This window comes from Bradyrhizobium daqingense (assembly GCF_021044685.1).
GTDB classification, from domain to species: Bacteria; Pseudomonadota; Alphaproteobacteria; order Rhizobiales; family Xanthobacteraceae; genus Bradyrhizobium; species Bradyrhizobium daqingense.
This window is the reverse complement of sequence record NZ_CP088014.1, coordinates 3,942,763-3,999,105: the sequence shown is the minus strand read 5'-3', so window position 1 is coordinate 3,999,105 and position 56,343 is coordinate 3,942,763. Positions and strand designations below refer to the sequence as shown.

The 56,343-nt window shown below is 64.3% G+C and carries 53 protein-coding genes (2 of these 53 cut by a window edge); 20 read left to right on the top strand and 33 right to left on the bottom strand.

What is annotated here, in order from left to right; translation table 11 throughout:
* The 15 genes from LPJ38_RS18940 to LPJ38_RS18870 all read right to left on the bottom strand — a co-directional run.
* Positions 1-603 carry the 5' portion of an aldose epimerase family protein gene (locus LPJ38_RS18940; RefSeq protein ID WP_145627339.1) on the bottom strand. It extends 474 nt beyond the left edge of the window, so only the first 603 of its 1,077 coding nucleotides appear in the window; its start codon is at positions 601-603; its stop codon lies off the left edge, out of view.
* Positions 604-605: 2 nt separating this feature from the next.
* Positions 606-1,532 (bottom strand): Gfo/Idh/MocA family protein, encoded by a 927-nt coding sequence (locus LPJ38_RS18935; RefSeq protein WP_145627342.1) that lies wholly within the window; start codon positions 1,530-1,532, stop codon positions 606-608.
* 2 nt (positions 1,533-1,534) lie between these two features.
* Positions 1,535-2,305, bottom strand: coding sequence for a FadR/GntR family transcriptional regulator (locus LPJ38_RS18930; protein WP_145627346.1), 771 nt, complete (start codon positions 2,303-2,305; stop codon positions 1,535-1,537).
* Positions 2,302-3,282, bottom strand: a complete 981-nt coding sequence (gene yjfF, locus LPJ38_RS18925) for a galactofuranose ABC transporter, permease protein YjfF (RefSeq protein ID WP_145627347.1) — start codon at positions 3,280-3,282, stop codon at positions 2,302-2,304. Before yjfF ends, LPJ38_RS18930 begins: the two co-directional genes overlap by 4 nt.
* The gene (locus LPJ38_RS18920) at positions 3,279-4,271 is read right to left on the bottom strand and encodes an ABC transporter permease (protein WP_145627352.1); all 993 of its coding nucleotides are present in this window, start codon (positions 4,269-4,271) and stop codon (positions 3,279-3,281) included. The genes yjfF and LPJ38_RS18920 overlap by 4 nt, the downstream gene beginning before the upstream one ends.
* Positions 4,268-5,812, bottom strand: coding sequence for a sugar ABC transporter ATP-binding protein (locus LPJ38_RS18915; RefSeq protein ID WP_167520179.1), 1,545 nt, complete (start codon positions 5,810-5,812; stop codon positions 4,268-4,270). The genes LPJ38_RS18920 and LPJ38_RS18915 overlap by 4 nt, the downstream gene beginning before the upstream one ends.
* Before the next feature lie 115 nt (positions 5,813-5,927).
* Positions 5,928-6,893 (bottom strand): galactofuranose ABC transporter, galactofuranose-binding protein YtfQ, encoded by a 966-nt coding sequence (ytfQ, locus tag LPJ38_RS18910; protein WP_145627364.1) that lies wholly within the window; start codon positions 6,891-6,893, stop codon positions 5,928-5,930.
* Positions 6,894-7,258: 365 nt separating this feature from the next.
* The gene (locus LPJ38_RS18905; RefSeq protein ID WP_145627368.1) at positions 7,259-8,431 is read right to left on the bottom strand and encodes a fumarylacetoacetate hydrolase family protein; all 1,173 of its coding nucleotides are present in this window, start codon (positions 8,429-8,431) and stop codon (positions 7,259-7,261) included.
* A gap of 108 nt (positions 8,432-8,539) precedes the next feature.
* Positions 8,540-9,598 (bottom strand): YeiH family protein, encoded by a 1,059-nt coding sequence (locus LPJ38_RS18900; protein WP_145627371.1) that lies wholly within the window; start codon positions 9,596-9,598, stop codon positions 8,540-8,542.
* A 111-nt stretch (positions 9,599-9,709) separates the two neighbouring features.
* Entirely contained in the window at positions 9,710-9,928 is a 219-nt protein-coding gene (locus LPJ38_RS18895; protein WP_145627373.1) for a hypothetical protein, read from the bottom strand.
* Between the two features lie 163 nt (positions 9,929-10,091).
* A complete protein-coding gene (locus LPJ38_RS18890; protein ID WP_145627375.1) occupies positions 10,092-10,805 on the bottom strand; it encodes an ABC transporter ATP-binding protein in 714 nt (237 codons plus the stop codon).
* Positions 10,802-11,557, bottom strand: a complete 756-nt coding sequence (locus tag LPJ38_RS18885; RefSeq protein WP_145627379.1) for an ABC transporter ATP-binding protein — start codon at positions 11,555-11,557, stop codon at positions 10,802-10,804. The genes LPJ38_RS18890 and LPJ38_RS18885 overlap by 4 nt, the downstream gene beginning before the upstream one ends.
* A gap of 2 nt (positions 11,558-11,559) precedes the next feature.
* A complete protein-coding gene (locus tag LPJ38_RS18880) occupies positions 11,560-12,579 on the bottom strand; it encodes a branched-chain amino acid ABC transporter permease (protein ID WP_145627383.1) in 1,020 nt (339 codons plus the stop codon).
* Positions 12,576-13,478, bottom strand: coding sequence for a branched-chain amino acid ABC transporter permease (locus LPJ38_RS18875; protein ID WP_145627385.1), 903 nt, complete (start codon positions 13,476-13,478; stop codon positions 12,576-12,578). The genes LPJ38_RS18880 and LPJ38_RS18875 overlap by 4 nt, the downstream gene beginning before the upstream one ends.
* Before the next feature lie 90 nt (positions 13,479-13,568).
* On the bottom strand, positions 13,569-14,828 hold the full coding sequence (locus LPJ38_RS18870) for an ABC transporter substrate-binding protein (protein ID WP_145627388.1): 1,260 nt from the start codon (positions 14,826-14,828) through the stop codon (positions 13,569-13,571).
* 172 nt (positions 14,829-15,000) lie between these two features.
* Here LPJ38_RS18870 and LPJ38_RS18865 point away from each other — a divergent pair, with 172 nt between their 5' ends.
* From LPJ38_RS18865 to LPJ38_RS18855, 3 genes are read left to right on the top strand one after another with little or no spacing between them, the layout of a single operon-like run.
* Positions 15,001-16,494, top strand: coding sequence for an AMP-binding protein (locus LPJ38_RS18865; RefSeq protein ID WP_145628340.1), 1,494 nt, complete (start codon positions 15,001-15,003; stop codon positions 16,492-16,494).
* Positions 16,491-17,132, top strand: a complete 642-nt coding sequence (locus LPJ38_RS18860; RefSeq protein WP_145627392.1) for a TetR/AcrR family transcriptional regulator — start codon at positions 16,491-16,493, stop codon at positions 17,130-17,132. Before LPJ38_RS18865 ends, LPJ38_RS18860 begins: the two co-directional genes overlap by 4 nt.
* Entirely contained in the window at positions 17,129-19,039 is a 1,911-nt protein-coding gene (locus LPJ38_RS18855) for a flavin-containing monooxygenase (RefSeq protein ID WP_145627395.1), read from the top strand. Before LPJ38_RS18860 ends, LPJ38_RS18855 begins: the two co-directional genes overlap by 4 nt.
* Positions 19,040-19,178: 139 nt before the next feature.
* Here LPJ38_RS18855 and ald read toward each other — a convergent pair whose 3' ends face one another.
* A complete protein-coding gene (ald, locus tag LPJ38_RS18850; RefSeq protein ID WP_145627398.1) occupies positions 19,179-20,294 on the bottom strand; it encodes an alanine dehydrogenase in 1,116 nt (371 codons plus the stop codon).
* A gap of 142 nt (positions 20,295-20,436) precedes the next feature.
* On the opposite strand from ald, the gene LPJ38_RS18845 reads away from it, so the two are divergent.
* The 6 genes from LPJ38_RS18845 (at position 20,437) to LPJ38_RS18820 (ending at position 27,815) form a co-directional block, all read left to right on the top strand.
* Positions 20,437-20,916: an Lrp/AsnC family transcriptional regulator gene (locus tag LPJ38_RS18845; RefSeq protein ID WP_167520180.1), complete on the top strand. Its 480-nt coding sequence runs from the start codon at positions 20,437-20,439 to the stop codon at positions 20,914-20,916.
* Positions 20,917-21,059: 143 nt separating this feature from the next.
* Positions 21,060-21,551, top strand: a complete 492-nt coding sequence (locus tag LPJ38_RS18840) for a (2Fe-2S)-binding protein (protein ID WP_145627405.1) — start codon at positions 21,060-21,062, stop codon at positions 21,549-21,551.
* Positions 21,548-22,564 (top strand): FAD binding domain-containing protein, encoded by a 1,017-nt coding sequence (locus tag LPJ38_RS18835; protein ID WP_145627408.1) that lies wholly within the window; start codon positions 21,548-21,550, stop codon positions 22,562-22,564. Before LPJ38_RS18840 ends, LPJ38_RS18835 begins: the two co-directional genes overlap by 4 nt.
* Before the next feature lie 7 nt (positions 22,565-22,571).
* Positions 22,572-24,776: a xanthine dehydrogenase family protein molybdopterin-binding subunit gene (locus tag LPJ38_RS18830; RefSeq protein ID WP_145627412.1), complete on the top strand. Its 2,205-nt coding sequence runs from the start codon at positions 22,572-22,574 to the stop codon at positions 24,774-24,776.
* A 99-nt stretch (positions 24,777-24,875) separates the two neighbouring features.
* Positions 24,876-27,233, top strand: coding sequence for an Orn/Lys/Arg family decarboxylase (locus LPJ38_RS18825; protein ID WP_145627415.1), 2,358 nt, complete (start codon positions 24,876-24,878; stop codon positions 27,231-27,233).
* A 6-nt stretch (positions 27,234-27,239) separates the two neighbouring features.
* Entirely contained in the window at positions 27,240-27,815 is a 576-nt protein-coding gene (locus LPJ38_RS18820) for a GNAT family N-acetyltransferase (RefSeq protein WP_167520181.1), read from the top strand.
* Here the strand turns inward: LPJ38_RS18820 and LPJ38_RS18815 are convergent.
* Together LPJ38_RS18815 and LPJ38_RS18810 are read right to left on the bottom strand one after the other, a co-directional pair.
* Positions 27,796-28,032: a hypothetical protein gene (locus tag LPJ38_RS18815; RefSeq protein WP_167520182.1), complete on the bottom strand. Its 237-nt coding sequence runs from the start codon at positions 28,030-28,032 to the stop codon at positions 27,796-27,798. The genes LPJ38_RS18820 and LPJ38_RS18815 overlap by 20 nt on opposite strands.
* A gap of 125 nt (positions 28,033-28,157) precedes the next feature.
* On the bottom strand, positions 28,158-29,207 hold the full coding sequence (locus tag LPJ38_RS18810) for a hydroxyacid dehydrogenase (RefSeq protein ID WP_145627422.1): 1,050 nt from the start codon (positions 29,205-29,207) through the stop codon (positions 28,158-28,160).
* 244 nt (positions 29,208-29,451) lie between these two features.
* On the opposite strand from LPJ38_RS18810, the gene LPJ38_RS18805 reads away from it, so the two are divergent.
* The 3 genes from LPJ38_RS18805 to LPJ38_RS18795 all read left to right on the top strand — a co-directional run bounded on the left by LPJ38_RS18805 (position 29,452) and on the right by LPJ38_RS18795 (position 31,092).
* The gene (locus LPJ38_RS18805; protein ID WP_145627425.1) at positions 29,452-30,018 is read left to right on the top strand and encodes a thiamine pyrophosphate-binding protein; all 567 of its coding nucleotides are present in this window, start codon (positions 29,452-29,454) and stop codon (positions 30,016-30,018) included.
* A gap of 10 nt (positions 30,019-30,028) precedes the next feature.
* Positions 30,029-30,637 carry a thiamine pyrophosphate-dependent enzyme gene (locus LPJ38_RS18800; protein ID WP_145627428.1) on the top strand — a complete coding sequence of 203 codons (609 nt, stop codon included), beginning with the start codon at positions 30,029-30,031 and terminating at the stop codon, positions 30,635-30,637.
* Between the two features lie 77 nt (positions 30,638-30,714).
* Positions 30,715-31,092, top strand: coding sequence for a VanZ family protein (locus LPJ38_RS18795; protein ID WP_145627430.1), 378 nt, complete (start codon positions 30,715-30,717; stop codon positions 31,090-31,092).
* 41 nt (positions 31,093-31,133) lie between these two features.
* On the opposite strand, the gene LPJ38_RS18790 is transcribed toward LPJ38_RS18795, so the two are convergent.
* The 11 genes from LPJ38_RS18790 to LPJ38_RS18740 all read right to left on the bottom strand — a co-directional run bounded on the left by LPJ38_RS18790 (position 31,134) and on the right by LPJ38_RS18740 (position 44,258).
* A complete protein-coding gene (locus tag LPJ38_RS18790) occupies positions 31,134-31,517 on the bottom strand; it encodes a DUF1236 domain-containing protein (protein ID WP_008554001.1) in 384 nt (127 codons plus the stop codon).
* A 114-nt stretch (positions 31,518-31,631) separates the two neighbouring features.
* Entirely contained in the window at positions 31,632-32,519 is an 888-nt protein-coding gene (locus LPJ38_RS18785; protein WP_145627432.1) for a 2-hydroxy-3-oxopropionate reductase, read from the bottom strand.
* Positions 32,520-32,692: 173 nt separating this feature from the next.
* Complete coding sequence (hyi, locus tag LPJ38_RS18780) at positions 32,693-33,478, bottom strand: hydroxypyruvate isomerase (protein WP_145627435.1); 786 nt, start codon at positions 33,476-33,478, stop codon at positions 32,693-32,695.
* Positions 33,479-33,490: 12 nt separating this feature from the next.
* Positions 33,491-35,281 (bottom strand): glyoxylate carboligase, encoded by a 1,791-nt coding sequence (gene gcl, locus LPJ38_RS18775; protein WP_145627438.1) that lies wholly within the window; start codon positions 35,279-35,281, stop codon positions 33,491-33,493.
* Between the two features lie 153 nt (positions 35,282-35,434).
* Complete coding sequence (locus LPJ38_RS18770) at positions 35,435-37,237, bottom strand: adenine deaminase (RefSeq protein ID WP_145627441.1); 1,803 nt, start codon at positions 37,235-37,237, stop codon at positions 35,435-35,437.
* Positions 37,238-37,318: 81 nt separating this feature from the next.
* On the bottom strand, positions 37,319-38,107 hold the full coding sequence (locus LPJ38_RS18765) for an NYN domain-containing protein (RefSeq protein WP_145627444.1): 789 nt from the start codon (positions 38,105-38,107) through the stop codon (positions 37,319-37,321).
* A 52-nt stretch (positions 38,108-38,159) separates the two neighbouring features.
* Entirely contained in the window at positions 38,160-39,659 is a 1,500-nt protein-coding gene (locus LPJ38_RS18760; protein WP_145627446.1) for a tripartite tricarboxylate transporter permease, read from the bottom strand.
* On the bottom strand, positions 39,659-40,144 hold the full coding sequence (locus LPJ38_RS18755; protein ID WP_145627448.1) for a tripartite tricarboxylate transporter TctB family protein: 486 nt from the start codon (positions 40,142-40,144) through the stop codon (positions 39,659-39,661). The genes LPJ38_RS18760 and LPJ38_RS18755 overlap by 1 nt, the downstream gene beginning before the upstream one ends.
* Complete coding sequence (locus LPJ38_RS18750; protein ID WP_145627451.1) at positions 40,141-41,109, bottom strand: Bug family tripartite tricarboxylate transporter substrate binding protein; 969 nt, start codon at positions 41,107-41,109, stop codon at positions 40,141-40,143. Before LPJ38_RS18750 ends, LPJ38_RS18755 begins: the two co-directional genes overlap by 4 nt.
* Before the next feature lie 103 nt (positions 41,110-41,212).
* The gene (locus tag LPJ38_RS18745) at positions 41,213-42,055 is read right to left on the bottom strand and encodes an IclR family transcriptional regulator (protein WP_145627454.1); all 843 of its coding nucleotides are present in this window, start codon (positions 42,053-42,055) and stop codon (positions 41,213-41,215) included.
* A gap of 73 nt (positions 42,056-42,128) precedes the next feature.
* The gene (locus LPJ38_RS18740) at positions 42,129-44,258 is read right to left on the bottom strand and encodes an acetate--CoA ligase family protein (protein WP_145627457.1); all 2,130 of its coding nucleotides are present in this window, start codon (positions 44,256-44,258) and stop codon (positions 42,129-42,131) included.
* A 351-nt stretch (positions 44,259-44,609) separates the two neighbouring features.
* Between LPJ38_RS18740 and LPJ38_RS18735 the strand changes: the two genes are divergently transcribed.
* From LPJ38_RS18735 to frc, 3 genes are all read left to right on the top strand, one after another.
* Positions 44,610-45,305 (top strand): GntR family transcriptional regulator, encoded by a 696-nt coding sequence (locus LPJ38_RS18735; protein ID WP_167520213.1) that lies wholly within the window; start codon positions 44,610-44,612, stop codon positions 45,303-45,305.
* Between the two features lie 60 nt (positions 45,306-45,365).
* Positions 45,366-47,099, top strand: coding sequence for an oxalyl-CoA decarboxylase (oxc, locus tag LPJ38_RS18730; RefSeq protein ID WP_145627463.1), 1,734 nt, complete (start codon positions 45,366-45,368; stop codon positions 47,097-47,099).
* A 142-nt stretch (positions 47,100-47,241) separates the two neighbouring features.
* Positions 47,242-48,519: a formyl-CoA transferase gene (gene frc, locus LPJ38_RS18725; RefSeq protein WP_145627467.1), complete on the top strand. Its 1,278-nt coding sequence runs from the start codon at positions 47,242-47,244 to the stop codon at positions 48,517-48,519.
* A 328-nt stretch (positions 48,520-48,847) separates the two neighbouring features.
* Here the strand turns inward: frc and bioB are convergent, their stop codons facing one another.
* The gene (gene bioB / locus LPJ38_RS18720; protein WP_145627469.1) at positions 48,848-49,849 is read right to left on the bottom strand and encodes a biotin synthase BioB; all 1,002 of its coding nucleotides are present in this window, start codon (positions 49,847-49,849) and stop codon (positions 48,848-48,850) included.
* Between the two features lie 254 nt (positions 49,850-50,103).
* Positions 50,104-50,556, bottom strand: coding sequence for an alpha/beta hydrolase (locus LPJ38_RS18715; protein WP_231088656.1), 453 nt, complete (start codon positions 50,554-50,556; stop codon positions 50,104-50,106).
* A 576-nt stretch (positions 50,557-51,132) separates the two neighbouring features.
* Between LPJ38_RS18715 and LPJ38_RS18710 the strand changes: the two genes are divergently transcribed.
* Together LPJ38_RS18710 and LPJ38_RS18705 are read left to right on the top strand one after the other, a co-directional pair.
* Complete coding sequence (locus tag LPJ38_RS18710; protein ID WP_145627472.1) at positions 51,133-51,846, top strand: hypothetical protein; 714 nt, start codon at positions 51,133-51,135, stop codon at positions 51,844-51,846.
* A gap of 74 nt (positions 51,847-51,920) precedes the next feature.
* A complete protein-coding gene (locus tag LPJ38_RS18705; protein WP_231088655.1) occupies positions 51,921-52,196 on the top strand; it encodes a hypothetical protein in 276 nt (91 codons plus the stop codon).
* A 96-nt stretch (positions 52,197-52,292) separates the two neighbouring features.
* On the opposite strand, the gene LPJ38_RS18700 is transcribed toward LPJ38_RS18705, so the two are convergent.
* Complete coding sequence (locus tag LPJ38_RS18700; RefSeq protein WP_145627475.1) at positions 52,293-52,538, bottom strand: hypothetical protein; 246 nt, start codon at positions 52,536-52,538, stop codon at positions 52,293-52,295.
* A 306-nt stretch (positions 52,539-52,844) separates the two neighbouring features.
* Here LPJ38_RS18700 and LPJ38_RS18695 point away from each other — a divergent pair, with 306 nt between their 5' ends.
* Positions 52,845-53,288 carry an SRPBCC family protein gene (locus tag LPJ38_RS18695; protein ID WP_061848823.1) on the top strand — a complete coding sequence of 148 codons (444 nt, stop codon included), beginning with the start codon at positions 52,845-52,847 and terminating at the stop codon, positions 53,286-53,288.
* Positions 53,289-53,537: 249 nt separating this feature from the next.
* Here the strand turns inward: LPJ38_RS18695 and LPJ38_RS18690 are convergent, their stop codons facing one another.
* Complete coding sequence (locus LPJ38_RS18690) at positions 53,538-54,869, bottom strand: Hsp70 family protein (RefSeq protein WP_145627477.1); 1,332 nt, start codon at positions 54,867-54,869, stop codon at positions 53,538-53,540.
* 344 nt (positions 54,870-55,213) lie between these two features.
* Here LPJ38_RS18690 and LPJ38_RS18685 point away from each other — a divergent pair, with 344 nt between their 5' ends.
* Together LPJ38_RS18685 and LPJ38_RS18680 are read left to right on the top strand one after the other, a co-directional pair.
* Positions 55,214-55,351 carry a hypothetical protein gene (locus LPJ38_RS18685; RefSeq protein WP_167520183.1) on the top strand — a complete coding sequence of 46 codons (138 nt, stop codon included), beginning with the start codon at positions 55,214-55,216 and terminating at the stop codon, positions 55,349-55,351.
* A 469-nt stretch (positions 55,352-55,820) separates the two neighbouring features.
* Positions 55,821-56,343, top strand: the 5' portion of a protein-coding gene (locus LPJ38_RS18680) for a Bug family tripartite tricarboxylate transporter substrate binding protein (RefSeq protein ID WP_145627480.1). 485 nt of this gene lie beyond the right edge of the window; only the first 523 of its 1,008 coding nucleotides appear in the window; it begins with the start codon at positions 55,821-55,823; its stop codon lies beyond the right edge, outside the window.

Below are 56,343 nucleotides of genomic sequence, written 5' to 3'. Positions count from 1 at the left end.
CTTGTGATCGAGGATGGGCGTGCCGGCGGTCGCGCCTTCCAAATTGAAAAAACTGTGGTTGGTGAGGTTAACGATGGTCGGACGGTCCGTGCGGGCCTCCATGGTGAGCGACAATTCGGTCGGTCCCGTGATGCGGTAGGTCAGACGCACGCCGAGCCGACCGGGATAATGTTCTTCGCCATGCGGGCTGACATAGGTGAGCGTCACCGCGGGCTCGGCGCCCTCGTCGATCTCCGCAATCTCCCAGAGCTTGCGGTCGAAACCATCGAGGCCGCCATGCAGCGCATTGGGGCCGTTGTTGACGGCAAGCTGCACCGTCTCGCCATCGAGCGAGAACCGCCCCTTGGCTATGCGATTGGCATAGCGGCCAACCGTGGCTCCGAAGAACTTTCGCTCAGTGAGGTAGCCGGCGAATGCGTCATGGCCGAGCACGACGTCATCATAGCCGCCTTTGGCGTCCGGCGTGATCAGCGCTTGTAGCACCGCGCCATGGGTGATGATGCGCGCCTCGAAGCCGCCGTCCCCACGCAGCACGATGCGCTCGACCTTGCGGCCGTCGGGCAGTGTCCCAAAAACGTCTTTTGTGATCTTCGATGCGGCCATGGTCAGTCCACGAACGTTTCGACGACGGTGCGCCTGCCGAGCAGGAAGGCGTCGGCGACGAGGCGAAGCGGCGCCAGATCGACGTCGCTCGCGCCGCTCGCTGCGAGCGCGACGAAACGCCGATAGAGTCCGCGATATTCCTCATCAGGCGCTTCGGCAAGCACCTTGCCGTCGATTGCCATGCGCGCCCCTCCGTTCGACAGGATCATCCGGCCTTGGTCGGTCCCCACCACGATATCCCAGCTCTGAGGTCCCGTCTGGCGAAAGTCGAATTCGGCACTGACCGGGAGGCCGCCGATATCTGTCAGCGTCAGGTTCGCGGCGATCGGTGCCTGGCAATTGGCGGGAAAGGCCAGCTCGGCCGCGGTGACGAACACGGGTTGCGGCAGGATACGGGTGAGGATCGACAGCGCGTTGATGCCGGGGTCGAACACGCCGAGGCCACCCGGCTCCCAGATCCAGCCCTGCCCGGGATGCCAGACGCGGACGTCCTCCTTCCAGCTGATATGCACGGAGGCGATGCGGCGCCCGGCGAGCCATTGCCGCGCCGGCTCGACCGCTGGCGCGTAGCGCGAATGCCAGGTCGCGAACAGCGTCCGCTTCGCACCCGCCGCCATCGCGATCAGCGGATCGAGCTCGGCGACGCCGGTGCCCGGCGGCTTCTCCAGCATGACATGCTTGCCCGCGGCCAGCGCCGCAGCAGCCTGGGCGCGGCGCACCTGCGGCGGCGTGCAGAGCGAGACCGCGTCGATCGGCGGTCCCTTCTCCAGCAATTCCTCGATGGTCGCAAAATGTGGCAGTCCCGGCAGCGAGGCGTTACGGCTGGCGACCGCCGCGAGGGTCGCGCCCGGCGTCGCTGCGATCGCGCCGACATGCTGGTCGCGCGCGATCTTGCCGAAGCCGACGATGGCGATGCGAAGATCTGTCACGGCTATTCTCCAGTATCGACGGATGGCGGCGCCTCGGCCGGCGCGGTCTTGATCACCGTGCCCTCGTGGCGGCGCATGCCATTGTGAATGACGTAGATCATCGCCTCTGACGCAGCTTCCGCATCGCCCGCCGCAATGGCATCGACGATCCTCTGATGCCAGAGCAGCACGGTGTCACGGTCCTCCGGCTCGACCGGGGCGCTGAGCAGGAACGAGGCGCGCAGCGCAGCCTCGATGACATGTCCGATCGAGCGCATGAACAGATTGCCGGAAGCGCGCGCCACCGCAACATGGAGCGCGAGGTCGGCGTCGGCAAAGCCGACGGAATCGGAGGCTTCCAGCCGCATCCGATCCATGCAGCGCCGAAGCTCGGCAATGTCGTCCTCCGATCGCTGCGCCGCCGCAAGCATCGCGGCGCGCGGCTCGACGGCCAGACGTATCTCGGCGAGGTCGTTGAGGAAGCGCTTGTCGATGCCGGCATCCAGATGCCAGGCCAGCACGTCGGCGTCGAACATGTTCCAGGCACCGCGCTCGCGCACGACGGTGCCGACCCGCGCCTTGGTGGTGAGCAGGCCCTTGGCGACCAGCGTCTTCACGCTCTCCCGCAGCACCGGGCGCGACACACCGAACATCGCGATCATCTCGGCATCGCCCGGCAGCCGCGTCCCCTCCGCATAGCGCCCGGCGATGATGTCGACGCCAATCGAGCGGGCCACCTCCGCATGGTTGGAATGGGCCCGCCGCGTCGGGATGACGACGATGCGCGAGGTCATGAGACTGCTCCTGCACTCGCCTTCAACGGCCGGCGGGCGAGCGCGACTAGCCCCTGCTGCAAGGCGATGAAGGCGAACAGCAGGACACCGGTCGCGATCTTGGTCCACCAGCTCGACAGCGTGCCGTCGAAATTGATGTAGGTCTGGATCAGACCCTGGATCAGCACGCCGAGGAAGGTGCCAATCACCGAGCCCTGTCCGCCCGTCAGCAACGTGCCGCCGATCACGACGGCCGCGATGGTGTCGAGCTCGACGCCGACGGCGGAGAGCGAATAGCCGGCGCTCGTGTAGAAGGAAAAGACAATGCCCGCGATGCCGGCGAGCAGGCTCGATAGCATGTAGATCTTCACCGTCATCTTGCCGACGGCGATGCCCATCAGGCTCGCAGTCGCCCGGCTACCGCCGAGCGCGTAGACATTGGCGCCGAACCTCGTGAGCTGCAGCAGCAGGGCGCCGCCGATCACGATCACCAGCATGATGATCGCGATCGCGGTCAACCGCCCGCCGCCGGGCATGCGCAGCGCGAAGTCCGACACGGTGGAGTAGACCGGCGCAGTGATCGGCACCGATTCCGTCGAGAGCAGGAAGCTCGCACCGCGTGCCAGGAACATGCCGGCCAGCGTGACGATGAAGGGCGGCAGGTCGAAGACGTGGATCACGGCGCCCATCGCAGCCCCGAACCCTGCCGAGAGCACGAGGACGGCGGCGAAGGCGGCCAGCGGCGGCACGCCCCAGCGCTCGATCGCCAGCGCCACGAAGACAGTGGTGAATCCGATCACCGATCCGACCGACAGATCGATGCCGCCTGAAATGATGACGAAAGTCATGCCGGTGGCAACGATGCCGAGAAAGGCATTGTCTGTGAGGAGATTTCCGATCACGCGGGTCGAGGCCATGTTCGGGAATTGCATTGCGCAGAGCGCAAAGCCCGCGACAAGCACGATCGCCGTGATGAGGACCGGCGGCAGGCTTTTCATGGTTTCGCCCTCCGCAGCCGTGCCGCGATTCCGGCAATGCCGGACAGCTTCGGCGATTGCAGCAGCAGCACCGCGAGCACCACCACCGCCTTGACCAGCAGGTTGAACTCGGGCGGATAGCCCGACAGCAGGATACCGGTGTTCATGGTCTGGATGATCAACGCGCCGAGTACGGCCAGAACGAGGCTGAAGCGGCCCCCGAACAGCGAAGTCCCGCCGATCACCACGGCGAGGATGGCGTCGAGTTCGAGCCAGAGGCCGGCATTGTTGGCATCAGCGCCCATGATGTCGGCGGCTGCAATGACCCCCGCGAGCGCGGCGCAGACCCCGCACCAGACATAGACCGCCAGGATCATGGCACGGGTGCCGACGCCGGCAAGCTCGCTCGCTCGCGCATTGCCGCCGGTCGCCTCGATCAGGAGCCCGAGCGCCGAGCCCCGCACCACCGCGCCGGTGAGGATCAGCATGCCTAAGGCAATCACGACCGGCACCGGCAGGCCGAGCACCGCGCCATTGCCCAGCCAGACCAGATCCGGCGAGGAGAAGGTGACGATCCGCCCTTCGGTGATGAGCTGAGCGATGCCGCGTCCCGCCACCATCAGAATCAGCGTTGCCACGATCGGTTGCATGCCGAGCACGGCGACGAGGAAGCCGTTCCAGAGACCACAGACCAGTCCGGCACCAAGCGCAGCCGCCAGCACCACCGGCAGGCCGTGACTGTCGGCGAGACTCGCCGCGATCGCCCCGCAGATCGCCATGACGGCGCCGACCGACAGGTCGATGCCGCGCGTCGCGATGACCAGCACCATGCCGAGCGAGAGCAGCGCCACCGGCGTGCCGCGATTGAGCACGTCGATCAGGCTGCCGAACAACCGGCCGTCCTGGAGGCGAAGGTCGAAGAATTGCGGCGACACTGCGCGGTCGACTGAGAGGATGACGATCAGCGCGAGGATCTGGGGAAGGCCGCGGCGCGGCAACAGCGCTGTCATGCCCGCCCCTCATGCGCGATGGCCTCGCCGTCGGCGGCGATGGCCGCGAGGATGTTGCCGACGTCGATCGCCTCGCCCGCGAGCTCCTCGACATGGGCGCGGTCACGCAGCACCACGACGCGATCCGAATAGGTCACGATCTCGTCGAGCTCGGAAGAGATCACCAGCAGCGCTAGGCCGTCGTCGCAGAGCTCCCGGATCAAGCGGATGATCTCGGCATGCGCGCCGACGTCGATGCCGCGGGTCGGCTCGTCCAGCACCAGGAGCCGCGGCGAGGTCGCAAGCCAGCGCGCCAGCAGCACTTTCTGCTGATTGCCGCCCGAGAGCAGACCTACGGGCCGTTCCGGATCGGGCGGGCGGATGTCGAGCATCTTGACGTAGCGGCTTGCGATCTCGTCCTGCTCGCGTCGCGACAATGGCCGATGCAGACCGCGCTTGGCCTGGAGCGCGAGCACGATGTTCTCGCGCACGCTGAGCTCGGCGACGATCCCGTCGGTCTTGCGCTCCTCCGGGCAGTAGCCGAAACCGTGGCGCACGCCGTCGCGCGGCGACAGCAGCCGCACGGCCGTGCCCTCCACCCTCGCCTGCCCGCGATCGGCGCGTTCGGCGCCGAACACCAGCCGCGCCGTCTCGGTGCGCCCCGAACCGAGCAGGCCGGCAAGGCCGACGACCTCGCCATGGCGCAGCTCGAGGTTGAACGGCGCGACATAGCCGGCCTTGCCGTAACCCTCGAAGCTCGCGCAGATCTCGCGCGCCTTGGGTTTGGTGGCCGCAGCCCGCGCGCTGGTGGTCTCGGCCAGCTCGCGGCCGAGCATCATCCGGATCAGCTCGAGCCGCGACAGCGAAGCCGTCTCGCGCTCGCCGACCAGGCGGCCGTTGCGCAGCACGGTGATGCGGTCGGAAATCCCGTAGACCTGATCGAGGAAATGGCTGACGAAGACGATGCCGATACCTCGCTTTGCGAGCTGGCGCATGATCCCGAACAGGATCTCGACCTCGTGGCGGTCGAGGCTCGAGGTGGGTTCATCCAGGATCAGCACGCGCGCGGAAAGATCGACCGCCCGCGCGATCGCGGTGACGTGCTGGATGGCGACCGAATAGTTGCCGAGCGGTGCGGCGACGTCGATGTCGAGCCCGAAATCGGCAAGCAGCGCCTTGGCGCGACGCCGCATCTCGCCCTCGCGCACGATGCCGAAGCGCATCGGCTGGCGGTCGAGGAACAGGTTCTGCGCCACCGAGAGGTTCGGCAGCAGATTGACCTCCTGGTAGACGGTGGCGATGCCGGATTGGAGCGCAGCCTTGGTCGAACGCGGCGCAATCTCTTCGCCGCTGATCCTGACGATGCCGGCGTCACGCGGAAACACGCCTGTGATAACCTTGATCAGCGTGGACTTGCCGGCGCCGTTCTCGCCGAGCAGCGCATGGATCTCACCGGCGCGCAGGGTGAAGTCGATCTCCTGCAACGCGCGCACGGCGCCAAAGCTCTTGCTGATCCCTCGCGCCTCCAGCAGCGGCAGAGCAACATCGAGGCTGTTCTCCATGGCAACGTCACTCCCACCGGTGCCCGTCGATGAGGCGGACACCCAGCCTAGCCGTTAACGCAACGGTTTCGAAGGGTGCACCGGACCACAAGGGCGATCCGGCGCTGTCCCCGCCTCAGTAACCGAGGCCCTTCTTGCTGTCGTAGATCTTCTGCGGATCGTCGGCAGCGGTGTAGAGCTTGGACTCGGTCTGGATCCATTTCGGCGGAACCGTGCCCTTGCTCTTGAAGGCTGCAATAGCATCGAGCGCAGGGCCGGCCATGTTCGGCGTCAGCTCGACCGTTGCGTTGGCCTCGCCGCCGGCCATCGCCTTGAAGATGTCGGGCACAGCGTCGATCGAGACGGTGAGAATCTCCTTGCCCGGCTTGAGGCCGGCTTCCTTCATCGCCTGAATCGCGCCGACCATCATGTCGTCGTTGTGGGCGTAGACGGCGCAGATCGACTTGCCGCCGCCTTCGGCCTTGATGAAGCTTTCCATCACCTCCTTGCCCTTGGCGCGGGTGAAGTCGCCGGTCTGGCTGCGCACCACCTTCAGGTTCGGATGCTTGGCGATCGCGGTGTCGAAGCCCTTCTTGCGATTGGCGGCGACGCTGGCGCCGACCGTGCCCTGCAGTTCGACGATGTTGCAGGCCTTGGTCCCGACGGTCTTGGCGAGCCAGTCGCCGGCGACGGCGCCCTCATGCACGCTGTCGGAGGTGACGGCGGTGAGATAGAGATCCTTGCCGGAAGGATCGATGTCGCGGTCGAGCAGCACGACCGGAATCTTAGCCTCCTTGGCTTCCTTCAGCACCGAATCCCAGCCGGTCGAAACGACTGGCGCAAGGAAGATCGCATCGACGTTCTGCGCGATGAAGGAGCGGATCGCTTTGATCTGGTTCTCCTGCTTCTGCTGCGCGTCGGCGATCTTGAGGTTGACCTTGCGCTTGGCAGCCACCTGCTTGGAGACCGAGGTCTCGGCGGCGCGCCAGCCGGATTCCGATCCGATCTGCGAGAAGCCGATGGTGAGCTCGGCCGCATTGGCCGGCAGCGCGAGCAACAACGCCGCCGTGGCGCTGGCCGCAAAGAGGGCTTTGAGGGTCATCAGGCGTGTCTCCCAAGATGTTATCCGGGGCGTCGATTGGTAGCATGGCACCCACAGGCCGGCCTTCGAGGCGGCGGGAGGCACTATTTCACGGAAGAGCGGTTCCGACTAGTCATATTATTTGACTATTTGGAGGCGCAGCGTGGCGCTGCGGCAGCGCGCGGTTCTTCGACACGCTCAGAGCGATTTTGTTCCGGGGATGCAACGAGGAGATGAAGGAAATTGTGCGGCGGCGACGATCGGGCCACAGATCGTCTTGGCCGGCTTGTCCCGGCCATCCACGGCTTGCTTAGCTGCCCCAACAGAACGCGGATGCCCGGGACAGGCCCGGGCATGACGGCCGTAGATGAGGGAGAGGCGAAGCGCTAGATCAATTTCCGCTGGGCCAGGTTCTTCATCAGCGCGCCGATGCCGAAGGTCCAGGGCTCGCACTCGTCGCTGGTGCGCATGCGGTTGATCAGCTTGCCGAGCTGCGGCGCTGAGATCGTGACGATGTCGTCGCGCTTGTGGGTGAAGCCCTGCCCCGGCGCGTCCCGATCCTTCACGGGGGCGAACATGGTACCAAGGAAGAGTACGAAGCCGTCAGGGTATTGGTGGATCTTGCCAATGGTCTGCGCCACGAGATCGGTCGGATCGCGGCTGATCTTGCTGATGGAGGAATGGCCGTCGAGGACGAAACCGTCCGCGCCCTTCACGTTGAGGCTGATGTCCAGCTTGCGAGCGTGGTCGAGCGTGAATGTGTCGTCGAACAGGCGCAGCAGCGGGCCGATCGCGCAAGAGGCATTGTTGTCCTTGGCTTTCGACAGCAGCAGCGCCGAGCGTCCCTCGAAGTCGCGCAGGTTCACGTCGTTGCCGAGCGCGCCGCCGACGATCTTGCCGCGGCTCGAGACGAACAGCACGAGCTCGGGCTCGGGATTATTCCAGGTCGACTTCGGATGCAGGCCGGCGTCCATGCCAGTGCCGACCGAGGACATGGTCGGTGCCTTGGTGAAGACCTCGGCATCAGGGCCGATGCCGACTTCAAGATACTGGCTCCAGGCGTTCTGATCGATCAGCACCTGCTTCAGGTGCATCGCCTGGTCCGAGCCCGGCTTGAGCTTCGACAGATCGTCGCCGATCAGCCGTGTCACCTCTTTGCGGATCGCCTCGGCCGACGCCGGATTGCCCTTGGCCCTCTCCTCGATGACCCGCTCCAGCATCGAGATGGCGAAGGTGACGCCGGCGGCCTTCAGCGTCTGGAGGTCGACGGGCGCGAGCAGCCACGGCTTTTTCGGGTCGCGCCCATCGGGCGCCGTGTTGGTGACGATCGCCTCGAGATCGCCGATGCGCTCGCCCTTGATCGAGCTAAGCGCCTTGGCGGGATTGTCTTCCTCGCAGAGCGCGCTGATGGTCGGAAGCTTCGCGGTGACGTCAAAAACGCCATCGTCTCGCACAGCAACGACGGCCGGACCGTTCACCTGAGGCAGCCAGACGCGGCCGGCCAACGTTCCCCGCGTTCCGTCCTCGGGGAGAAGGTCCTTCACGGTCAATGTGATCATGGCTGGCGTCCTCGCTGTTTTCGGACCGTCCACGTTGAACGATGGCCGGTCTCATTGGCGAAGACCAATAAACGTCTGGCTCCGGATGTCCAGAGCAGCGGCGCCTTCCTATTTGAACCAATGCACCAACGCAATGCTGATGCCGAGCAGCAGCATCAGCGACAGCGTCACGGCGGCCGTCACGCGGCCGCCGACATGGGCAAGCACGCGCACATCGACACCGAGGCCCAGCGCGGCCATCGATACCACGGTGAGAAAACCCGTGATCTTCGTGACCGGCCCGACCACCGTGGCCGGCACGATTTCGAGGGAGCGCAGGGTCGCGAGCGCGAGGAAGCCGAGGATAAACCACGGGACCAGTCGAAAGAATCCGACATTGGTCTTCTTGGCATCGCTCTGCCAGCGCGAGGCAACCAGCGACAGGCCGACGACGACGGGACCGAGCATCAGGACGCGCATCAGCTTGACCAGCGTGCCGATCTGCGTCGAGACGAGGCCGGCGGGCACCGTCGCGGCCAGCACCTGCGGCACGGCGTAGACGGTGAGGCCCGCCAGGATCCCGTACTGCGTCGCGGATAACTGCAACAGCGGGATCAACAGCGGCAGGCCGAGCACCATCATCACGCCGAGGATCGCAGTGAAGGAGATCGAGGACGCGATCTCGTCATTGTTGGCGCCGATGATCGGAGCTACGGCTGCAATCGCGGAATTGCCGCAGATCGAATTGCCGCAGGCAATCAGGATCGACAGCCGTGTCGACAACCCCAGCATCCGGCTGAGGCCGAAGGAGACAGCGAGCGCGATCACGACAACGGCGGCGATCGACGCCAGCAGCGCGATGCCCGAGGCTGCGATCGCGGCGAAGCTGATCGAAGCCCCCAGCAGCATGACGGCGACTTCGAGGAGCTGTTTCGCGCTGAAGGCGATCCCGGCCTGCCAGCGTGGTGCCGGTTTCCAGAAGCTGCGCAAGGCCATGCCGAGCAGGATCGCCATGACGAGCGCCTCGACATAGGGATGCTCGAACATGCCCAGTTCGGCCCGCTCCAGCAGGGCCGAGACACCGGCGACCAGAACGCAAAGGAGAATGCCGGGAATCAGCGCCGCAATTCGGCTCGCGGCTGAGGCCGGCTTGTCGTCGGCCGGGCTGGATGCTTGATTCTGCGACACAAATCTCTCCCAGAGGAGAAAGATTTATACGCAGCGCGACCGGAGAGGGAAATAAGTTTTCGACATATCAGGCCCGAGGGAAGTTCTATCCTCAGCCCGGAATAATCGGCCTTAGAAGATCAGGCTTTTGGCGAGCGAAGCGACGCGGCTGAAGCCGTCATAGATGCCGGGCTCGAAGAAGGCGGCGCGGGCAAGCACGATGCCTGCAACCAGCGACCAGAACAGCATCGTGCCGGTCCGCAGCAGGAGCTTTGAGGCGCGCGACTTCGGCTGGGTGTCCGTTGCGGACACCAGCTGCTCGCCGAAGGGCTCAAATCCGGTGCGTTCCATGGCTACGCCAATCCATTAAATCCTGACCGAATGTCGTCGTTTCCGGCTCAAACGGCAATGGAAGCGATTGGCGTTTTTCCCCCTCGGAGGGAAATCTTCTTCCGTCGGGCAACCTCGGGACAACAGTTTTCTTCCTCCGGCCACGTGGACACCGGAGCGTAGGCTACAGGGCCAGATATCGCCGCCGGATCGCCTCGTTGGCCTTCAACTCGTCGATTCCGGCGGCATAGACGATCTGGCCCTTGTCGATGACGGTGGCGTGGCTCGCCAAGCCGAGACAGAAATGCATGTTCTGCTCGGCGATCAGCACGGTCGAACCGAGCGAACGGAGTTGCCGCAAAAGCTCGCCGATCCGTTGCACGATGATCGGTGCGAGACCTTCGCTCGGCTCATCCAGCAGCAGCAATGCGGGGTTTCCCATCAGCGTGCGCGCGATGGCGAGCATCTGCTGCTCGCCGCCGGACAGGCGCCCGGCGATGCGTTGGCGCAGCGGCTCCAGCAGCGGAAAGACCTCGTATATGCGCTTGATCGGCCATTCGTCCTGGCCCTCCGGCCCCTTCTTCTTCCCGATGACGAGATTGTCCTCCACCGTGTGCTCCGGAAAGACCTGACGATCCTCCGGCACGAAGCCGAGGCCGGCGCGCGCGATCGCGTGCGGCTTCAGGCCGGAGATCACGGCGCCGCGCAGGCTGACCCTGCCCCGCCGGGGCGGCGCCAGTCCCATGATCGCTTTCATCGTCGTCGACTTGCCCGCGCCATTGCGGCCGAGCAGCGCCATGGTCTCGCCCTGCCGCACCGACAGGCCGACGCCGAACAGGATCTGGCTGGTGCCGTAATACACATCGAGATCGGCAACTTCGATGACGGCCCCGCTCATGCGGCAGCTCCCGCATGTTCAGTGCCGAGATAAGCGTCGATCACGGCGCTGTTGTTGCGGATCTCGTCGGGCGTGCCGGTCGCGAGGATACGCCCATAGCAGAGCACGACGATCTTCGGGGCGATCTTGAACACGATATCCATATCGTGCTCGATGAAGACGACGGTGATCTTCTGGGTCTCCCAGAGCTCGCGCACCTTGTCGATCATGCGCCAGCGCTCCTCCGGGCCCATTCCGGCGGTGGGTTCGTCCAGCAACAACACTTTTGGTTCGAGCACCAGCGCGAGCGCGATGTCGAGCAGCTTCTGGTCGCCATGCGAAAGCGTCGCGGCGGTGCGATTGCGCTTGCCGGCGAGCCCCAGCAGCTCCATCACGTGCTCGGCGCGCTCGCGCGTCTCTAGCAATGGAAAGCGCTTGTGGAGCACCGCTGACGTGCGCTGGTCGGCGCTGACGGCAGCGAGCATCGTCTCCTGCACCGTCAGCGACTTGAAGATGCTGGCGACCTGGAAGGCGCGACCGATGCCGTGGCGTACGATCTCCGGTGGCGAGCGGCCGGCGAGATCGACGCCGTCCAGCAGCACCTGGCCGGAATCCGGCTTCAACGCGCCGGTGATCAGGTTGAAGAAGGTGCTCTTGCCTGCGCCGTTCGGGCCGATCACCGCGGTGAGCGAGCCGTCGGGAAAGTCGAGCGAGACATCGTTGGTCGCCTTCACACCACCAAAGGATTTTGCGAGATTGCGGATCTCCAGCATGGCTAGCGCCCCTCGCCAGCGTCGCGCCGATGCGCAACCCATTCGGCGACGAAATCCAGGAGGCCCTTGCGCAGGCCCAGGGCGAAGAACAGGATGACGACGCCGAGCACGATGCCGTGATACTCGGTGAAACGTGTCACGGTGTCGTTGAGCAGGAGCAGCAGCACGGTGCCGACCATCGGCCCCAGGAAGGTCGAGACGCCGCCGAGCATATTGATGAAAATGCCCTCGCCCGAAATCGTCCAATAGGCAAATTCCGGATAAGCACCGGAGACGAACAGCGCCATCACCATGCCGCCCATCGAGGCGAACAAAGCTGCCAGCACGAACACGGTGAGCTTTGCACGCCAGACGTCGATGCCGAGAAAGCTCGCCCGCGCCGCATTGTCGCGGATCATGCGCAGCGTGTAGCCGAATGGCGATTGCGCGATCTGGCGCATCGCGAGCAGGCCAAGGATCAGCAGCGCACAACTGGTGACATAGAGATGGACGTGGTTGGCGAGGTCGATGCCCAGGAACGCGGGGCGCGGAATGCCGCCGCGCAGGCCCTGGTCGCCACCGGTGAAAGAGGCCCAGGACAGGATCGTCGAATGGATCAGCATCTGGAAGGCCAGCGTGACGAAGGCAAAATAGATCTCCTTCAGCCGCACGCAGATCGCGCCGATGATGGCGGCGACCACCGTCGTGATCGCCAGCGTCGCGATGAAGGCGACCGGAATTGGCACGTTCAGCTTCTGCATGATCAGGCCGTAACTGTAGGCACCGAGGCCGAAGAACATGCCGTGGCCGAATGAGGTCAGGCCGGTGTAGCCGACCAGCAAATTGAGCGAGGTTGCGAACAGCCCGTAGGCCGAGCAGCGAATGACGAAATCGAGCAGCGCTTTGCTTCCCGTGAACATCGGCAGGCTTGCCAGCACGGCGAAGGCGATCAGCGCAATCAGGAGATCGCGGTAGCGTCCAAGCGCCGGGCCGCTGCGCACCGGCACCAGCGTCTGCGCGCGTCCGGCCTCCAGCTCCGTCATGCCGCCTCCTTGCCGAACAGGCCGGTGGGCTTGGAGACCAGCACGATCACCATGAACAGATACATCAGCCCTTCCACGAACAGGGGAAAGCCCTGCGAGCCAAACGACCTGATGAGACCGAGCAGCAGCGCACCGATCAGCGCGCCCAGGATCGAGCCCATGCCTCCGATCACGGTCACGATGAAGGATTCGATCAGCACCGAGAATCCCATCCCAGGGGTGAGCGAGCGCACGGGCGCGGCCAGCGCGCCGGCAAGGCCGGCCAGCATGCCGCCGAGCGCGAACACGCCGCCATAGATCAGACCGGTGTTGATGCCGAGGGCGGAGACCATGCCGGGATTGTGCGCGGCGGCGCGGATCACCTTGCCGATGCGGCTGCGCGAGAGCCCAAGGCCGAGCACAATGGCCGCAACAAGCGCGACGCCGATCAGCAGAAGATAATAAGGCGGCACCACACCGCCGGCGATGAATAGCGGCATCACCTGGAAGGCCGCCGGCATACCCATCGCCTTGAACTCCGGTCCCCAGATCATGCGGACGACATCGTCGAAGATCAGCACGAAGGCGTAACAGACGAGGACCTGCATCAAGACGTCCGCGCCGTAGACGCGGCTCATGAAGACGCGCTCGAAGATCAGGCCGAGAACGGCCGTGCCCGCCGCGCCCGCAAGCATCGCGAGCGCAAAGCTGCCGGTGAGCTGATAGGCCGTCATCGCAAAATAGGCGCCGAACATATAGAAGGCGCCGTGACTGAAATTGACAACCTTGAGCACGCCGAAGATCAGCGTCAGCCCGACCGCGACGAGAAACAGAAGCATGCCGATGATGAGGCCGCTGGTGGTCTGCGTCACCAGGCAGGCAGAGCTGGAGAGGCAGCCGGCAAGCGCATCGAGATCCACGGGAGCACTTTCATTTGCAGCGCGCCGGATACAGCGCGGAAGATCAAACGAAACGGCGGAGACGGTCACCCGGCTCCGCCGCGTATTAACTCAGGTGTAGCCTTTGCTCTTCTTCCACTCGGCCTCGAGCTCGAAGATGGTCTTCCAGTCGCCGGCCTTGATCTCGGGAACATACGGCTCTTGCGGGATCGTGGTGCCCCAACCGATGGCGTAGCCGACCAGCGTGTGGTCCTCGCCGCGCATCGTCACGGTGCCGTCGGCCCCGAACGGGCACTTGATGGTGAGGCCCTTCAAGACCTCCGCGATCTTCTTGCCGTCGGCCGAGTTCGCCTTCTTCGCAGCTTCCGCCATCAGCATGATAGCGGTGGCGTTCTCCCACGACCAGTTGGTTGGATATTCATTGTACTTCGCCTTGTAGGCATCGCCCCAGGCGGCATTCTCCGGCGTCGCCGGGAAGGTTTTGATGTAGCGGTTGCCGGAGTGGATGCCCTTGGGAAGATTTTTCACCACAGTGAGCGCGGTATAGTCGGCCATGTTGACCGCGAACACCTCCATCTGGCCGAACATCGCATAGATATTGGCCTGGTCGATGTAGGAGGTGAGATCGCCGCCCCACAGACAGGAATAGAGCGCCTGCGGCTTGGCCTGCAAAATCTTCGTGACCACCTCGGTATAGTCGGGCTGGAACAGCTTCGGCCAGGACTCGCTGATGATCTCGACGTCGGGCGCGAAGCGCTTCAGATACAGCGTGAACTCCCCGGTGGTGTCGCGTCCGTAGGCATAATCCGGCGAGCAGGTCGCCCATTTCTTCAAGCCTTTCGCCTTGGCGATCGCTGCGGCGTAGCTGCCGCCGACGATGGAGTCGTGCACGCCCTGCCGCGCGGTGCGGAATGCATTGGGGATATGCTGCTTCGGATCCGCGGTCAGCGCCGAGGTCTCCGAATTGGTGTGGATGCAGAACACGCCGAGATCGCGCGCGACCTCGTGCACCGCGAAGGCGCCGGAGGAGGCTTCGGCGTCGATCATTAGCTCGCAGCCGTCGGTGTTGACGAGCTCGCGCGCGACACGTGCAGCTTCCTGCGGTTGGCCCTTGGAGTCGCGGATCACCATCTCGATCTGCCGACCTGCTAGACCGCCGGCGGCGTTGACCTTCTCGACCTCGAGCATCACGGCATTGCGCGAGGACGTGCCGAGCTGTGCGACGCGGCCCGACAAAATCGTCGGCATGCCGATCTTGATGGTCTTGGCTTGGGCACGCGCCACCCAGGGCGCGGCAAATGTCATCGCACCGGCGCCCATCAGCGCCAGTGTCGAACGGCGGCTGATGCCCGGCGTGCGGGTTCTCGTCATTTTCCCCTCCCTCTTTCGGGTCGGCGTTTCCTGATCCCTGCCGGAGATCGTCTCGTCTCCGTGTCTCCAAGGATTTCAGAGCAAAGGGGGTGACGTCAAGCCAAAGATGAATTACGAGTCAGAATTCATCAAGGGAGGGGATGAGGCCGCCAACCGGCTCAAAACAAGCGCAATGATCAATCTGTCGAGCTTCATCGCCTTTCATGCACGGCGCACCCCGGACCGGGCTGCGCTGAAATATCGCGGCGAGGAGATTTCCTACGCGGTCTTCCATGCGCGCGTCCGCCAAGTCGCAGGCTGGCTCGCCGCGCAGGGCATCGGCCCAGGCGACGTGGTTGCGGTGCTGATGAAGAACAGCGCGGCGTTCCTGGAGCTCGTGTTCGCGACCAGCCATCTCGGCGCGGTGTTCCTGCCGGTCAACTTCCGGCTCTCGCACGACGAGGTCGGCTACATCGCCGGCAATGCCGGCGCGCGGCTGTTGATTGCCGATGAAGAGCTCGCCGCGAATGCAGCGGGCGCGAAGACCATCGTGGTGAATGAAGCCGCGCAACAAAGCATCACCCATCTTGCTGGCGACGCACCGACCGCGGCCATGCATGTCCGCCAGCCATCCGACCTGATGCGGCTGATGTACACCTCGGGCACGACCGACCGCCCCAAGGGCGTGATGCTCACTTACGATAATTTCTACTGGAAGTCGGCTGACCAGACCATCGCACTCGGCATCAGTGCCGACACGCGCCTTCTCGTCGTCGGCCCGCTCTATCACGTCGGCGCGCTCGATCTGCCCGGGATCGCCGTACTCTGGCACGGCGGCTTCATCCGCATCGAGCGCAATTTCGAGCCGGAGACGGCGCTTGCGGCCATCGCCGAAGACAAGCTGAATGCCGCCTGGTTCGCGCCCGTGATGACCACCGCGATGCTCACCTGCCCGAGGCGTGACCGCTACGACGTCTCGAGCCTTCAATGGGCGATCGGCGGCGGCGAGAAGACGCCGGAGCTGCGCATCCGCGCCTTCTCGGAATATTTCCGCAATGCCCGCTACATCGACGCCTATGGCCTCACGGAGACCGTCGGTGGCGACACCTTCATGGAGAAGGGCCGCGAGATCGAGAAGATCGGCTCGACCGGGCGCGCCATCGCCCACGTCGAGATCGAGATCCGCGACGAGGACGGCAAGAAGCTGCCGCCGAACGTCAACGGCGAGATCTGCCTGCGCGGCCCGAAGATCACCCGCGGCTATTGGAAGGATCCGGAGAAGACGGCGTCCGCCTACTTCGGCGACTGGTTCCGTACGGGCGATGTCGGCTATCTCGACGAAGATGGCTTTCTGTATTTGACCGACCGCAAGAAGGACATGATCATCTCCGGCGGAGAGAACATCGCGTCCTCCGAGGTCGAGCGCGTCATCTACGATTTGCCTGACGTGCGCGAGGTCGCCGTGATCGGTCTGCGCGATCCGCGCTGGGGCGAGCGGCCGGTGGCCATCGTCGTGCTCGCCGAAGGCGCCAGCCTCGAACTGCCTGCCCTCACCGAGCACTGCCGCGCGCGGCTGGCGAGCTTCAAGGTGCCGAAGCAGCTGATCATCCGCGACGCCCTCCCCCGCAATCCCAGTGGCAAGATCCTGAAGCGCGTGTTGCGCGCCGAGCTGGAGACCTCTGAATGACGCAAGTGAACGCCAAGGTCACAAAGCTCAACCGTGTCGAGCGCAACGCCTGGACCAAGCAGAAGATCTTCGAGGCCGCCACCAAGGTAGTCGGCAAGCATGGCTATGCCGAAGCCTCGGTCGCGCGCATCACCGAGCAAGCCGGCGTCGCGCAAGGCACTTTCTACAATCATTTCGAGAACCGGCAGGAGCTGCTCGACCAATTGCTGCCCAAGATCGGTCTCGACATGGTCGAGTTCATCCGTGCCCGCACCGGTACGGCGGATGCGGCCCGCCAGGAGATCGCGCGTTTCTCCGCCTTCTTCGACTTCATCCGCGAGGTGCCGGAATTCCTGCGTATTCTCAACGAAGCCGAGTTCTTCGCCCCCATCGGCTATCAGAAGCATCTCGACAACATCGCGACCGCCTATGTGCGCATCCTGGGCCGGGCTCGCCTTGCAGGCGCGATCGAGGATTACAGCGACGAGGAATTTGAGGCGATCGTCCACATGCTGATGGGCTCGCGCGGCTATCTCAGCCGGCGCTACTCCTATTCGGATGGCGGCGTCACCGCTGTGCCTGACCACGTCATCTCCGCCTATCGCAAGCTGATGACGCGCGGCCTCTTCACTGCATCCGGAGATCAGGACACGCCATGAACATCGCATCTCCACACCAGCCGCTCGATCTCGCCTCCACGATCGCCGAAGGCGACATCCGCTGCCTCCTGATGGTGCTGGTGCACATGACCGGCGACGAGAAGTGGCTCGCGCCACCCTACCTGCCCAAGCGCGACATCCGCCTCATTCCGGATCCCGAGGCCGGCGTCCCAAGGGACATCCAGGACGAGATCCGCGCCGCAGTCGTCGAGCTCTTCGCCAAAGGCACGCCGAAGCCGGTCATCACCGATCCGGGCGATGAGCTACTCTTGAAGATGATGCGTGCCTGCCTCGGCGAGAATGTCGCGCCGGAATATGCCCCGTTGATGCGCGAGGAAATGGGCTTCGTGCCGCGCCAGGCGCGCTGGACCGAGCGTCCATCAGATGACAAGCTTGCCGACCAGCATGTGCTGATCGTCGGCGCCGGCGTCTGTGCAATCGCGCTCGGCGTGGCACTCGGCCATCTCGGCATCCCCTACACCATCGTCGAGAAGAACGCCGAACTCGGCGGCACTTGGTGGATAAACCGCTATCCCGGCTGCGGCGTCGACACGCCGAACCATTCCTATTCCTACTCGTTCGGCTCCGGCAACGCGTGGACGCGCTACTTCTGCCAGCGCGAGGAGCTGCTCGGCTATCTCCAGAAGGTCGCGGAGGAATACGGCATCCGCGAGCATTTGCGGGTCAACACCGCGCTGACCTCGTCGCGTTGGGACGAAGCCAAGCGGCGTTGGATCTCCACGCTCAAGACGAAGGATGGCGAGGAGACTTTCGAATCCACCGCCCTGGTCTCGGCGATCGGCCAGCTCAACGATCCCTCCCGCGCGAACTTCAAGGGCGAGGAGAATTTCAAGGGCACGATCCTGCACTCGGCCTTGTGGTCGGACGACATCAAGCTCGACGGCAAGCATGTCGCCGTAATTGGCACCGGCGCGACCTCGATGCAGTTGGTGCCGTCGATCGCCGGCCGTGTGGCCTCCGTCACCGTCTACCAGCGCAGCGCGCAATGGGCGCGGCCGGTGAAGGGCTATGCCGATCCGATCAGCGAGGGCGCGCGCTGGCTGCTGGCGCATCTGCCGTTCTATGTTCAGTGGTATCGCTTCAACATGTTTTGGCGCTATGGCGACGGCCTCTTGCCCTTCCTGCGCAAGGATCCGGCCTGGCCGCATCCGGAGCGCGCCGTCAACAAGGGCAATGACCGGCACCGCCAGGAGTTGACCGACTTCATCCTGTCCGAGCTGAAGGACCGGCCCGATCTGATCGAAAAATGCGTGCCGACCTATCCGCCCTACGGCAAGCGCATCCTGCTCGACAACAACTGGTTCAAGACGCTCACGCGGGACAATGTCGAGCTCGTCACCGAGGCGATCGACCGTTTCGACGAAACCGGCATCGTCACAGCGGATGGCCAGCACCGCCCAGCCGACATCATCGTGGTCGCGACGGGGTTCAAGGTCACGGAGATGGCCGCGCGCCTGAACATCAACGGCCGCGACGGCAAGGATTTGCGTGATGCTTGGGCCAATGACAATCCGACCGCATATCTAGGCCTCACCGTGCCGGGATTTCCGAACTTCTTCTGCATGCTCGGTCCGAATTCAGGCCCGGCCCATGGCGGCAGCGTCATCTTCCAGTCGGAATGCCAAAGCCGCTACATCTCGGCTTGCCTGGTCGACATGATCGAGCAAGACGTCGCAGCGATTGACGTCCGCCAGGACGTGCTCGACGACTACGTCCGCGGGGTCGACGCCGAGCACGAGGCGATGATCTGGACCCATCCGGGCATGAGCACCTACTACCGCAATGCCAATGGCCGCGTGTTTTCGGCGATGCCTTGGCGGTTCGTGGATTATTGGCGCATGACGCATGACCCGGATCTGGGGCAGTACAGGTTGACGAAGGGGTGAGTCGTCGCCGCCACGATAGCGTGGCGATTGCATCCTACTCTCACCACGTCGTCATTGGGAGCGTAGCGAAGCAATCCAGGGTCTTTCCGTGGAGGGATTCTGGATTGCTTCGCTGCGCTCGCAATGACGGTTGGCGGCCTTACGCCGCCAGCCCGCTCTCCACCGGAGCGAACTCCAGGCCCAGGCTTTCCGCCACCGCCTTGTTCGTGATCCGGCCGCGATGCACGTTGAGGCCGTTGCGCAAGTGAGGATTTTCCAGCACCGCGGCAAAGCCCTTGTTCGCCAGCATCAGGCCGAACGGCAGCGTCGCGTTGTTCAGCGCCTGGCTCGACGTCACCGGCACCGCGCCAGGCATATTGGCGACGCAATAATGCACAATGCCGTCGACCTCATAGGTCGGCTCGGTGTGCGTGGTCGGATGCGAGGTCTCGAAGCAGCCGCCCTGGTCGATGGCGACGTCGACCAGCACCGCGCCCGGCCGCATCGACTTCAACATCGCGCGCGTGACCAGCTTCGGGGCGCTCGCTCCCGGCACCAGCACAGCGCCGATCACGACGTCGGCGGCGAACACCTCCTCCTCGACCGACTCGATCGTCGAGAAGCGGGTGCGCACCCGTCCGACAAAGAGATCGTCCAGCTGGCGCAGACGTGGAATCGAGCGATCGATCACCGTGACTTCAGCGCCGAGGCCTGCGGCCATGCGCGCCGCCTGCGTTCCCACCACGCCGCCGCCGAGCACGACTACGCGCGCCGGCTGCACGCCCGGCACGCCGCCGAGCAGCAGCCCTCGGCCGCCCGCCGATCGCCTGAGCGCGGCGCCGGCGGCCTCGATCGCGAGGCGGCCGGCGACTTCGCTCATCGGCGCGAGCAGCGGGAGGTGGCCGTTCGCGTCGGTGACGGTCTCATAGGCGATCGCGGTGCAACCGGAGGCAAGCAGGCCCTTCGCCTGCTCCGGATCCGGCGCGAGATGGAGATAAGTGAACAGGATCTGGTTTTCGCCGAGTTGGGCCCATTCGCTTTTTTGTGGCTCCTTCACCTTCACGATCATCTCGGACTTGGTGAAGATATCGCGCGCGCTCTCGGCGATCGCAGCCCCTGCTCGCCGATAGACCTCGTCGGAGGCACCGATGCCGCTGCCGGCGCCGGTCTCGACCAACACCTGGTGACCGGCTGCTACATATTCACGGACCGCGCCCGGGGTGAGCCCGACGCGATATTCCTGCACCTTGATCTCCTTGGGAACACCGACTCGCATCTTCAGATCCTTCCCAACACATTGATTCCGTTCATCATCGTATCGGTCGCGGCGGTTTGGTTTCGTGCAAATATCCGCTAGGCTCGGAGGCCGCGCGCCGGTTTCCGGCGCAGAAATGTCATTTGACGCTGGAAACGAAACCTTGGCCCTCGACCGGAAAGATCTCGCCATCCTTGCGGAACTCACGACCAATGCGCGGGCGAGCCACACCGAACTCGCCCACAAGATTGGCCTGTCGAGCACGGCGATGGCGCGGCGGCAGAAGGCGCTCGAAGACGACGGCTATATTCAGGCCTATCATGCCGCGCTCGATCTGGCGCAGTTCGGCCTCACGACGACGGTGCTGGTCCGCATCGCGCTCGAGAGCCAGAGCGACGATGCGCTGAAGGCGTTCGAGGCGGAGGTGGTGAAATGCCCCTCGGTCGTCCGCTGTTTCCTGATGTCGGGGACCGACGACTACATCCTGATCGTGCTCGCCCGCGATATCCAGGATTTCGAGCGCATCCACCGCACCGAGCTGTCGCGCCTGCCTCGCGTCGCCCGGGTGCAATCCAGCTTCGCGCTACGCGAGGTCGTCAACCGCGCGGTGCCGACCGTGGTGTTCGGCGAGGCGAAACGCTGACCGCCGTGTCGCGGGCGTCATAATTCGCGGCGGGGAACCAAGCAGCCGGTTGTCCGTTGGACGCCTTTGGCGGGTGGAGGCGACGTGCCTCCGCGTCAGCATGGCTGACGTCTCGGCTCGGTCGCCGGCGCAGGGAGCAGGACATGAGCGATGTCACGCACGAGATTCCCGAACGCATTCCGGTTCATCTCGTCGTCAATGGCGTTGGCCACACGCTCGATCTCATACCCTGGACCACGCTGCTGGACGCATTGCGCGATCATCTTGCGCTGACGGGCACCAAGAAGGGCTGCGATCACGGTCAGTGCGGTGCCTGCACCGTTCTTGTCAACGGCCGGCGGGTCAATTCCTGCCTGACGCTCGCGGTCATGAAGGATGGCGCCGAGATCACCACCATTGAAGGGCTCGCCAAGAATGGCGCGCTTCACCCGCTGCAACAGGCCTTCATCGACCACGACGCCTTCCAGTGCGGCTATTGCACGCCCGGGCAGATCTGCTCGGCGGCGGGCCTTCTGGCAGAAGGCCGTGCCAAGGATGCCGACGAGATCCGGGAGCTCATGAGCGGAAATCTCTGCCGCTGCGGCGCCTACCCCAACATCGTGGCGGCAATCGAGCAGGCAATGAGCCGATCATGAACAATTTCCAATATTCCCGCGCGAGCGACGTTGCCGACGCCATTCGCCTGCTCGCCGCCGATCCCGGCGCGAAGCTGATTGCCGGCGGCACCAATCTGATCGACCTCATGAAGGAGAATGTCGAACGGCCCTCTCGGCTGATCGACATTTCCCGCCTGCCGCTTCGCGAGATCGAGGAGACCGCCGATGGCGGCCTGCGCATCGGCGCCCTGGTGCCGAATTCGGACCTCGCCTACCACCCGCTGATCGAGCAGCGCTACCCCCTGCTCGCCAGCGCCATCCTGGCCGGCGCCTCCGCCCAGCTGCGCAACATGGCCTCGGTCGGCGGCAATCTGATGCAGCGAACGCGCTGCGCCTATTTTTATGACACCACGACGCCGTGCAACAAGCGAAGCCCCGGCACGGGCTGCTCGGCACTCGATGGGCTCAACCGTAACCACGCCATCCTCGGCACCAGCAAGTCCTGCATCGCGACCAATCCATCCGACATGAGCGTCGCGCTGGCCGCACTCGGCGCGCTCGTGCACATCGCAAGTCCCACCGGGGCGCGCACCGTTGCGCTGACGGATTTCCATCGGCTTCCGGACGACAAGCCTCATCTCGATACGATTCTCGGCAGAGGTGAGATCATCACTGCCATCGAACTGCCGCCGCACAGCTTCGCCCGGAACTACAGCTATCTGAAGATCCGCGACCGGCTGTCCTACGCTTTCGCCCTGGTCTCGGTCGCGGCCGCGCTCGAGCTGGAGGGTAACGCGATCAGCGAAGCGCGTCTTGCCCTCGGCGGCGTGGCTCACAAGCCCTGGCGGAGCCTCGAGGCCGAAGCGGCGTTGCGGGGCCAGGCCGCAACTGCAGATCATTTTGGACGCGCCGCCGACCTGCTGCTGCAGGGAGCAACCGCTCGTTCCCAAAATGGATTCAAGATCGAGCTGGCGCGCCGCGCCGTGGTGCGTACGCTGATGCAGGCCACGAGCGCAACGCCGCAATCACAAGCTCACAAGAAGATCGCATGAGGGTCCGATGAACGCCTATGTCGGAACACCAACGTCGCGCGTCGACGGCCGGGCCAAGGTCACTGGGGCTGCCAAATATGCCGGTGAATTCGCAGCGGATCGTCTGCTTCATGGCTTCGTGATCGAGGCCACCATTCCGCGCGGGCGCATTGCTCGCCTCGACACGAGCGAGGCGATGAAGGTGAAAGGCGTGGTCGACGTGTTCACCCATGCGCATCGCCCGCCCCTCGCCGACAAGGACGAAGCCTGGAAGGACGAAGTGGCGCCGGAGAAGGGCTCGCCCTTCCGGCCGCTCTACGACGACAGGATCAAGTTCAACGGCCAGCCCGTCGCACTCGTCGTCGCCGAGGATTGGGAGACCGCCAAGTTCGCCGCAACCCTTGTTCGCGTTGAATATGAGCAGGAGGCGTTTGCGACCGATCTCGAATCCGAACGCGGCAAGGCCGCCAAAGTGGACCAGCCGCACAAGCCGCGTGGTGACGCGACAGCAGCGCTGGCGCGGGCGGCCGTTCGCCACGAGGCGGACTACGTCATTCCCAGCGAGCATCACAATCCGATGGAGCTCTATGCGACGACGGCGGTCTGGGACGGCGGCGGCAGGCTCACGGTCTACGACAAGACGCAGGGCGTTCAGAACGTGCAGAAGTTTCTTTGCAGCGTTCTCGGCAAGAAGCCGGACGACATCCGCGTGATCTCGCCCTATGTCGGCGGCGCCTTCGGGTCGGGCCTGCGGCCGCAGCACCAGGTGGTGCTGGCAACGCTTGCCGCTCTCGCACTGAAGCGATCTGTCCGCGTCGTGCTGACGCGACAGCAGATGTACGGCCTGGGCTTTCGTCCCATGACCATCGAGCGCGTTGCGCTCGGTGCCAAGCCTGATGGCACGCTCGATGCGATCATTCATGAAGCGATTGCCGTGACCTCCCGCTACGAGGATTTCTCGCGCAACGACACCGGCTGGGCCGAGCAGCTCTACAAGAGCCCCAACAGCCACCATTCCCACAAGCTGGTCGACCTCGACGTCTCCACCCCCTGCGACATGCGCGCGCCGGGAGCCGCAACGGGCGTCTGCGCGCTCGAATGCGCCATGGACGAACTGGCCGTCGCGCTCAAGCTCGACCCGATCGAGCTGCGTCTGAGATGCTACTCGGATCGCGACCAGACCGGAGACCTGCCCTACACCAGCAAGCAGTTGCGCGAATGTTACGCCCGCGGCGCGGTAGCTTTCGGCTGGAGCCGCCGCAATCCCGCACTCCGCTCGATGCGCGACGGCAAGGAACTCGTCGGCTGGGGTATGGCAACGGGCGTGTGGGAGGCGCTGCAGATGCCGGTCGCCGTCCGCATCGTGCTGACTTCCAACGGCCATGCCGAGGTCTCCTGCGCCGCGTCCGATATCGGCACAGGCACCTATACCATCGTGGCGCAGGTCGCGGCCGATGCCCTCGGCCTACCGATCGAGAACATCAGCGTCAAGCTCGCGGACTCGACCCTGCCGCAGGCACCCGTGGAAGGCGGCTCATGGATGGCCGCCTCGAGCGCGCACGCCGTGCTGGGCGCGGCCGAAGAGATTCGCCGCGAGCTCGCACGATACGCCAAGGCGATGCCTGCCTCGCCGCTCGCCGCCGTCGATCCCCCGGACATCATTCTCGTCGACGGGACGGTTGCCAAGGCCGCCGACCGCAGCCGCGCCGTTTCAATCGCTGATGCGATGCGCCATGGCCAAGTCGAACGGATCGAGAAGGAGAAACTGAACGAGTTTGCCGAGGACAAGTCGCATGCGCGCAACACGCATTCTGCCGTCTTTGCCGAGGTCAAGGTGGATGAAGAACTCGGCGTCGTCCGCGTCACGCGGATCGTGAGCGCCATCGCGGCTGGACGCATCTTGAACACCAAGACGGGCCACAGCCAGATCATGGGGGGCGTGGTCTGGGGGATCGGGATGGCGCTGCACGAGGAGACGGTGATGGATCACCGCTTCGGCCGCATCATGAACGCCAACATCGCCGAATACCACATTCCCGTAAACGCCGACGTCCACGACATCGACGTGATTTTCGTCGACGAGCCCGACGACCACATCAACAGGTTGGGCGTCAAGGGTCTCGGCGAAATCGGCATCGTCGGCGTGCCCGCGGCGATCGCGAACGCGGTCTATCATGCCACCGGCAAGCGTATCCGGCGTTTCCCGATCACGCTGGACAAGCTGCTGAACTGAAGCCTCCGGCACTCGAACTCGCCGCGGCACTGGGCTCCTGTCATTTAACTGTCATCGAATGTGCCGAGAGCTGTATCTCCTGCACATTCGGAATCCAACATGGACTATTTCAAGCGCTTCAACTTCCTGTTCGCCGCACCTGTGTTCGACGCTGACGATCTCGAAGGCGTCCGCTTCAATCAGATCATCGAGGAGATCCAGCGCTCCGGCTTCGAGGTGGTTCGTGCCCGCAAGCTCGAGGATGCCGAGATGGCGGTGCAGACCGACGCCGCGATCGGCTGCATGGTGGTGGATTGGGGCAAGAAGGGCCTTGAAGGCAAGACCTCGGCGCTGATCAACCTGATGCGGCGGCGCGGCCTCGACTTCCCGATCATCCTCCTGATCCGCCGCAAGAGGTTCGAGGATTTGCCGGTCGAGGTGCTCGACTTCATCGACGGCTACGTCTTTCTCTCCGAGGAGACCCCGACCTTCATCGCCAAAAACCTGATCAGCCGGCTGAAGCAATATGCCGAAACGCTGAAGACGCCGTTCTTCGGCGCGCTGGTCGATTATGCCGAGGAAGGCAACCAACTCTGGACCTGCCCGGGGCACAATGGCGGCGTGTTCTACAACCGCAGCCCGATCGGCCGGGTCTTCGTCGAGCATCTCGGCGAGTCCGTGTTCCGCGACGACCTCGACAATTCCGTGCTCGATCTCGGCGACCTCCTCACGCATGAAGGCCCCGCGCTGAGGGCGCAGAAGGAGGCTGCGCAAATCTTCGGTGCGGAGAAGACTTATTTCGTGCTCAACGGCACCTCGACCTCGAACAAGGTCGCGCTCGGCGCGCTCGTCACCGACGGCGATCTCGTGCTGTTCGACCGCAACAACCACAAGGCCGCCCATCATGGCGCGCTGATGATCAATGGCGGCGTGCCAATCTACGTGCCGACCATCCGCAACGCATGGGGCCTGATCGGCCCGATGCGCTGGGACATGCTCGACGAGAAGACCTTGCGCGAGGCAATCCACAATCATCCACTTGTCATGGACAAGGACGCCTGGCGCAAGGAACGGCCGTTCCGCGTCGCCGTCGTCGAGCAATGCACCTATGACGGCACGATCCACAGCGCCGAGATGATCCTCAAGCGCGTCGGCCATCTCTGCGAGTACATTCTGTTCGACGAGGCCTGGGCCGGCTTCATGAAATTCCATCCGCTCTATGCCGGCCGCTTCGCCATGGGTCTGGCCAATCTTCCCCCGGAGGCGCCCGGCATCATCGCGACCCAGTCGACGCACAAGCAGCTCGCGAGCTTCTCGCAGGCCTCCCAGATCCACATCAAGGATCGTCACATCCGCGGCCAGAAGCGGCGCGTCGAGCATCGCCGCTTCAACGAGAGCTTCATGCAGCACGCCTCCACGTCGCCATTCTATCCGCTGTTCGCCTCGCTGGACGTCGGCGCGCAGATGATGAAGGGTCGCTCCGGCGAAGTGTTGTGGGACGATACGATCCGCCTCGGCATCGAGCTGCGCAAGAAGATTCGGGCGATGCGCCGGGAGTTCGAGGAGAAGGAGCAGAACCCGGAGCGGCGCTGGTTCTTCGAGCCGTTCGTCCCGGACCGCGTCGCCATTCCGGACGTCAGCCGCCCTGGCGCTGTGCACAACGTCGCCTGGGAGACTCTCTCCACCGACGAGCTCGCCACCAATCCCGCGCTCTGGCAGCTTTCCCCAGACAGCGCCTGGCATGGCTTCCCCGGCCTCACCGAGGGCTTTGCCATGACCGACCCGAACAAGCTGACTCTGCTCACGCCCGGTTTCGACCGCACCACCGGCGCCTACGCCGACCACGGCATCCCCGCGCCGGTCGTCGCGCAATACTTACGCGAAAACCGCATCGTCCCCGAGAAAAACGACCTCAACTCGATGCTCTTCCTGCTCACGCCTGGCGTCGAGGCGAGCAAGGCCGGCACGCTGATCTCGGGCCTCGTCGCGTTCAAGAAGCTGCACGACGACAACGCGCTGCTGGCCGACGTCATCCCCGAGTTCTACGTGCGGCGGCAGGCGCGCTACGCTGGCGCGCGGCTGCGCGACCTCTGCGGCGAGATGCACCGCTTCTTCCGTGCCGCGGACGTCAGCGCGCTTCAGGCCCGGCAGTTCATGCCCGAGCACATGCCTGAGATCGCGATGTCGCCGCGCGATGCCGCGCGCTATCTGTTCCGCAACGACGTCGACTATCTGCCGATCGAGGCGATCGCAGGCCGCATCGCCACCACGCCGTTCGTGGTCTATCCGCCCGGCATCGCCACGATCGTGCCCGGCGAGCGGCTCACGGAACGAGCCAAGCCCATGATCGATTATCTCAAGATGTTCGAAACCTGCTTCAATACGTTTCCGGGCTTCGATGTGGAAATCCAGGGCGTCTACAAGGAGATCGATGCGAACGGCCGCATCGGGCTCTATACTTACGTCGTTGCCGAGTAGGTGCCGATGAACGAAACAGCCGCGCGAGCGAGCGAAGAACGGGTTCTGGTCCGGCCCTCACGCGAGGGCGACGTCGAAGCGATGCTGGCGATCTACCGCCATCATGTCCGCAATGGCGTGCCGCGCGAGGTCGAGGGAACCGGCGCACCCGAACCGGACGATCTGCGCGACCGGCGCAAGAATCTGAAGCAGACCCGCCTGCCGCATCTGGTCGCGATCTTTCGCGGCGAGGTCGTGGGCTATGCCTATGCGGTGCAATTCCGCAAGCGGCCGGCCTATCGCTACACGGCGAAACACTCGATCTATGTTCATCACGAGCATCTCGGCCGCGGCGTCGGACGGCTCTTGCTCCAGGACCTGATCGATGCCTGCGCGGCGGCCGGCTTTCGCCAGATGATCGGCTATATCGATGCCGACAACGCGCCCTCGCTGGCGCTGCACGAGAAGTTCGGCTTCGCGCGCGCCGGGCTGCTCTGCGGCGTCGCCTATCGCCACGGCCGCTGGTCCGATACCGTGATGGTGCAAAGGTCGCTCGGCGCGGGGACGACGGCGCCCCCGCCTGTCACGGCGCCCGGCCGATAACGCCTTGGGACGGAAAGTCAGCCGGTCTGACCTGGATGCGATCGGCATGCAGCGACCAGTGATGCAAGGCCTGATCCTGGCAAAACTTCGCCTTGGCCCGCTCTCTGGCCTCGTCCTCATCGCAGGCGTCGATCTCGAGCGTGCCCTGGCACACCTCGATGTGCCGGCCGTACTGGCCGAGCACGTCCTTCATGAACCTGACGACATAAGTAGACATGGGACCTCCCTGCTGCCCCGGCGGCACTCTAATCCCATTTAGGCCGGATGCGGGAGGGAGTTTTTGACGCGCATCAAGATCGGCGCGGCTTTCCAGCGGCCATTCCGGACGCTTGGCGCGAGCTCCTACCCCGGCGTCACGCCGAACGCCTGCTTGAAGCGTTCTGCATAGTGCGGCCAGACCTCGGGATTGATGATGCGCGGCGGACGCTTGCCGTCGAGCGTCTCCAGCACCTGCTCGGCGGCGATGCGGCCCATGTTCTGGCGCGCCTCGATCGTCACACCCGCTGTATGCGGGCTCGCCAGCACGTTGTCGAACTGGAGCAGCGGATGCTCCGGCGGCGGCGGTTCCTTGGACCAGACGTCGAGGCCGGCGCCCGCGATGCGCTTGTCGCGCAAGGCCTGCAGCAGCGCGTCCTCGTCGTGGATGAAGCCGCGCGCGGTCGTGATGAAATAGGCGTGCGGCTGCATCAGCGCGAATTCGCGCACGCTGATCATGTTGCGGCTGCCCTTGTTGAGCGGACAGGAGATCGAGACGAAATCGGAGCGGCGCAGAAGCTCGTCGAGCTCGACCTTCTCCCCGCCCCGCTCGGCCATGACCTCGGCCGAAAGATACGGATCATAGGCCAGCACCTTCATGCCCAGCAGGCCCTTGCACAAAGCGGCGATGCGGCGGCCGACATTGCCGAGCCCGATGATGCCGACGGTCTTGTGCTCGACCTCGTTGCCGACGAGCTCGTTGCGGTTGACGTCGCGCTCGCGGCGCAGCCGGCGGTCCGACTGGATGATGCGCTTGGACAGCGTCAGCATCATCGCCAGCGCATGCTCGGCAACCGAATGGGCGTTGCCGCCGGACTGGTTGACGACCACGACGCCGGCCTCCGTGCAGGCCTCGACGTCGACAGGATCGAACCCCGCGCCATTGCTGGAGACGAGCAGCAAATTCGGCGTGCGCTTCAGGAAAGCGGCATCGACATGGAAATGCGGGGCGAGTTCGTCGCGGGCGGCGCCGACCTGGTAGACATGGGCTGCGCTCAGGATCGGCGCATAGAAATCCTCGGGGCTTTCGTTCTCGATGCGATCGAGCCGGACGTCGGGCCGTGCCTTCAGGATGTCGATATAGATCGGATTGGCCAGATAATTGGAGTAGACGACGCGCTTGTTGTTGACCGACATCAGGACCCTTCCGGCTCGCTCGCGAGGAGATCCGCAAGGTCGGCGCTGCGCGCGCTCCTCCATGCTTCCTCCCGCTTTTTCGTTGCCGCCTTTATGACATGGCGGCCCCGGCCACGGCAGGCCGTCCAGCGCAGATCACGGTGCCGGCCGGGACATGTTGACAATCCCACTGCCTGCGTCAAGTTCGGCGGACTGCCGCGACGGCCAGATACCAAGAAGCATGCGCGGCTCAAGGGAGAACGCAATGGCGATTGCGGAGCAGAAGACCTCGCCCCAGGCCGCACAGGGGGCCGGCGAAAGCAGTTGGGACGGCATCGTCCTGCAAACCCTGAAGCGGAACGAGATCAGCCTGATCCCCTACGTCCCCGACCGCGTGCTGACGCCGCTGATCAAGAACCTGCACGCCGATCCCTTCTTCACCACTTTTGCCACCGCCCGCGAGGAGGAAGCGGTCGGCATCGTTTCGGGAGCCTGGATGGGCGGCCGGCGCGGCGCGGTGCTGATGCAGACGTCAGGCTTTGCGACGCTCGCCAACGTGCTGGCCTCGCTCGCGGTGCCGTACCAGATTCCGCTGATCATGTTCGTCTCCGAGCGCGGCACGCTCGGCGAGTTCAACTACGGCCAGTCGCTGGTCTGCCGCACCATGCGCCCGGTGCTGGATTCACTGGCGCTGGAGCACCACACCATCACCCGGCTCGACGAGCTCGAATTCATCGCTGACCGCTCGATCAAGCAGGCCGTCACCACGCAGGCGCCGGTGGCCCTGATCCTCAACCCGCTGCTCACGGGCGGCAAGGTGTTCGACAAGTGAGTTTGGCGAAATGAAAACAGACTTGGACAATCGCAACACCAAGGTGATGAACCGCTTCGACGTCACCTCACGCCTGATCGCGAAGCTCGGAAACGAGGAAGCGGTGATCGGCGGCATCGGCAACACCAATTTCGATCTCTGGGCCGCCGGCCACCGCCCGCAGAACTTCTACATGCTGGGCAGCATGGGACTCGCCTTCCCGATCGCGCTCGGCGTGGCGCTGGCGCAGCCCGACCGCCACGTCTTCGCGCTCGAAGGCGACGGCTCGCTACTGATGCAGCTTGGTGCGCTCTCGACGATCGCAGCCCTGAAGCCGAAGAACCTCACGATGATCGTGATGGACAACGGCATCTACCAAATTACCGGCGCGCAGCCGACGCCGGCAGCTGGTGTCGCCGACATCGTTGCCATCGCTCTCGGCTCGGGTCTCGCCAACAGCGCTTGGGCCGCGGACGAGGAGGATTTCGAGCGGCTGATCGAGGCTGCAATGGGTGCCTCCGAGCCCCACCTCATCGCCGTACGGATCGACGACAAGCCGGGCATCGGCACCACCCGCCGCGACCCCGTGCAGATCCGGGAACGTTTCATGCACGGCCTTGGCGTGCGCGAGCCACTTTAACGTTTCGTCATTAACTAAACGTCGATCTGATGACGGGAGGGTACCGGCCCGTTACAAATCTGTGCTATGCGGGCTGAATGTCGATTTTGGTTCGTTCCATTGCCTGGCTGCTCGCGGCCGCCGTCACTTTCGCAACCCTCGGCCCACCGGGCCTGCGGCCCCATTCCGACCTCGGTCAGGACGGCGAACATGCGCTCGCCTTCATCCTGGTCGGACTGGCCTTCGGCCTCGCCTATCCGCGGCGGCGCCTGCGGATTGCTGCGGCCTCGGTTGTCCTGATCGGCGTGCTGGAATTGATGCAATTTTGGGCACCGGGCCGCCATGCGCGACTTGCGGACTTTCTGGTCGACGCGCTCACCGCCTGCTTCGGCTTTGCCATCGCAGCGGCTGCGGACTGGACCATGACCCGGCTTCGCAACAACGCGGCCCTGACGAGCGAAGGCCCCGCGGAGTAGCGCCGCAGGGCCCATCTTCTCAGCGCTTAGATTAGCGCAGATCAGTCGATGATCTTGACGACGCGGCGCGTGCGCGGCTCGACGATCACGCGGCGGTCGTTCACGACCGCATACCGATACTCGGTGTAGTTCGGCACCGGGCGCAGCACCACGGTCGGAGGCAGGGGCTCGCCGACCACGACGCGCTCCTCCACGACGACCGATTCGCTGCGCGGGATTCCGCCGAGAATCGCATTCGGAATTTCGAGACCCGCGCCAACGGCCGCACCGACGGTGCCGCCGACCATCGCGCCGACCGGGCCGCCGATGTCGCCGCCCGCGCGCGCGCCGTCCCTGGCGCCCTGTTCGGTGGTCGATTGGGCAAAGGCTGCGCTCGACGCCAGCAGCGAGGCGGCAGCCAACGAAATCGCAAGACGGGTTTTCATGTCCTTAAGTCTCCAGTGGTTGTCATGCGCCTTCAACCACGGGGCCGGAGCATTGTTCCGGTTCCCCTGCGGCCAAAGGCGCGCCAAATCCAGAGACTGTTACGCGGTAACAGATCAGGCTGCGGCGATCTCATGTCCCGCCATCAGTTCCAGCGCGCGCACCATTGCGGAATGATCCCAGGCCTTGCCGCCATGCGCGGCGCAGGACGAGAACAATTGCTGCGCCACCGCCGTGCTCGGCAGCGACAGGCCGAGCGCACGCGCGCCTTCGAGCGCGAGGTTGAGATCCTTCTGATGCAGCTCGATGCGAAAGCCCGGATCGAAATTGCGCTTCACCATGCGTTCGCCATGGACTTCGAGAATCCGTGACGAGGCAAACCCGCCCATCAGCGCCTTGCGCACCAGCGCAGGGTTCGCGCCGGCCTTCGACGCAAACAACAAGGCTTCGCTCACGGCCTCGATAGTCAGTGCGACGATGATCTGGTTGGCGACCTTCGTCGTCTGTCCGTCGCCATTGGCGCCGACATGCGTGACGTTCTTGCCCATCTTGTCGAACACCGGCTTCATGGTGCCGAAGGCGCGCTCGGGCCCGCCGACCATGATGGTGAGACTGCCAGCTTTCGCACCGACCTCCCCGCCCGACACCGGCGCGTCGAGATAGTCGGCGCCGAGCGCCTCGATCTTCTTCGCAAACTCCTTCGTCGCCAACGGCGAGATCGAGCTCATGTCGACGACGATCTTGCCCTTGGAGATGCCGCTCGCGACACCGTCCTTGCCGAACAGGACGGCCTCCACGTGCGGCGTATCCGGCACCATGATGATAACGGCATCCGATTCCTCCGCGACTTCCTTGGCCGATTTGCAGGGGATGCCGCCGGCCGCAATCAGTTCAGCCGCGACCGGCGCGACGTCATGCAGGAGAACACGATGACCCGCAGCCAGGAGATGACCGGCCATCGGCCGTCCCATGGTGCCAAGTCCGATGAAGCCGATATCGATCATGGTCTGACCTTCTTTCAGTTGGATTAGCGAACTTTCTCAGCGCGCACGGTGCCGGGTGAGGGCTTTCTCGCCTTGGGGAGATTCTCACCGCATCGATAAAATCCCATTGCGGAGACACCCTCTCCCCAGCCCTCTCCCCGCAAGCGGGAGAGGGAGCGCACTGCCGTCGTGATTCAGGTCTCGAACGTCTGCGCCGCGTGCCATGAAAGACCTTCCAGGGTCGTGGTGCGCGGCTTGTATTCGCAGCCGATCCATCCGCGATAGCCGATCGCGGCGAGATGGCGGAACAGGAAGGGATAGTTGATCTCGCCGGTGCCGGGTTCATGGCGGCCGGGATTGTCGGCGAGTTGGACATGCGCGATCTGCGGCAGATATTCCTGGATGGTGCGGGCGAGATCACCTTCCATGATCTGCATGTGATAGATGTCGTACTGGACGAACAAATTGCTCGACCGCACCTCGGAGATGAGCTGTATCGCCTGCTCCGTGCCGTTGAGGTAGAAGCCCGGAATGTCCAGCGTATTGATCGGCTCGACCAGCAGCTTGATGTTTTCCCGTGCCAGCGTCGCGGCGGCGAAGCGCAGATTTCCGACCAGCGTCTCCTGAAGCTCGCGCGGATCGGCACCGGCAGGCGCGATGCCGACGAGGCAGTTGAGCTGCTCGCAATCCAGCGCCTTGGCGTAGTCGATGGCGCGGAACACGCCGTCGCGGAATTCGCTGCTGCGATCGGGCAGGATGGCGATGCCGCGCTCGCCAGCCGCCCAATTGCCGGCCGGCAGATTGTGCAGCACCTGTGTCAGCCCGTGAGACTCCAATTGCTCGCGCAGCTGCGCCTTGTCGAAATCATAGGGAAAGAGATACTCGACCCCGGCAAATCCCGCCGCCTTCGCGGCAGCGAAGCGGTCGAGGAACGGCATCTCGTTGAAGAGCATGGTGAGATTGGCGGCAAATTTCGGCATGATGCGGTCCCCTTACTCTGCCGGCTGCAACACATTGGGCCGCGCGCTTGCGACCTCGTCGAGCGGCAGATCCAGCACCTCCTCGAACTCGACGATGTTGTCGATCTCGGTGCCCATCGCGATGTTGGTGACACGTTCGAGGATGAATTCGACCACCACGGGGACGCGGTGCTTCGCCATCAATTCGCGCGCGGTCGCGAACGCCGCCTGCGTGTCCTTCGGGTCGGTAACGCGGATCGCCTTGCAGCCGAGGCCTTCGGCCACCGTCACATGGTCGACGCCATACACTCCGATCTCGGGCGCGTTGATGTTCTCGAAGGAAAGCTGAACATGATAGTCCATGTCGAAGCCGCGCTGGGCCTGGCGGATCAGGCCGAGATAGGAATTGTTCACGACGACGTGGATGTAGGGCAGATTGAACTGCGCGCCGACCGCGAGCTCCTCGATCAGGAACTGGAAGTCGTAGTCGCCCGACAGCGCGACGATCTCACGATCCGGACAGGCCGCACGCACGCCGAGCGCCGCCGGCAGCGTCCAGCCGAGCGGCCCCGCCTGCCCGGCATTGATCCAGTTGCGCGGCTTGTAGACGCCCAGGAACTGCGCGCCGGCGATCTGCGACAGGCCGATCACCGTGACATAGGTCGTGTCGCGGCCGAACGCCTTGTTCATCTCCTCGTAGACGCGCTGCGGCTTGATCGGCACATTGTCGAAATGGCTCTTGCGTAGCATCGTCTTCTTGCGGTCGCGGCAGGACGCGGGCCACGCCTGACGCTCGCGGAGCCTGCCTGACCGGCGCCACTCCCTGGCGACGGTGACAAACAGCTCCAGCGCGGCCTTGGCGTCCGAGACGATGCCGAAATCGGGATTGAACACGCGCCCGATCTGGGTCGGCTCGATGTCCACGTGAACGAATTTGCGGCCCTTGGTGTAGGTCTCGACCGAGCCGGTGTGGCGGTTGGCCCAGCGATTGCCGATGCCGAGCACGAAATCGGATTCCAGCAGCGTGGCATTGCCGTAACGGTGACTGGTCTGCAGGCCCACCATGCCGGCCATCAACACGTGGTCGTCAGGGATCGCGCCCCACCCCATCAGCGTCGGCACCACGGGCACGTTGGTGATCTCGGCAAATTCCACTAGCAGATCAGACGCGTCGGCGTTGATGATGCCGCCGCCCGCCACGATCAGCGGACGCTCGGCGGCGTTGAGCATCTCCAGCGCCTTCTCGACCTGCTTGCGCGTCGCGGCCGGCTTGTAGACCGGCAGCGGCTCATAGGTATCGTCGTCGAACTCGATCTCGGCGAGCTGCACGTCGAGCGGCATGTCGATCAGCACCGGTCCCGGCCGGCCCGAGCGCATCACATGAAACGCCTGGCTGAACACGCGCGGCACCAGCGCCGGCTCGCGCACCGTCACCGCCCATTTCGTCACGGGCTTCGCGATCGACTCGATGTCGACGGCCTGGAAATCTTCCTTGTAGAGGCGTGCCCGCGGCGCCTGCCCGGTGATGCAGAGGATCGGAATGGAATCGGCGATCGCAGAGTATAGCCCGGTGATCATGTCGGTGCCGGCCGGCCCCGAGGTGCCGATGCAAACGCCGATATTGCCGGCCTTGGCCCGGGTGTAGCCCTCGGCCATGTGCGAGGCACCCTCGACATGCCGCGCCAGGATGTGGCGGATCGAGCCCCGTTTTTTCAGCGCCGAGTAAAGCGGATTGATCGCAGCGCCGGGAACCCCGAAGGCAGTCGAGATGCCTTCCTTCTCCAGAATTCGCACGGCTGCATCGACGGCTCGCATCTTCGCCATATCGGACCTCGCTCCAAGTTGCGTCAGCGAGCGAGATCATCCGGTCTGCGTGATGCGATCTCAACGAGATCGATTTTATTTTCCACGATGCGGCAGCCGCGAAAAAATCGTGGTGGTCTCAATCGGTTAGATCGAGATGCACGTGAAAGCAGATCACTCGAACAGCGGTGCAAGCTCCATCTGCGGCACCAGCACGAGGCCCTTGTCGGTGATGCGAATTTCCGGAATGACCGATAGGGGAATCAAATTGAAGCCCATATAGGGAATGGTGCAGCCGGCCTCGGCCCATTCCTTCTTCAGCGCCTTGACCTCTTCGGCCACCTCAATGACGCGCTTGTCGGAGAGCAGCCCTGCGATCGGCAAGGGAACCAGCGCCTTCACCTTGCCGTCGGCGACGACGCAGACGCCGCCCTGCTGCTCCCTGATCGCTGCGATCGCGACCTGCATGTCAGCCTCGTTCGTGCCGGCGACGATGATGTTGTGGCTGTCATGCCCGACGCTGGAAGCAACCGCGCCGCGCTTCAGGCCGAAATCCCTGAGCAGGCCATAGGCGACATTGCCCGTCGATTTGCCGTGGCGCTCGACCACCGTGACGAAGCACAGGCCGTAGCGCGCGAACAACGACAGCCAGTCCTTCGCCGGTTCGATCGCGACCTTTTCGTGAATCAACGTGATACCCGGCAGCGCGGTCTTGATCGCATTGACGGTGCAAGCCTTCGCCGGCAGTTCCGGCGTCAGCTTCATCTTCTCAGGCAGCTTGACCGTCGCGTAGGCTGCCCTCGGATATTGATAGCGCTGCGACAGCGCCTGATCGAGGCGCGGGGTGATCTTGCCGTGCTCGACCACGAGCTCCCCGCCATACCAGGTGCATTGCGGCTTGAGCTGATCGTCCATCAGCACGAGATCGGCGCGGCGCCCGCCGCCGAGGCCGCCGATATCCCCTTCCATGCCGAAGCGCGTCGCGCCGTGCAGCGAGCCCATCGACCAGGCCTGCTCGGGCGACATCCCCGCCTTCACAGCCTCGCGCACCACCCAGTCGAGACCGAACAGCAGGAGATCATCGGCGTCGCGATCGTCGGTGCACACGGCGGTGCGCTTGTGCGAGGCTCCGAGCTCGGTGATGGTGCGGATCGCCTGCGGCAGCGAATGCCAGGGCGTCGTCGGCGGGCCGCCGCGCAAAAACACCCAAACGCCAGCATCGAGCAGATCGTCGGCAATGTCACGGTCGATTGCCTCATGGGTGTCGGTGACGCCGCTGGCTGCATAAGCCGCGACGAATTCGCGGCCATAGACGTGACCGGACACCGGCCGTCCCCGCTTCAAGGCTGCGGCGAGGATCGCGTGGCTGCGCTCGTCGCCCATCGTCACCGGGACAAAGTCCATCTTCTCGCCGAGCGCCACCGCTTCGGGCCAGCGGTCGAACAGCCCAGCGATCTTGTCCGGCGTGAGGTCGCCGCCGGCGGTCTCCAGTTCCGCGGACGTTGCCGGCACCGTGCTCGGCACGGTCAGAAAAATAGAAAGCGGAGCCTCGCGCGCGTCCTCCAGCATCGCCTCGACGCCGGCGACGTCCATGACGTTGCCGATCTCGTGGCTGTCGCAAAAGATCGTGGTGGTGCCGTTGAGCAGCGCGGCCTCGGCATAGGCGCAAGCGGTCACCATTGAGGATTCGATGTGGATGTGCGGATCGACCAGACCCGGCGCGATGATGCCGCCGGCGGCGTCATAGAGCGGCGCGCCGCTCCAGACCTTCTTCGCCGTGCCCACTGGCTTCACCGCGGCGATGCGCCCGCCGCTGATCCAGACCTCCCGGTTCGCGTGGATGCGCTCCGAATAGGTCGAGAGCACCCGGGCGCCGGTCACAACGAGGTCGGGCGCGACGCGCGCTGAGGCGACATCGGCCAGACGCCGGGTCATCGCGTGCAGCGGTTCGACAGCAAAGCGGGTAAGTTTGGTCATCGGAACCCTCGCGTGGCAATGCGGGGCGATGTTTGCGCCGCGCCACAGTCCGGGCAAGCTCAATCTACCAGTACGCCCTGCTTACGCTTTAGGGGCCGCTCCGCCTAGCGCCCTTCGCCGCGAGTTCCGCGGTCTCGAAGTCGGTGCGGCAGCGGGCTTGACCCGAATCCGCATCGATCGCCCCTTTTGCTCGTCAATCTCGAACGAATTTGTCTTCCGCACGAGATCGCTCAGCTTTCGGAAGCCGAAGGTCCTCGGATCGAAATCGGACGCGAGATTCGCAAGCTGCCTGCCCACCTCCCCGAGGGCGACCCAGCCGTCCTCGCTCTCCATCTGGGTAATGACCTTCTTGATGATTGGCGTGGCCGCTTCGGGGGGCTGAAGCGGCGCCGACCTCGCGGTGGCGTCCTGCGTATTCACCGTCCCGGCAAGCAGGTTCTCCGTGTAAACGAATCTGCGGCAGGCCTGCCGGAAGCTTTCCGGCGTCTTCTGCTCGCCGAACCCGAAGACGTCGATGCCCTGCTCCCGGATGCGGGCAGCCAGGCGGGTAAAGTCGCTGTCGGAAGAGACCAGGCAAAAACCGTCGAACCGGCCACTGTGAAGCAGGTCCATCGCATCGATGACCAGAGTGATGTCGGAGGCGTTCTTTCCCGTCGTATAGGCGAACTGCTGCTGCGGGATGATGGCGTGTTTCGACAGGATGTCGGCCCAGCCTCTGGATCGCGCATTTGAGAAATCGCCATAGATGCGGCGGACGCTGGCCTCGCCGATCTTGGCAATCTCCTCGAACAATCCGTCCGCGATCTTCGCGGAGGCGTTGTCGGCGTCGATCAGAACCGCGAGACGAGGAGAACGGAGTTCAGAAGGCATGACAGTTCCCCACGAATGGACGCGATACGAGAGAGGACAGGTGCGTCGGGGCCTAGTCCTCGTTCGCCTTGAACCGCCCCATTCCCTTCAGCACGAAGGGGGCCAGCAGCGCAACCAGCGCGATGGCAAGCAGCGTCGCGGAGATCGGGCTCTGCACCAACGTCATGGGATCCCCGAGGCTGATCGCGAGCGCGCGCCGCAGCTGGCTCTCGGCGATCGGGCCGAGGATCAGGCCGACCACGACCGGTGCGATCGGGAAATCGAACCGGCGCATCAGGAAGCCGAGCACGCCGAAGCCGGCCAGCATCGACAATTCCACCACCGACGGCTTTGCCGCGATCGTGCCCATGGTCGCGAACACGAGGATGCCGGCATAGAGCCAGGGCTGCGGGATCGCGAGCAGCCGCACCCACAGGCCGACCAGCGGCAGGTTGAGCACCAGCAGCATCATGTTGGCGATGAACAGGCTGGCGATCAGGCCCCACACCAGGTCCGGACGCTCGGCGAACAGCAGCGGCCCAGGGTTAAGGCCGTATTGCTGGAAGCCGGCCAGCATCATCGCGGCGGTCGCCGAAGTCGGCAATCCCAGCGTCAGCAGCGGCACCAGCGTGCCGGCGGCAGAGGCGTTGTTGGCGGCCTCAGGTCCGGCCACGCCTTCGATCGCGCCCTTGCCGAACTCCTCGGGGTGTTTCGTCAGCCGCTTCTCGGTGGAATAGGACAGGAAGGTCGGGATTTCCGCGCCACCCGCCGGCAGCGCGCCGATGGGGAAGCCGAACATGGTGCCGCGCAGCCACGGCTTCCACGAGCGCTTCCAATCCTCCTTCGTCATCCACAGCGAGCCGCGCACCGGTTCGAGCTTTTCCTCGGTATGGTGGCGGCGCGATGCGACGTAGAGCGCCTCGCCGACTGCGAACAGGCCGACCGCAAGCGTCGTCACCTCGACGCCGTCGAGCAATTCAGGGACGCCGAACGCGAGCCGCGCCTGACCCGTCAGCTTGTCGATGCCGACGAGGCCCAGCGTCAGGCCGATGAACAGGCTGGTCAAGCCGCGAACCGGTGAATCCCCGAAGGTCGCCGACACCGTGACGAAGGCGACGCACATCAGCGCGAAGTAATCCTCGGGGCCAAAGCGCACGGCGAAATCGACCAGCCATGGCGCGAGGAACGCCAGCCCGATGGTGGCGATGGTGCCGGCGACGAAGGAGCCGATCGCGGAAGTCGCAAGCGCCGGCCCGCCGCGGCCGGCCTTGGCCATCTTGTTGCCTTCGAGCGCGGTCGCCATCGAGGCGCTCTCACCGGGCGTGTTGATCAGGATCGCCGTTGTCGATCCGCCATACATGCCGCCGTAATAGATGCCGGCGAACATGATCAGCGAGCCGCCGGGATCGAGCTTGTAGGTGACAGGCAGCAGCAGGGCGACCGTCAGCGCCGGGCCGATGCCGGGCAGCACGCCCACGGCCGTGCCGAGGAAGACGCCGATCAAGGCATAGAGCAGGTTCATCGGCTGAACGGCGACTGCCATGCCATGCGCCAGCGCAGCAAAAGTGTCCATCACAGCAGTCGCTCCAGCGGGCCAGCCGGGAGGCTCAGCGTCAACAGGCGGTCAAACGCGAGATAGATCAGGGTCGACATCACGAGAGCGATGACGGAATCGGCCAGGACGGCACGGCGCCCGAACGCCGCCGAGGTCGTCACGAATAGCGCCGCCGTCGCCAGGATGAAGCCGCCGCCGAAGCCTATGATGGCGATCAGCAGCGCAAGGCCAACGAGGATCAGAACCACAGGCACGGGATCGGAGCTCTCGCGCGCCGGCAGATTACCGCGCAGCGCATCGATGAAATTGCCGATCGCGAGCAGCGCAAGGCCGCTGGCGACCACGATCGGCATCGCCTCCGGTCCCATGCCATACATCGCGGTGGTTGGCAGGCCGCTCGCGTCCCAGACCAGCACCGCGGCGAGACCTGCGAGCAACGCAGCGATGACGATGCCGGCGCGATCGACGCGCCTCGGCGGCTGGGCGGGATCGCTTGAGGTCATGACTTGACCAGGCCAACCGATTTCAGCACGTCGGTGACGCGCGCCGTTTCCTTCTTCAGGAAGTCGGCGAAGGCGTCGCCGCCAAGATAAGCGTCCTCCCAGCCCTTCTGCTTGAGAACCTCCTTCCAGGCGTCGGACTTCACCATCTTCTCGACGGCGTCGCTCAGCGTCTTCTTCTGCTCGGGCGTGATGCCGGGAGGCGCGACCACCGAGCGCCAGTTGGCGATCACGAGGTCGATGCCCTGCTCCTTGAAGGTCGGGATGTCGCTGCCTGCGATTCGCTTCTCCGAGGTCACACCGATCGCGCGGAGCTTGCCGGACTTGATCTGCCCTTCGTATTCGCTGAGCCCCGAAATGCCGGCCGTGACCTTGCCGCCGAGGATCGCCGCCAGCGACTCGCCGCCGCCGGAGAACGGGATGTAGTTGATCTTCTTTGCATCGGCGCCGACGGCGCCGGCGAACAACGCCGCCATCACATGGTCGACGCCGCCGGCTGACCCGCCGGCGAAGGTTACTTTGGCGATGTCGGCCTTCACTGCGGCGGCGAGATCCTGGGCCGACTTGATCGGCGAGTTCGCGGGCACCACGATCACCTGAATTTCCTCGGTGAGCCGCGCGATCGGCGTCACCTGCTCCAGCGTCACCGGCGACTTGTTCATGGCGAGCGCGCCCACCATGACGAAGCCGTTGACCATCATCTGGTTGCCGTCGCCCTTGGCGCCATTGACGAACTGGGCAATGCCGACGCTGCCGCCGGCGCCGGGAACGTTGGTGACCTGTACGCTGCGCGCAACGCCCGAAGCCACCAGGGCCTGCTGCATGGAGCGGGCGGTCTGATCCCAACCCCCGCCGGGCGCGGCCGGCGCCATCAGCTTGAGCTCGAGCTGCTGGGCGAGGGCCGGATTGGCTGCCGCCAGGGTCAGCGCGACGGCGGCGCCGACAAGGCGCACGGGAAATCGGAACATGGGGGCGTCTCCAAGCTCATGCGGACGTTTGCCGCATTGTGTCGTTTGGTCGCATATCAGCCAAAACGGCCGATGCTGTCCAGTGGAGACCCCCGGGGGGTGATCAGCGGGGCGTCCGGACCACCCCGCCGAGCGCCGCAGTCAGTTCGGCGGCGACATCCCGCACGATTTGCCCGATTTCCGGCAATCTCTGGTCGGTCAGCCGGCTGGTCATCCCGGAGACCGAAATCGCCGCGAGCGGCTCTGCGCAGTCGTTGTAAACGACCGCCGCAACGCAGCGCAGGCCGATACAGGCCTCTTCGTCGTCAAGGGCGTAGCCCTGCTTGCGGATCTTTTCGAGCTCCCTGAACAGGTCGCTCGGCCGGACGATCGACTTCTCGGTCAGCCGCGGCATGCCGTGATGGCGGATGACGGCTCCGACGTCCTCGTCGGAATAGGTTGCGAGCACGGCCTTGCCGACGCCCGAGGTCACCATGGGGACCCGGCCACCGACCTGGGTCAGCGAGCGCATGATCTCGCGGCTTTCCATGCGGGTCAGCACGATGATGAACTCGTCGTCGACCACTGCGAGATTGGCGGTCTCGCGGGTGAGATCGCGCAGCTTGCGCAAGTAGGGGATTGCCTGGGTGGAGAAGTTGCGCCGCCGCGCAAAGCTCGCGCCGACCGTGAAGCTGCGTACGCCGACGTGCCATTTGGATTCGGCGCGGTCGAACTGCACGAAGCGGCGGCTTTCCAGCGTCGCCAGCAGGCGGTGCACCGTCGAGGCGGACAGGCCGGTGCGGACGGCGAGATCGCTGAGCCGATAACCTTCGTCGTCCTCGGCCAGCGTTTCGATGATCGACAGCGCGCGGTCGACGGACTGCACGCCGCCGTCGCGGCCTTCATGATCGGCCTCTGCGGGCGATCTGGGCTCAAGCGATTTGCGGCGGATCGTGTTCTTGCTCATCGCGCCCCCTCACCCGGAATTTGCGACGCAAATTCCGGCCTCTCCCCGCGAGCGGGGAGAGGCGAACGCAAGCTCAGAGCAGCCCTGCCCCGCGCGCCCACTTGTACTTGGCCCCTAACACCTCGACCGGGAGCTCGGTCGAATAGGCGTAGGCCGGGATGCCGTTCTGGTAGAGATATTCGGCGGCTTCCTCGACCTCGACGTCGCCGGCGAGCGAGGCGACCATGGGCTTCACGAAGCCCTTGGCCTCCATCTCCTTCTTCACCTCCACCATGTTGCGGGCGAACACCATCGGCGGAGTGACGATGGTGTGCCAATAGCCGAGGATCAGCGCATGGATACGCTCGTCCGAGAGGCCGAGCTTCACCGTGTTGACGTAGGTGATCGGCGGCTCGCCGCCGGTGATATCCACGGGATTTCCGGCCGCACCGAACGGCGGGATGAACTTGCGGAAGGCGGCATCGAGATCCGGCGGCATCGACATCAGCGACAGGCCGTTGTCGACGCAGGAGTCCGAGAGCAGCACGCCCGAGCCGCCGGCCCCGGTGATGATCAGCACGTTCTCACCCTTCGGCGTCGGCAGTACCGGCACGCCGCGGGCGAATTCGAGCAGCTGACGCAAGGACCGGGCACGGATCACGCCGGACTGCTTGAAGACGTCCTCATAGATGCGATCGTTGCCGGCGAGTGCGCCGGTGTGCGAGGACGCGGCCTTCGCACCCGCCGAGGTACGGCCGGCCTTGAGCACGACGACCGGCTTCTTCTTGGAGACGCGCTTGGCCGCTTCCGCAAAGGCGCGGCCGTCCTTGAGGTCTTCGCAGTGCTGCGCGATCAGATTGGTGTTCGGATCCTGCTCGAAGAAGGCGAGCAGATCGTCCTCGTCGATGTCGGACTTGTTGCCGAGGCCCACGATCGCGGAGACGCCCATCTTGGCGGAGCGCGAGAAGCCGATGATGGCCATGCCGATGCCGCCCGACTGCGACGACAGCGCCGCGTGGCCCTTGACGTCGTAGGCGGTGCAGAAGGTCGCGCAGAGATTGGCCGGAGTATAATAGAAGCCGTAGATGTTCGGCCCCATCAGGCGGATGTCGTACTTCTTGCCGACCTCGACGATCTCGGCTTGAAGTTCCGGTGCGCCGGCTTCCGCGAAGCCCGACGGGATCAGCACCGCGCCGGGAATCTTCTTCTCGCCGCATTCGGTCAGCGCCGCCGTCACGAACTTCGCGGGGATCGCGAACACCGCGACGTCGATCACGCCGGGCACGTCCTTGACGCTCTTATAGGCCTTGTAGCCGAGGATCTCGGCTGCTTTGGGATGGATCGGATAGATATCGCCCTTGTAGCCGCCGTTGATGAGGTTCTTCATCACGGAATTGCCGATCTTGCCGTCCTCGGCGGACGCACCGACCACGGCGACGGCCTTCGGCTGCATGATGCGGTTCATCGCTGCCACGATCTCTTCGGTCGGGCGCGGCTTGGGCTTCGGAACATAGGCGAAGTCGACGACGATGCGGACGTCGGCGGCGGTCGCATCCTTCGGCGTCGCGAACACCGGGTTGAGATCGAGCTCGACGATCTCGGGGAAATCGGTGACGAGCTGCGAGACCTTGACGATAACGTCGGCCAGCGCCGTGCGGTTCACCGGCTCGCCGCCGCGGACGCCCTTCAGGATCTCATGGGCCTGGATGCCGTCGAGCATCGAGAGCGCATCTTCTTTGGTCGCGGGCGCGAGGCGGAAGGTGATGTCCTTGAGCACCTCGACCAGCACGCCGCCCAGGCCGAAGGCGACCAGCTTGCCGAACGAGCCGTCGGTGATCGAGCCGACGATGACTTCGGTACCGCCGGCCAGCATCTGCTGCACCTGGACGCCTTCGATCTTGGCATCGGACTTGTATTTCTTGGCGTTGCCGAGAATGGTCTCGTAGGCCTTCTCGGCCTCGTCCGCCGTCTTGAGGCCGACGATGACGCCGCCAGCTTCGGTCTTGTGGAGAATGTCCGGCGAGACGATCTTCATCACCACCGGGAAGCCCATCGACGAGGCCATCTTGCCGGCCTCGCCGGCCGACTTCGCCACGCCTTCCTTCGGCACCGGAATGCCGTAGGCGTCGCAGACCAGCTTGCCTTCCGGGGCCGTCAGGCTGGTGCGGTTGTCCGCCTTGACCTGGTCAAGCACCTTGCGGACGGCATCTTTGGAATTGGACATGTGGCTTCTCCCTTGACCTCAGTTCGTTCTTTTCAAAGCGCGCGCGTGTTTGCGGCTGCCCGTGATGCTTGCCATTCGCCGCGCTGTGCTCCATGCCGCGGAACGGAGTGGCATAAAGCCCAACACTACTCCGCCGGCTTGGATCAAAAATGGCTGGCGATGGCATTTGGTATGCCAGAAGCCAACTTGTCAAGTCAGAGTGCAGCTTAGAACGCCGCAAAAAATAGCCGCCTTGACATTCTGGCATGTGGTATGCCAAAAACTTTCTCGTTAATATTCCTGTAAAAGACGACTCCCCACTGGAGGAGATTCGTCGTGTCACTACGGAAACCAACCAAGGCGTTGCCGAACATGGCCGAGGCAGACATCGCAATCGTTCGTATTGCCCCGGAGAGCAGCTTCAAGAACAAGGCGTATGATGCCTTGAAGGAAGCCATCCTCAAGATGGACATCTATTCGACGCCCGAGCCGGTGATGCTCGACGAGCGCGCGCTGTCCGAACGTCTCGGCGTCAGCCGCACGCCGATCCGCGAAGCGATCGCGATGCTCGAGCAGGACGGTTTCGTGAAGACCGTTCCCCGCCGCGGCATCATGGTGGTGCGCAGGACCAAGAGCGAGATCGTCGACATGATCCGCGCCTGGGCGGCGCTGGAGAGCATGGCCGCGCGGCTCATCACCACCACCGCGCGCAAGAAGGACATCACCGCGCTGCGCGACTACTTCAAGGATTTCAGCAAGGACCGCCTGCCCGAGGATCACGTCGAGGAGTATTCGCGCGCCAACATCGCTTTCCACCAGGCGCTGATCTCGCTGTCGGAATCCCCCGTGCTGGTCGATCTCACCAACGACCTCCTCCTGCACGTGCGCGGCTATCGCCAGCTGACCATCGGACGCAAGGACCGCACGGCGACCTCGCTGCCCGAGCACCTCGCCATGATCGAAGCACTGGAGGCGCGCGACACCGAGCTCGCCGAGAAGCGCGCCCGCGACCACACGCTCGGCCTTGCCGCTTACGTCGAAGCGCATGGCCAGGAACTCTTTACCTAGCAACTTCACCAGAAGGGCGAACAATTCGCCCCGCATCTTGAGACCAGGGAGACAAGGCCCATGCTGAATACCGCGACCAAGTCCGAGGCACCGGGCACCGAGCAGGAGCTGACGGATGGCTTTCATCTCGTCATCGACGCGCTCAAGCTGAACGGCATCAACACCATCTATAATGTGCCGGGCATCCCGATCACGGATTTGGGCCGCATGGCACAGGCCGCCGGTATTCGCGTGATCTCCTTCCGTCACGAGCAGAACGCCGGCTATGCCGCGGGCATCGCCGGCTATCTCACCAAGAAGCCCGGCGTGTGCCTCACCGTCTCGGCGCCCGGTTTCCTCAATGGTCTCACCGCCCTCGCCCACGCCACCACCAACTGCTATCCGATGATCCTGGTCTCGGGCTCCTCCGAGCGCGAGATCGTCGATCTCCAGCAGGGCGACTACGAGGAGATGGATCAGCTCGCGATCGCCAAGCCGCTGTGCAAGGCGGCCTACCGCGTGCTGCACGCCCAGGACATCGGCATCGGCTTCGCCCGCGCCATCCGCGCCGCGGTCTCGGGCCGTCCGGGCGGCGTTTATCTCGACCTGCCGGCCAAGCTGTTCGGCCAGGTGATGAACGCCGAGGCCGGCCAGAAGTCGCTGGTCAAGGTGATCGACGCGGCGCCCGCGCAGATCCCCTCGCCGGCTTCGGTCAAGCGCGCGCTCGATGTGCTCAAGAGCGCCAAGCGTCCGCTCATCATCCTCGGCAAGGGCGCGGCCTACGCGCAGGCCGACGAGGAGATCAAGAGCTTCGTCGAGAAGAGCGGCGTGCCGTTCCTCCCGATGAGCATGGCCAAGGGTCTCCTCCCCGACACCCATCCGCAATGCGCTGGCGCGGCCCGCTCGACCGTGCTGAAGGACTCCGACGTCGTCATGCTGATCGGCGCGCGGCTGAACTGGCTGCTCTCGCACGGCAAGGGCAAGAGCTGGGGCGAAGCGCCGAAGAAGTTCATCCAGGTCGACATCGAGCCGCGTGAGATGGACTCCAACGTCGAGATCGTCGCGCCCGTGGTCGGCGACATCGGCTCGGTCGTCTCCGCCTTCAACCAGGCGATGGCAACGGGCTGGACCGCCCCGCCCGCCGAATGGACCAAGGCGATCTCGTCCAAGCGCGAAGAGAACGTCGCCAAGATGGCGCCGAAGCTGATGAACAACAAATCGCCGATGGACTATCACGGCGCGCTCGGCGTGCTGAAGAACGTCATCAAGGAGTATCCCGAGGCGATCCTCGTCAACGAAGGCGCCAACACGCTCGATCTCGCCCGCGGCGTCATCGACATGTACAAGCCGCGCAAGCGTCTCGACGTCGGCACCTGGGGTGTGATGGGTATCGGCATGGGCCAGGCGATCGCCGCCGCGCTCGAGACCGGTCATCCCGTCCTCGCGGTGGAAGGCGACTCGGCGTTCGGCTTCTCCGGCATGGAGGTCGAGACCATCTGCCGCTACAACCTGCCGATCTGCGTCGTCATCTTCAACAATGACGGCATCTATCGCGGCACCGACGTCAACGGCGCGAACGCCGATCCCGCGACGACCGTGTTCGTCAAGGGCGCGCGCTACGACAAGATGATGGAAGCCTTCGGCGGCGTCGGCGTGAATGCCACCTCGCCGGACGAACTCAAGCGCGCCGTCAACGAAGCCATGAAGTCGGGCAAGCCGACGCTGATCAACGCGGTGATCGATCCGGCCGCGGGCTCGGAGAGCGGCCGCATCGGCAACCTCAATCCGCAGAGCGTTCTGCAGAAGAAGAAGTAAGGCATGATCCGGAAAACCGTGCAGCGGTTTTCCGGACAGATCATGCCCAAACAATAGAGCTGAAGCGCCAAGTGCGCTTCAGCCACCCCTCAACCCTTATTCCCTGCCGGGCGCAGGGGCAGACAGAGTACGGAGCAACATGATGACCAAAGCGCTCAAGGGCGTTCGCATTCTCGACTTCACCCACGTGCAGTCCGGACCGACCTGCACGCAGCTCTTGGCCTGGTTCGGCGCCGACGTGATCAAGGTGGAACGTCCGGGCGTGGGTGACATCACCCGCGGCCAGCTGCAGGATATCCCGAACGTGGACAGCCTGTATTTCACCATGCTCAACCACAACAAGCGCTCGATCACGCTCGACACCAAGAACCCCAAGGGCAAGGAAGTCCTCACCGAGCTGATCAAGAAGTGCGACGTGCTGGTCGAGAATTTCGGCCCCGGCGTGCTCGACCGCATGGGCTTCCCCTGGGAGAAGATCCAGGCGATCAACCCGAAGATGATCGTCGCCTCGATCAAGGGTTTTGGCCCCGGCCCGTACGAGGACTGCAAGGTCTATGAGAACGTCGCGCAGTGCACCGGCGGCGCCGCCTCCACCACCGGCTTCCGCGACGGCCTGCCGCTCGTCACCGGCGCGCAGATCGGCGATTCCGGCACCGGCCTGCACCTCGCGCTCGGCATCGTCACCGCGCTCTACCAGCGCACGCATTCGGGCAAGGGCCAGCGCGTCACGGCCGCGATGCAGGACGGCGTGCTCAACCTCTCCCGCGTCAAGCTGCGCGACCAGCAGCGCCTCGCCCACGGCCCGCTCAAGGAATACAGCCAGTTCGGCGAAGGCATTCCGTTCGGCGATGCCGTGCCGCGGGCCGGCAACGATTCCGGCGGCGGCCAGCCCGGCCGCATCCTGAAGTGCAAAGGCTGGGAGACCGATCCCAACGCCTACATCTACTTCATCACCCAGGCCCCGGTCTGGGAGAAGATCTGCGACGTGATCGGCGAGCCCACCTGGAAGACCGATCCGAACTACGCCAAGCCGGCCGCCCGCCTGCCGCGTCTCAACGAGATCTTCGCCCGCATCGAGCAGTGGACGATGACCAAGACCAAGTTCGAGGCGATGGAGATCCTCAACAAGGACGACATCCCCTGCGGCCCGATCCTGTCGATGAAGGAGCTCGCCGAAGACCAGTCGCTGCGCGCGACCGGCACCGTCGTCGAGGTCGACCACCCCACCCGCGGCAAGTACCTCTCGGTCGGCAACCCGATCAAGCTGTCGGATAGCCCGAGCGACGTCGAGCGCTCCCCGCTGCTCGGCGAGCATACCGACGAGATCCTGCGCACGGTGCTCGGCTTCTCCGATCACCAGGTCGCCGAGATCCACAAGTCCGGCGCGCTCGATCCGCCGCAGAAGCAGGCCGCGGAGTAAGCGCGACCGCATCGAACGAGACGAAAGGGCCGCCCGATCGGGCGGCCCTTTTGCTTTGAGGCGGGTGCTTTTCGACAGGCTCAAATCAGAAACTGAAAAAACAACCCCATGCACAGTAGGGAACCCGTTGATGCAAAAGGATATTTCTGATTTAGCGAAAATTTTTTCAAGCGTCGGGCAAAACAGGGGTAGTATGGCATCATCCGGACACACACGCTGCTCGAAGCGAAGCCAGTTGCGGCGCTCGTTCTCGTCGGGCGTCGATCTCGAACGGACACCCCGCGCAACCGGGAAAGGCGCTCAGCGCCTTTCCAGGAGCACCCTTGCCTCAGAGAGCTTCCAGCCCGAGCCGGCCAAACAGCTTTCGATCGGCCTCGTCCTGCGGATTGCCCGCCGTCAGCAGCGTGTCGCCGACGAAGATCGAGTTTGCGCCGGCAAAGAAGCACAGCGCCTGCATCTCGTCGGTCATGGCCGAGCGTCCGGCCGACAGCCGCACGAAGGAGGCCGGCATCATGATGCGCGCCAGCGCGACGATGCGCACGAACTCGATCGGACCAATCGGCGGTGCTTTCGCCATCGGCGTTCCCGGTATAGGGATCAGCATGTTGATCGGCACGCTCTCCGGCGCTTCCGGGAGGTTGGCGAGCGTGACCAGCATGTCGACGCGGTCCTGTTCGCTCTCGCCCATGCCGAGGATGCCGCCGCAGCATACTTTCATGCCGGCCTCGCGGACATGGGAAAGCGTATCGAGACGATCGGCGAATGTGCGGGTGGAGACGACGCTCGGATAATAGCGTTCCGACGTATCGATGTTGTGATTGTAGTAATCGAGCCCGGCCGCGCTCAGCCGGCCGGCCTGCCCACGGTCGAGCATGCCGAGCGTCATGCAGGTTTCGAGCCCCAGCTGCTTCACGGCACCGACGACTTCGACGATGGCATCCATGTCGCGCGGCTTCGGGTTACGCCAGGCCGCTCCCATGCAATAGCGCGCCGCGCCGCTCGCCTTGGCTTTGCGCGCCTCGGCCACGATCGTCTCGGCGTCCATCAGCTTGGAGGCCGCAACGCCTGTCGAATGATGCGACGACTGGCTGCAATAGCCGCAGTCTTCCGGACACCCGCCGGTCTTGATGTTCAGCAGCCGGCTCAACTGCACGCGATTGGGGGTGAAATGCGCGCGATGAACGGATTGTGCTCGGAACAGCAGGTCGTTGAAGGGAAGCTGGTAGACCGCCCACGCATCCTGGCTGGTCCATGTTCGCGTCCCTTCGTGAACTTTCTGGGATTCTTCTTGGGGGATTCGCTTGATGCCCCCGTCGTTCGCGCCGAGCATTCGCACATCTCCGCAATGCGGCGGGCCATCGTGAACTCGCGCCAGCCGCAGGGCCTATTCAATGCGAATGGAAGTGTCAGCGGAATCGGACTGGAGTGTGGCGATTTGATTTGAAGCGACGAAGAGGCTGGCGGTGCCCTCGGCGTTCGCAGACATTTTACCACCCGTTCGATCGCGAAGTTCAGCGCTCTCCGAGTTGCTCACGAAAATACCTCACCACAGCCGCGTTGAACTCGCGGTGAAACGCTGCCCGGTCAAATCCGGCGGGCACGTCGGTGCAGATGCGCGGCACGGCCGCTGCCAGCTCGGCCGAACAAGGTGCGAGGAACGCGTAATGGCCGGCGGGCACGACGTGGATATCGGGCTTTGCCCGGCAAGCCCTCAGCAACGCGTGCCGTGCCTGAACCATCTCCGACGCCGGGGCCGCCAAACTGCGAGCGCCAGAACTGGAACGGCACCTTGACGACAGTGAGGTTCTCCCGCGTCAGGACGCCCGGCGCGGGATCGACAAAGACGGCAGCGCGGATGCGCGAATCCTGTATTGGCTCAGGCGGCGTCTCCCCGTTGTGGAGCTGTGCGCAGGAGCCGGTCGTTTCCTTGCAAAGGCTGGCGACTCGCGCAAAGTCCGGTTTGGTCCCCATCAGCACGAGGCCGGTTGCACCTCCAAGCGAGAAGCCGAAGAAGCCCACCTTGGCCGGATCGATCACCGCCCTGTCCTTCCAGTCCCTCAGGACGAAATCGAGCGCAGACGCACCAAGTCGGCCGGACGCGATTCCCAGACGGACAGGGTGTCACGGCGCGAGGAGTCGCTGTATGTGTCACCGGATGATTGATGGCAGCGACGACAAAGCCGGCGTCGGCCAGCGCCTCCACTGTGTCATGGTGTTGGCCGAACCACCCGCCCCTGCCGTGCGAGACGATCACCAGCGGCAACTTTTCCCCCGCGACAGGACAATCCTTGACGCCTTGGAGGCCGAAGTCGGCGCCGACCGAAAGATTGCCGAGCGCCACATGCGCGGGCTCCATCGCGCACGGATACCAGATCGCGCCCGACAGCGCCGGATCGGATTGGAGCAGCTGAATGCCGGCGGCGTCAGCGGACGAGCCAAGACAGCAGAGTGTGATGGCGAAAGCCCAAAGCGTCCTGCGCAACGGAAGCCTCCCTGATTTCGCGCTCGAGTTGAACGAGAACCATAGCGGAATTGTGGCCCAGCTCGTCGGGCTCGAATACCTTGCGGCCGGCGCTGGCGTTGAGGCAATGTATCCAAAAAGGGAGGATCACCATGTCACTGCTGGGCAAGGCGGCCGTTGCGATGTGGTGGCGCGTTCGCGCCGAGCAGCGCAGCGAGTTCGGCGACTGGCATTCGCATGAGCATTTTCCGGAACGGATGAGCATTCCCGGCTTCCGGCGCGGATCGCGCTGGAGCAGCACGAAGGATGCGGAAAGCTTCTTCGTGCTGTACGAGCTCGAGCAATACGAAGTCCTGACCTCGAAAGGATATCACGACCGGCTCAACGCGCCGACGCCGTGGTCGACAAAGATGATGCCGCATCATCTCGGCATGGTACGCAGCCAATGCCGGATCGCCGCGAGCTTTGGCGGCGGCATCGCAGGCGCGCTCGCCACCATCAGGCTGTCGCCGCACACTGAACGCGCCGCTGAGCTGCGGGCGTACCTTCTCGATACGCTCGGCGCCCTCGCCTCGAAGCCGGGGCTGACGGGCGGCCACCTGCTCCTGACCGATACGCCCAGTACAGGTTCGCCTACCACGGAACAACAGATCCGGGGAAAGGACGGTGTCGCCGACTGGATCATTCTGTTGTCAGGTTACGATAGCGATGTGGTCGAGAATGTGATCGCCGGGCAGCTCTCGCCTTCATCGCTCCAAACGGCGGGCGCACGGGACGATCCGATGCTCGGTCGCTACAGGTTGGCGTTTACGATGACACGGCAGGACGTGGCGGCACAGGCCAAGTCCGTCACCGCATGCCGTTAATTAACTTTTGTTATCCCGCTGCTCCCGGCCCGGTTGCATAGTGTGCGTCGATCAGCAGTCGGGCGGCACCTTCAATGAGCGAAGAGAAATCCCTTGATGCCGTCGTATCGGCTCTGCGAAAGAGCAGATCGGCCGCGGGCATTTCGTCCCCGGCCGCCGGTAGCTTCGATCACCTGACTGACGAGAGTGTCGTTCGCCTCTACGAAAGCATTCGACGTCAGGTCGAAGCCGACAAGGCGTTGGGTCACAAATACCGCCTCGTCGGAGCTGCAGCGAAGGAGCGTGCTGGTCTGCTCGGCGAAGAACTTCTTCGCCGCGGCTTGAAGTTTGCGCCCATCGTTTGGTCCTAGACCAAACCATGGGCGCCTCCTGAACTCACCTGACACTTGATCTTGAACTCACTTGATTCAGAGCTCGCTTGAGCCTCAGCTCACTTGAGCCTTAGCTCACTTGGGCGTCGAGCTCTTCTTGGAAGATTGTCCACCTGGGGCGCTGCTGCCTGAGCCGTCCGTGGTGCCGGCGGACGAAGTGCCGGTCGTCATGCCGTCTTTGGCCTTGCCCCTGTTTTTCGTGGTGTCGCTCGTTCCACCCACTCCGGCTTGCGCGCCTTGCTGACCCTGGCTGGGCTGCGCCATTCCGGAGGATCCCATCAGCGACGCGATCACCGCACTCAGCATGAGCTTCCTGATCATCTGATTGTCTCCTGTTGTGATGGCGAACAACAAGCCACCACGCTCCGTGTTCCTCACGTGCCGCGGTTGAATCTGGACAGAGCTTCTGTGCCCTGCGGCGCCTTCGCAGGGGGACGAGCACCAGATCCTCGAACAGCAAGGGCGGACAAGACGCGTCAGGCGCAAGTGGCGGGCGGGCTCGCGACGTCGGCCCTGCGACAAAAAATCTGCAAGGCCGTGTCGGATCGGCGGCTCCCCGGTCGTCCTCGTGACATGAATAGGCCATAGAGGCCAGCCCGGGCCCATCAAACACTGAGGATAACAACCATGCCCAGCACTGTCCGCCTGCACCGCGTTCTCGCCACCAGCCCGGAGAAGGTCTATCGCGCCTTCCTGGAGGCCGATGCGATGGCGAAATGGCTGCCGCCGAACGGTTTCACCTGCACCGTGCATCATTTCGAGCCCAAGGTCGGGGGCACGTTCAAGATGTCGTTCCGGAATTTCACCACGGGCCACAGCCACTCGTTCGGCGGCGAATATCTCGAGCTCGTACCAAATGAACGCCTGCGCTACACTGACAAGTTCGACGATCCGAATTTGCCGGGTCTGATCGAGGTGACGGTGATCCTGAAGAAAGTCTCAGTCGGCACCGAGATCGACATCACGCAGGCCGGCATTCCCGACGTCATCCCGCCGGAGGCTTGCTATCTCGGCTGGCAGGAATCGCTGCGGAATCTGGCGAAGCTGGTCGAGCCGGAGATCAATCAGTAGCGGCGAGGTCAGTACAGTAGGGTGGGCAAAGCGCAGCGTGCCCACCAATGCTCGGTCAAGCTTGGAAAGATGGTGGGCACGGCGCTTCGCGCCTTTGCCCACCCTACGGCACTGGTCGATTTGATAGACAGATCTCCCCCACGTCGTCATTGCGAGGAGCCCTTGCGACGAAGCAATCCAGACTGCCGCCGTGGAAAGATTCTGGATTGCTTCGCTGCGCTTGCAATGACGGAGAATGAGGAACGACCGTCACCCGCCCGACTTCGGCGCGAGCCCGCCATCCGCCGTCCAGCGGTCCGGATCCGAGCTGTGGCCGATCAGCGCGAGACCATAGGCGATCGACTCGAACTGGTCGCCCGACATCAGCCGCTCGTTGCCGAAGCGCTCTGCGAACAGCTTTCGGACGGCCGGCACGAATGACGTGCCACCGGTCAAAAATACCTTCTCGACCTCGCGCGCGGTGATGCCGGCTTGGCCAAGCACCTTGTCGACGGTGGCGCCCAGCCGGGCGATGTCATCGGCGATCCAGGAGTCGAAATTCTTCCGTGTGATGGCCGCACCGATGTCGACGCCGCCGCCTTTGAAGCGGAAATCCACCTGGTCCTGCGCCGACAACGCGACCTTGGCGTCGGACACCGCGCGGTAGAGCGAAAATCCGAGATCGAGGTCGACGATGGTGATGAAATCCTCCAGCAGCTGCGGCTTCAGCGCGGTACGCGCCAGCTCACGGAGCTCGCGCAGATCGCCGTTGCTCTTCATCATCGCGAGCTGATGCCAGCGCGCGAGGTTGGTGTAATGGCCGCTGGGGACCGGCAGCACCTTGTCGAAGGAGCGGAAGCTGGAGCCCTTGCCGAGGCGCGGCGAGACGATGTGATCGACGATGCGGTAGTCGAACGTGTCGCCGGCAATGCCGATGCCGGCGTGGCCGAGCGGGTCGGCGCGCAAGACGCCGCCGGCGCGCGAGAAGCGCATCACGGAGAAATCGCTGGTGCCGCCGCCGAAATCGGCCACCAGCACGGTGGCATCGCGCTCCAGCCTGCGGGCAAAGGAGAACGCGGCGCCGACGGGCTCGTAGACATAGCGGGCGTGGCCAGCACCCAGACGCTCGAACGCGGCGCGGTAGCGCTGCATGGCCAGCGCCTCGTCGGGATTGCCGCCGGCGAAGCGCACGGGACGGCCGACGGTGATGTTGGAGGTCTCGAAGCCGAACCTGTCGCCGCCATGACGCGCCAGCGTCCGCAGGAACGCGGCCAGAATGTCCTCGAACTTGTAGCGCTGCCGGAACACTTGCGTGGTGTTGAAGCTGCTGCTCGCCGCGAAGGTCTTGAACGACTGGAGGAAGCGATAAACGTGCCGGCCTTCGAGAAACTGCTCGATCGCCCACGGACCCCCCTCGGCCTGAGCGCCGGCGCCCGGCCGGTCCTCCCAGAAGCACAGCGCCGAGACGTAGACGCTGTGGCGCTGCCCGCCATGGTCGAATCGGACGGCCTCGACGCGGCGATCGTCCGCCGCGAGCGCGACGACCGTGTTGCTGGTCCCAAAATCGATGCCGATCGAGACGGCGGGCGAGGCGCTCGACATGAACCACTCTGACGGTTGATTGGATTGGGGGCGGACCACTAGCCGCTTTGGATGGGCCTGCCAAGGGCCCGACTGTTGCAGTGCGGCGGACCTGACCGATACCCGCTCGCGTGGCCGGGACGATTCGCCCGCGTTTCACGCCACCAGCGGCGAAAGGGCCGCTTTCTCTAGAGGGCGCCGGCAACTTTATGCCCGAGACGGGCCCGTTAACGGGGCATTATGCTGCAATGCGAGAGACTGCATGCTGCTATGCAAACTCGCGGATAGACAGTGGCATCTGGTATACATAGATTGCCTCCGAAATGAGACAGCAAGGCTGACTGTTCTCAAGAAAGGGATTTCCGATGTCCAAGACCGCTTCTGTCGCTCTCGCGCCCTCTTCCTCGCTGTTCGCCCGCCTGATGGCCGCGATCGACGGCCTGCTGATGGCTAGCGCAGAAATCTCCAATCGTAACGGGGACTTGCCGCGCGTCGGCCTGTAAGAAGGTCTTCGCTGCCCGCCCCGGACGGGCGATGGCAAAAGCCAAAAACACGTTGTTGGACCAACGGCCCCGCTTGTCGGGGCCGTTTTGTTTGGCAGCGCCCTCCCCTCGCGCGCAAGCGCAACTGCGACGATTAGTCCGCCAAGGACAACCGACGATTCCGATTGTTTGTCTACTGGCATTTCGCATACCATCCATTCAAACAAGCGCGATTGCGTGATTCAAAATTGTAAAGGACGGGAAACGTGACGCAGGACGGAAGGGCCACCAGGCACGTTGCCATGCCACCTTGGCGAAGCCCTTAGCCGAAAGAAGCGGATGCCGCGCGTTATCCCTGCTCATAGAGTTTTGATCGGGCCTGCCACAAGGACTAGACCGCAAGGGTAACTCCGGGGCATGTGACTCGAGATGGGCTAGCGCAAGCCGACAAAGAGCGGCTGCGTCGAGAGTTCGACAGGGAGAGAAACAGATGAAGCCATTCGTTCTGAATGTCGCTTTGGCGGCAATCGCGATGTCGTGCGCCAGCAGCACCGCAAGCCGTGCGGCCTGGGAGCCGGTCCGTCCGGTCGAGTTCATCGTGCCCGCGGGCACCGGCGGCGGCGCCGATCAGATGGCGCGCACCATCCAGGGCATCGTCACCAAGCACAATCTGATGAAGCAGCCACTGGTCGTCATCAACAAGGCCGGCGGCGCGGGCGGCGAAGGCTTCCTCGACGTGAAGACCTCGTCGGGCAATCCGCACAAGATCATCATAACGCTCTCCAACCTGTTCACGACGCCGCTGGCGACGGGAATTCCGTTCAACTGGAAGGATCTGACGCCGGTTGCGATGCTGGCGCTCGACGAGTTCGTGCTCTGGGTGAACGCCGAAAAGCCGTACGCCACCGTCAAGGACTACGTCGACGCCGCGAAGAAGGCGCCGGCCGGCACGTTCAAGATGGGCGGCACCGGCTCCAAGCAGGAAGACCAGATCATCACGGTCGGCCTCGAGA

Coding starts and splice junctions, on each gene's coding strand:
- LPJ38_RS18930 (WP_145627346.1), bottom strand. CDS start 2,305: ATGACCTCGCGCATCGTCGTCATCCCGACGCGGCGGGCCCATTCCAAC.
- yjfF (WP_145627347.1), bottom strand. CDS start 3,282: ATGAAAAGCCTGCCGCCGGTCCTCATCACGGCGATCGTGCTTGTCGCG.
- LPJ38_RS18920 (WP_145627352.1), bottom strand. CDS start 4,271: ATGACAGCGCTGTTGCCGCGCCGCGGCCTTCCCCAGATCCTCGCGCTG.
- LPJ38_RS18915 (WP_167520179.1), bottom strand. CDS start 5,812: ATGGAGAACAGCCTCGATGTTGCTCTGCCGCTGCTGGAGGCGCGAGGG.
- ytfQ (WP_145627364.1), bottom strand. CDS start 6,893: ATGACCCTCAAAGCCCTCTTTGCGGCCAGCGCCACGGCGGCGTTGTTG.
- LPJ38_RS18905 (WP_145627368.1), bottom strand. CDS start 8,431: ATGATCACATTGACCGTGAAGGACCTTCTCCCCGAGGACGGAACGCGG.
- LPJ38_RS18895 (WP_145627373.1), bottom strand. CDS start 9,928: ATGGAACGCACCGGATTTGAGCCCTTCGGCGAGCAGCTGGTGTCCGCA.
- LPJ38_RS18890 (WP_145627375.1), bottom strand. CDS start 10,805: ATGAGCGGGGCCGTCATCGAAGTTGCCGATCTCGATGTGTATTACGGC.
- LPJ38_RS18885 (WP_145627379.1), bottom strand. CDS start 11,557: ATGCTGGAGATCCGCAATCTCGCAAAATCCTTTGGTGGTGTGAAGGCG.
- LPJ38_RS18880 (WP_145627383.1), bottom strand. CDS start 12,579: ATGACGGAGCTGGAGGCCGGACGCGCGCAGACGCTGGTGCCGGTGCGC.
- LPJ38_RS18870 (WP_145627388.1), bottom strand. CDS start 14,828: ATGACGAGAACCCGCACGCCGGGCATCAGCCGCCGTTCGACACTGGCG.
- LPJ38_RS18865 (WP_145628340.1), top strand. CDS start 15,001: ATGATCAATCTGTCGAGCTTCATCGCCTTTCATGCACGGCGCACCCCG.
- LPJ38_RS18860 (WP_145627392.1), top strand. CDS start 16,491: ATGACGCAAGTGAACGCCAAGGTCACAAAGCTCAACCGTGTCGAGCGC.
- LPJ38_RS18855 (WP_145627395.1), top strand. CDS start 17,129: ATGAACATCGCATCTCCACACCAGCCGCTCGATCTCGCCTCCACGATC.
- ald (WP_145627398.1), bottom strand. CDS start 20,294: ATGCGAGTCGGTGTTCCCAAGGAGATCAAGGTGCAGGAATATCGCGTC.
- LPJ38_RS18840 (WP_145627405.1), top strand. CDS start 21,060: ATGAGCGATGTCACGCACGAGATTCCCGAACGCATTCCGGTTCATCTC.
- LPJ38_RS18835 (WP_145627408.1), top strand. CDS start 21,548: ATGAACAATTTCCAATATTCCCGCGCGAGCGACGTTGCCGACGCCATT.
- LPJ38_RS18830 (WP_145627412.1), top strand. CDS start 22,572: ATGAACGCCTATGTCGGAACACCAACGTCGCGCGTCGACGGCCGGGCC.
- LPJ38_RS18825 (WP_145627415.1), top strand. CDS start 24,876: ATGGACTATTTCAAGCGCTTCAACTTCCTGTTCGCCGCACCTGTGTTC.
- LPJ38_RS18820 (WP_167520181.1), top strand. CDS start 27,240: ATGAACGAAACAGCCGCGCGAGCGAGCGAAGAACGGGTTCTGGTCCGG.
- LPJ38_RS18815 (WP_167520182.1), bottom strand. CDS start 28,032: ATGTCTACTTATGTCGTCAGGTTCATGAAGGACGTGCTCGGCCAGTAC.
- LPJ38_RS18810 (WP_145627422.1), bottom strand. CDS start 29,207: ATGTCGGTCAACAACAAGCGCGTCGTCTACTCCAATTATCTGGCCAAT.
- LPJ38_RS18805 (WP_145627425.1), top strand. CDS start 29,452: ATGGCGATTGCGGAGCAGAAGACCTCGCCCCAGGCCGCACAGGGGGCC.
- LPJ38_RS18800 (WP_145627428.1), top strand. CDS start 30,029: ATGAAAACAGACTTGGACAATCGCAACACCAAGGTGATGAACCGCTTC.
- LPJ38_RS18795 (WP_145627430.1), top strand. CDS start 30,715: ATGTCGATTTTGGTTCGTTCCATTGCCTGGCTGCTCGCGGCCGCCGTC.
- LPJ38_RS18790 (WP_008554001.1), bottom strand. CDS start 31,517: ATGAAAACCCGTCTTGCGATTTCGTTGGCTGCCGCCTCGCTGCTGGCG.
- LPJ38_RS18785 (WP_145627432.1), bottom strand. CDS start 32,519: ATGATCGATATCGGCTTCATCGGACTTGGCACCATGGGACGGCCGATG.
- hyi (WP_145627435.1), bottom strand. CDS start 33,478: ATGCCGAAATTTGCCGCCAATCTCACCATGCTCTTCAACGAGATGCCG.
- gcl (WP_145627438.1), bottom strand. CDS start 35,281: ATGGCGAAGATGCGAGCCGTCGATGCAGCCGTGCGAATTCTGGAGAAG.
- LPJ38_RS18770 (WP_145627441.1), bottom strand. CDS start 37,237: ATGACCAAACTTACCCGCTTTGCTGTCGAACCGCTGCACGCGATGACC.
- LPJ38_RS18765 (WP_145627444.1), bottom strand. CDS start 38,107: ATGCCTTCTGAACTCCGTTCTCCTCGTCTCGCGGTTCTGATCGACGCC.
- LPJ38_RS18760 (WP_145627446.1), bottom strand. CDS start 39,659: ATGGACACTTTTGCTGCGCTGGCGCATGGCATGGCAGTCGCCGTTCAG.
- LPJ38_RS18755 (WP_145627448.1), bottom strand. CDS start 40,144: ATGACCTCAAGCGATCCCGCCCAGCCGCCGAGGCGCGTCGATCGCGCC.
- LPJ38_RS18750 (WP_145627451.1), bottom strand. CDS start 41,109: ATGTTCCGATTTCCCGTGCGCCTTGTCGGCGCCGCCGTCGCGCTGACC.
- LPJ38_RS18745 (WP_145627454.1), bottom strand. CDS start 42,055: ATGAGCAAGAACACGATCCGCCGCAAATCGCTTGAGCCCAGATCGCCC.
- LPJ38_RS18740 (WP_145627457.1), bottom strand. CDS start 44,258: ATGTCCAATTCCAAAGATGCCGTCCGCAAGGTGCTTGACCAGGTCAAG.
- LPJ38_RS18735 (WP_167520213.1), top strand. CDS start 44,610: ATGGCCGAGGCAGACATCGCAATCGTTCGTATTGCCCCGGAGAGCAGC.
- oxc (WP_145627463.1), top strand. CDS start 45,366: ATGCTGAATACCGCGACCAAGTCCGAGGCACCGGGCACCGAGCAGGAG.
- frc (WP_145627467.1), top strand. CDS start 47,242: ATGACCAAAGCGCTCAAGGGCGTTCGCATTCTCGACTTCACCCACGTG.
- bioB (WP_145627469.1), bottom strand. CDS start 49,849: ATGCTCGGCGCGAACGACGGGGGCATCAAGCGAATCCCCCAAGAAGAA.
- LPJ38_RS18710 (WP_145627472.1), top strand. CDS start 51,133: ATGTCACTGCTGGGCAAGGCGGCCGTTGCGATGTGGTGGCGCGTTCGC.
- LPJ38_RS18705 (WP_231088655.1), top strand. CDS start 51,921: ATGAGCGAAGAGAAATCCCTTGATGCCGTCGTATCGGCTCTGCGAAAG.
- LPJ38_RS18700 (WP_145627475.1), bottom strand. CDS start 52,538: ATGATCAGGAAGCTCATGCTGAGTGCGGTGATCGCGTCGCTGATGGGA.
- LPJ38_RS18695 (WP_061848823.1), top strand. CDS start 52,845: ATGCCCAGCACTGTCCGCCTGCACCGCGTTCTCGCCACCAGCCCGGAG.
- LPJ38_RS18690 (WP_145627477.1), bottom strand. CDS start 54,869: ATGTCGAGCGCCTCGCCCGCCGTCTCGATCGGCATCGATTTTGGGACC.
- LPJ38_RS18685 (WP_167520183.1), top strand. CDS start 55,214: ATGTCCAAGACCGCTTCTGTCGCTCTCGCGCCCTCTTCCTCGCTGTTC.